This is a genomic window from Dyadobacter soli (genome assembly GCF_900101885.1).
GTDB lineage: Bacteria > Bacteroidota > Bacteroidia > Cytophagales > Spirosomataceae > Dyadobacter > Dyadobacter soli.
On record NZ_FNAN01000009.1, the window covers coordinates 346,030 to 389,496 of the forward strand.

35 protein-coding genes and 1 pseudogene (1 of these 36 only partly in view) are annotated in these 43,467 nt (G+C 50.4%); 18 read left to right on the forward strand and 18 right to left on the reverse strand.

Annotated elements, in window-relative coordinates:
- A protein-coding gene (locus BLQ88_RS16810) for a 2'-5' RNA ligase family protein (RefSeq protein ID WP_090152290.1) crosses the window boundary here: on the forward strand, positions 1-68 show its end. Its footprint begins 2,065 nt before the window's first position; the window shows 68 of its 2,133 coding nt (coding positions 2,066-2,133); the start codon falls outside the window, past its left edge; it ends in the stop codon at positions 66-68.
- Positions 69-218: 150 nt separating this feature from the next.
- On the opposite strand, the gene BLQ88_RS16815 is transcribed toward BLQ88_RS16810, so the two are convergent.
- The 10 genes from BLQ88_RS16815 to BLQ88_RS16860 all read right to left on the reverse strand — a co-directional run bounded on the left by BLQ88_RS16815 (position 219) and on the right by BLQ88_RS16860 (position 13,642).
- Complete coding sequence (locus tag BLQ88_RS16815) at positions 219-1,604, reverse strand: putative oxidoreductase C-terminal domain-containing protein (RefSeq protein ID WP_090152292.1); 1,386 nt, start codon at positions 1,602-1,604, stop codon at positions 219-221.
- 45 nt (positions 1,605-1,649) lie between these two features.
- The gene (locus tag BLQ88_RS16820; RefSeq protein WP_090152293.1) at positions 1,650-2,426 is read right to left on the reverse strand and encodes a glucosamine-6-phosphate deaminase; all 777 of its coding nucleotides are present in this window, start codon (positions 2,424-2,426) and stop codon (positions 1,650-1,652) included.
- Positions 2,427-2,438: 12 nt separating this feature from the next.
- A complete protein-coding gene (gene nagA / locus BLQ88_RS16825; RefSeq protein WP_090152294.1) occupies positions 2,439-3,629 on the reverse strand; it encodes an N-acetylglucosamine-6-phosphate deacetylase in 1,191 nt (396 codons plus the stop codon).
- 280 nt (positions 3,630-3,909) lie between these two features.
- The gene (locus BLQ88_RS16830) at positions 3,910-5,232 is read right to left on the reverse strand and encodes a sugar MFS transporter (protein ID WP_090152297.1); all 1,323 of its coding nucleotides are present in this window, start codon (positions 5,230-5,232) and stop codon (positions 3,910-3,912) included.
- A gap of 236 nt (positions 5,233-5,468) precedes the next feature.
- Positions 5,469-6,836 (reverse strand): Gfo/Idh/MocA family oxidoreductase, encoded by a 1,368-nt coding sequence (locus BLQ88_RS16835; RefSeq protein ID WP_090152300.1) that lies wholly within the window; start codon positions 6,834-6,836, stop codon positions 5,469-5,471.
- A 30-nt stretch (positions 6,837-6,866) separates the two neighbouring features.
- Positions 6,867-8,162: a hypothetical protein gene (locus BLQ88_RS16840; RefSeq protein WP_090152302.1), complete on the reverse strand. Its 1,296-nt coding sequence runs from the start codon at positions 8,160-8,162 to the stop codon at positions 6,867-6,869.
- A gap of 46 nt (positions 8,163-8,208) precedes the next feature.
- Positions 8,209-9,576: a neutral/alkaline non-lysosomal ceramidase N-terminal domain-containing protein gene (locus BLQ88_RS16845; RefSeq protein ID WP_090152305.1), complete on the reverse strand. Its 1,368-nt coding sequence runs from the start codon at positions 9,574-9,576 to the stop codon at positions 8,209-8,211.
- Positions 9,573-10,961 (reverse strand): DegT/DnrJ/EryC1/StrS family aminotransferase, encoded by a 1,389-nt coding sequence (locus BLQ88_RS16850; protein WP_090152307.1) that lies wholly within the window; start codon positions 10,959-10,961, stop codon positions 9,573-9,575. The genes BLQ88_RS16845 and BLQ88_RS16850 overlap by 4 nt, the downstream gene beginning before the upstream one ends.
- A 26-nt stretch (positions 10,962-10,987) precedes the next feature.
- On the reverse strand, positions 10,988-11,926 hold the full coding sequence (locus BLQ88_RS16855) for a Gfo/Idh/MocA family protein (RefSeq protein WP_229212720.1): 939 nt from the start codon (positions 11,924-11,926) through the stop codon (positions 10,988-10,990).
- Between the two features lie 657 nt (positions 11,927-12,583).
- Complete coding sequence (locus BLQ88_RS16860; RefSeq protein ID WP_090152309.1) at positions 12,584-13,642, reverse strand: LacI family DNA-binding transcriptional regulator; 1,059 nt, start codon at positions 13,640-13,642, stop codon at positions 12,584-12,586.
- A 185-nt stretch (positions 13,643-13,827) separates the two neighbouring features.
- Between BLQ88_RS16860 and BLQ88_RS16865 the strand changes: the two genes are divergently transcribed.
- From BLQ88_RS16865 to BLQ88_RS16900, 8 genes are all read left to right on the forward strand, one after another.
- On the forward strand, positions 13,828-15,042 hold the full coding sequence (locus BLQ88_RS16865; protein WP_090152310.1) for a sterol desaturase family protein: 1,215 nt from the start codon (positions 13,828-13,830) through the stop codon (positions 15,040-15,042).
- A 475-nt stretch (positions 15,043-15,517) separates the two neighbouring features.
- Complete coding sequence (locus BLQ88_RS16870; RefSeq protein ID WP_090152313.1) at positions 15,518-18,613, forward strand: SusC/RagA family TonB-linked outer membrane protein; 3,096 nt, start codon at positions 15,518-15,520, stop codon at positions 18,611-18,613.
- A gap of 13 nt (positions 18,614-18,626) precedes the next feature.
- Positions 18,627-20,222 carry a RagB/SusD family nutrient uptake outer membrane protein gene (locus BLQ88_RS16875; protein WP_090152317.1) on the forward strand — a complete coding sequence of 532 codons (1,596 nt, stop codon included), beginning with the start codon at positions 18,627-18,629 and terminating at the stop codon, positions 20,220-20,222.
- Positions 20,223-20,274: 52 nt separating this feature from the next.
- Entirely contained in the window at positions 20,275-21,714 is a 1,440-nt protein-coding gene (locus BLQ88_RS16880) for a sulfatase family protein (protein ID WP_445447082.1), read from the forward strand.
- Positions 21,715-21,770: 56 nt separating this feature from the next.
- Positions 21,771-22,043, forward strand: a complete 273-nt coding sequence (locus BLQ88_RS16885) for a hypothetical protein (RefSeq protein ID WP_090152321.1) — start codon at positions 21,771-21,773, stop codon at positions 22,041-22,043.
- 428 nt (positions 22,044-22,471) lie between these two features.
- Positions 22,472-23,923, forward strand: coding sequence for an arylsulfatase (locus tag BLQ88_RS16890; RefSeq protein ID WP_090152323.1), 1,452 nt, complete (start codon positions 22,472-22,474; stop codon positions 23,921-23,923).
- A gap of 100 nt (positions 23,924-24,023) precedes the next feature.
- Complete coding sequence (locus tag BLQ88_RS16895; protein ID WP_090152327.1) at positions 24,024-24,233, forward strand: hypothetical protein; 210 nt, start codon at positions 24,024-24,026, stop codon at positions 24,231-24,233.
- A complete protein-coding gene (locus BLQ88_RS16900; protein WP_090152329.1) occupies positions 24,224-24,487 on the forward strand; it encodes a Txe/YoeB family addiction module toxin in 264 nt (87 codons plus the stop codon). Before BLQ88_RS16895 ends, BLQ88_RS16900 begins: the two co-directional genes overlap by 10 nt.
- 5 nt (positions 24,488-24,492) lie before the next feature.
- Here BLQ88_RS16900 and BLQ88_RS16905 read toward each other — a convergent pair whose 3' ends face one another.
- Both BLQ88_RS16905 and BLQ88_RS16910 read right to left on the reverse strand, forming a co-directional pair.
- A complete protein-coding gene (locus BLQ88_RS16905) occupies positions 24,493-25,110 on the reverse strand; it encodes a response regulator (protein ID WP_090152430.1) in 618 nt (205 codons plus the stop codon).
- A 50-nt stretch (positions 25,111-25,160) separates the two neighbouring features.
- Positions 25,161-27,092 carry an ATP-binding protein gene (locus BLQ88_RS16910; RefSeq protein ID WP_090152332.1) on the reverse strand — a complete coding sequence of 644 codons (1,932 nt, stop codon included), beginning with the start codon at positions 27,090-27,092 and terminating at the stop codon, positions 25,161-25,163.
- A gap of 204 nt (positions 27,093-27,296) precedes the next feature.
- On the opposite strand from BLQ88_RS16910, the gene BLQ88_RS16915 reads away from it, so the two are divergent.
- The 4 genes from BLQ88_RS16915 (at position 27,297) to BLQ88_RS16925 (ending at position 30,420) form a co-directional block, all read left to right on the forward strand.
- Positions 27,297-27,722, forward strand: coding sequence for a hypothetical protein (locus tag BLQ88_RS16915; protein WP_090152432.1), 426 nt, complete (start codon positions 27,297-27,299; stop codon positions 27,720-27,722).
- Positions 27,723-27,770: 48 nt separating this feature from the next.
- Positions 27,771-28,676: a hypothetical protein gene (locus BLQ88_RS16920; protein WP_090152335.1), complete on the forward strand. Its 906-nt coding sequence runs from the start codon at positions 27,771-27,773 to the stop codon at positions 28,674-28,676.
- A gap of 508 nt (positions 28,677-29,184) precedes the next feature.
- Positions 29,185-29,307, forward strand: a complete 123-nt coding sequence (locus BLQ88_RS37365; RefSeq protein WP_262485703.1) for a hypothetical protein — start codon at positions 29,185-29,187, stop codon at positions 29,305-29,307.
- A 33-nt stretch (positions 29,308-29,340) separates the two neighbouring features.
- Positions 29,341-30,420 (forward strand): sterol desaturase family protein, encoded by a 1,080-nt coding sequence (locus BLQ88_RS16925; protein WP_090152338.1) that lies wholly within the window; start codon positions 29,341-29,343, stop codon positions 30,418-30,420.
- An 89-nt stretch (positions 30,421-30,509) separates the two neighbouring features.
- On the opposite strand, the gene BLQ88_RS16930 is transcribed toward BLQ88_RS16925, so the two are convergent.
- On the reverse strand, positions 30,510-31,688 hold the full coding sequence (locus tag BLQ88_RS16930) for a M23 family metallopeptidase (protein WP_090152341.1): 1,179 nt from the start codon (positions 31,686-31,688) through the stop codon (positions 30,510-30,512).
- A gap of 117 nt (positions 31,689-31,805) precedes the next feature.
- Between BLQ88_RS16930 and BLQ88_RS16935 the strand changes: the two genes are divergently transcribed.
- Complete coding sequence (locus BLQ88_RS16935; RefSeq protein ID WP_090152435.1) at positions 31,806-32,930, forward strand: PDDEXK nuclease domain-containing protein; 1,125 nt, start codon at positions 31,806-31,808, stop codon at positions 32,928-32,930.
- On the opposite strand, the gene BLQ88_RS16940 is transcribed toward BLQ88_RS16935, so the two are convergent.
- Positions 32,927-33,424 carry a DUF1579 domain-containing protein gene (locus tag BLQ88_RS16940; protein WP_090152343.1) on the reverse strand — a complete coding sequence of 166 codons (498 nt, stop codon included), beginning with the start codon at positions 33,422-33,424 and terminating at the stop codon, positions 32,927-32,929. The genes BLQ88_RS16935 and BLQ88_RS16940 overlap by 4 nt on opposite strands.
- 225 nt (positions 33,425-33,649) lie before the next feature.
- Between BLQ88_RS16940 and BLQ88_RS16945 the strand changes: the two genes are divergently transcribed.
- The gene (locus BLQ88_RS16945) at positions 33,650-34,669 is read left to right on the forward strand and encodes a GlxA family transcriptional regulator (RefSeq protein WP_090152437.1); all 1,020 of its coding nucleotides are present in this window, start codon (positions 33,650-33,652) and stop codon (positions 34,667-34,669) included.
- 51 nt (positions 34,670-34,720) lie between these two features.
- Here BLQ88_RS16945 and BLQ88_RS16950 read toward each other — a convergent pair whose 3' ends face one another.
- Positions 34,721-38,893 carry a carbohydrate-binding protein gene (locus BLQ88_RS16950; RefSeq protein ID WP_090152346.1) on the reverse strand — a complete coding sequence of 1,391 codons (4,173 nt, stop codon included), beginning with the start codon at positions 38,891-38,893 and terminating at the stop codon, positions 34,721-34,723.
- A gap of 144 nt (positions 38,894-39,037) precedes the next feature.
- Positions 39,038-39,298 carry a filamentous hemagglutinin gene (locus tag BLQ88_RS16955; protein WP_090152348.1) on the reverse strand — a complete coding sequence of 87 codons (261 nt, stop codon included), beginning with the start codon at positions 39,296-39,298 and terminating at the stop codon, positions 39,038-39,040.
- 162 nt (positions 39,299-39,460) lie between these two features.
- On the opposite strand from BLQ88_RS16955, the gene BLQ88_RS16960 reads away from it, so the two are divergent.
- Both BLQ88_RS16960 and BLQ88_RS16965 read left to right on the forward strand, forming a co-directional pair.
- The gene (locus BLQ88_RS16960; RefSeq protein WP_090152351.1) at positions 39,461-40,414 is read left to right on the forward strand and encodes a YjgN family protein; all 954 of its coding nucleotides are present in this window, start codon (positions 39,461-39,463) and stop codon (positions 40,412-40,414) included.
- A gap of 18 nt (positions 40,415-40,432) precedes the next feature.
- Positions 40,433-41,518: a M48 family metallopeptidase gene (locus BLQ88_RS16965; RefSeq protein ID WP_090152353.1), complete on the forward strand. Its 1,086-nt coding sequence runs from the start codon at positions 40,433-40,435 to the stop codon at positions 41,516-41,518.
- Positions 41,519-41,579: 61 nt separating this feature from the next.
- On the opposite strand, the gene BLQ88_RS16970 is transcribed toward BLQ88_RS16965, so the two are convergent.
- Together BLQ88_RS16970 and BLQ88_RS16975 are read right to left on the reverse strand one after the other, a co-directional pair.
- A complete protein-coding gene (locus tag BLQ88_RS16970) occupies positions 41,580-42,428 on the reverse strand; it encodes a hypothetical protein (protein ID WP_090152356.1) in 849 nt (282 codons plus the stop codon).
- A 219-nt stretch (positions 42,429-42,647) separates the two neighbouring features.
- Complete coding sequence (locus tag BLQ88_RS16975; protein WP_090152359.1) at positions 42,648-42,986, reverse strand: hypothetical protein; 339 nt, start codon at positions 42,984-42,986, stop codon at positions 42,648-42,650.
- Positions 42,987-43,197: 211 nt separating this feature from the next.
- On the opposite strand from BLQ88_RS16975, the pseudogene BLQ88_RS16980 reads away from it, so the two are divergent.
- Positions 43,198-43,458, forward strand: a pseudogene (locus tag BLQ88_RS16980) (transposase); the annotation flags it as partial.
- Between the last annotated feature and the right edge of the window lie 9 nt (positions 43,459-43,467).

Below are 43,467 nucleotides of genomic sequence, written 5' to 3' on the forward strand. Positions count from 1 at the left end.
ATGTGATCGATACATTGCCAATGCTGGGCAAGGGGTCTTCTTCACCCGTTCAATTGGGACTGTTCTAATAGTTCAGCCGATTTAATCTCGACCCAAATAAAAAAACGAGCAGCAAACGCTGCTCGTCTCTCAAAATCCACCGTCGTCTTAAGACGACGGCTAAGGACTCGTTCTTTTTAAAGACTCATTCTTATTAAAGACGACGGCAAAGATTTCATTTATTTTTTCTCCTTCGCCTGCTTCAAAGCCTCCGTCGTCAACCAATACTTAGCAATCATATTCGGCACTTCCCATTCCGGCAACTTCCCGGCTTTGAGATACTCCATATACTTATTAGCCACCTGAGCAAAGTGCGACTCATGCCCCGTATCATACTTCGCATCAATCACAACTTCCCAACCCGCGGCATTCTTTTTCAGCTCCACGCCCGGAAACTTATCCTGCACAGATTTAAACGCAGCAGCCACAGCATCTTCGTATGCCTTCGATTTGTCGGTGGTTTCGATGTAAAGCACCGGCTTGTATTTCTGGTCTTTGCCCTGGCGGACGATCAGGTTGGCTTTTGAGCCTTTCATGATCGAGTAGTGCGTGTCGCCGGTGCCTTCCGGGGCCTGGAAGTTCCAGATCACGGATACTTTCGCGTGCACGCCTTTCAAGGTGTAGTTCATTTCGCCATTGGAATACACGTTCAGCAAAGTGTCCTTAATGTCCTTTTTGAGGAATTCAGGGTAAGTTTCGCTTTTGGTCACGAGCTTGAACTGCGACGGTGTAAGCTGTGTAGCGGTACGCTTGGTCGAGAGTAGCTGAATGTCCTTTTGATAATCGAGGGATACATTAGGGAAACAGCTCCATTGCACGAGGTCGACCAGGTGCGTCGTTACATCCACCATGCCTTCGCCTTGCTGGTTCACATCAAAGAACCAGGTAGGGCGCACGAGCGGTTCGCCGGAAATGTATTTAAAGAAGTGGTGCACGCTTTCCTTCATGACGGCCGGGTTTTCAGGCGTTCCTTTTTGCAGTTCGCCGAAGATCTCGGGCAGCAATGCAAGCTCGCGTTGCAGGGTGTTAGTGATCTCGTAACGCTCGGTCATGATGTCGTACAAGAGCACCTTGTTTTTGTCGGCGCTGGCGAATGCTTCTTTCAGCTTGTCGAAACCGGCCGCGTCGATCGCCATCGGTTTGTCGGCAAGGACGTTGAGGCCTGCATCGACGGATTTTTTGATGAAATCGGTCTTTTTCTGGTTGTTACCCGCCAGTACGACCACGTTGCCTTTTTTCTCCGAAATCATTTTCTCGAAGAAATCGGTACCGGTGTACACTTCTTCTTTCCAACGTGTCGGGTCTTCGGGGCGGGTGTTGTATTTCTCCACCTTGTCGAGGTAAGCCTTCACGTCCGGGCCTTCGGACGCGTACACGTGCACGACCGAGTCAACGTCGGCATACATCGATTTCTGGACCAGCGCGGCATGGAAGTGGCCGGGTTCGACCACGATCAGGCTCAGCGGTTTCTTCTCCTCATTCTTGGCCTCCTCTTTCTTCGAATTACATCCCTGATTTAATACCATTGCGCTCAATAAAGCGATTGTCAAGAGTTCTTTTCTCATTTGAATGGGTTGAGGTAATACATGCAAGATAGCTCCGGCGCGGAACTATGCCTGCGAGTATGACGAAATTTCTTTGAGCTTCCCTGAACTGGCCTGGTCGATGAACAGGATCGCATTCGGATGCTTGCGGAGGATGGTCGATGGGTACGCTTCCTGGATGTCCTCGGCCACGGTGTGGTAAATTGCCTGCGCCTTTTTCTCGCCCGGCACGATGCAGAAGGCATATTTGGCCTTCATCAATGTCGGAATGGTGAGTGTCAATGCGGTTTGCGGCACCTCGTCGAAGGTATCAAAGCATTCGTCGTTCACTTGCTGCTGGCGGCAGGCATCGTCGAGCTCCACCACTTTCACTTCCAATGGATCATCGAAAAACGCCACATGCGGGTCGTTGAATGCCAAATGTCCATTCTCACCGATTCCGAGGCATACAATATCGATCGGGTTCTCGCGGAGCAGCTTCGCATAATGTTCGCATTCGCCAGCGGGGTCGGTAGCGTTACCGTTTAGATACGAAACGGAACGAACGGGCACATGATCGAACAGCCGTACTTTCAGGAAATACCCGAAATTCTGCGGCGCGTCGGCGGCGATGGCGATGTACTCGTCCATGTGAAATGCATTGATTTTCTCCCAATGAATGCCTGGCTCGTCCTTCAACGTCGCCAGAAACTCGTTCTGCGATGGCGCCGAGGCGAAGATGATGTTGACAAATTCTTTGGTATCCTGAATCTCCCGGATCTTGTCCGCAACGGCTTTCGCCGCGGCTTCACCCATTTGCTGGCGGGTTTCGGAGATATTGATTTCCAGTTGGTCGACTTTCATTTTTGTGGTAGGTTAAATTTGGGGTATAGCGTTACGGTAAACTGTTTTTCCTTTGATAATGGTCCTCTGAATGCGGATGTCGGCGTCGAAAATGACGATATCGGCGTCCTTACCCTCCACTAATGTGCCCTTGCGGTCGTGTACACCCATAATGCGTGCGGGCGTGGCGGTGGCCATGCGCACGGCGTCGAGCAGCGACACGTCGGCCATATTCACCATCGTGCGCACGAGCCGATCGGCCGTGGACACGCTTCCGGCGAATGAAGTACGATCCGGCAGCTTCGCCACGCCATCTTCGACGATCACTTTCAACCCGTTTTTCAGCGAGCCGAGCATACTTTCGCCTTCCGGCATTCCGGCCGCACGCATCGCGTCCGTAATCAATGCAATGCGGTCGGGACCTTTGATTTTAACAATGAGTTTCAAAAGCGGTGCAGGTAAATGCACGCCATCGGCGATGATCTCCACATCCATATCGAGCAAAAAGGCGCTTTCGATCGTACCCGCATACCGGAACGCATTTCTGCGCGTCACGCCGGACATGGCCGAGTACAGGTGCGTCGCGAGCGTGTAGCCATTTTCATAGGCTTCCAGCACGTCTTCGTAAATCGCGTCCGTATGCGCCACCGCCGCCAGAATGCCTTTTTGCTTTAATCTTTTGCCAAAATCAATGGCCCCCGGCAGCTCCGGCGCGGCACTCCATCGGGTAATGGAATTGGAGTATGCCAAAACCTCCTCATACTCGGCCGGATCGGGGTTGCGAATGTACCGCGGGTCCTGCGCGCCCCGCTGGCTCAATGCGAAATAGGGCCCTTCCAAATGCATTCCGAGGAACTGCGCACCGTTCGCATTGGCTGCATTGGCCTTTTCATAGAAATCCAGCGTTTCGAGCAAATCCTCTTTTTCGGCCGTTAATGTGGTCGGTACCATGGCTGTGGTACCATATTGCGCATGGGTTTCTGCAATTTTCAAAAACGACTCCACGCTCCCATCCATGAAATCATGCCCACCCCCGCCATGAATATGCAGGTCGATAAAGCCGGGCGCGACGTAATGGCCTTCGGCGTCGATAATTTCGGCATTTGGGAAATCCACGTCCCGTGTTTCAATGCCGATAATCACCCCGTCTTCAACCAAAACCGTCCCGTTCCGTATGTAGCGGTACGGGGTAATGACGGTCCCATTTATAATTTTTAATCGCATTGGTTAACTGTTTGATATTCTGGGCCCAATTGTCAATTTGAAAATGGCCATTACCTAATCGGGTTAATACCCATAATCGCTTTGCGTTCATGCGGCAGGTTCTTACGGTGCGCTGCACCTTCTTGCTTTTGCTACTGATCACATCTGCTACAAATCTTACGGCGCGCTGCGCCTTACCGATGAAGGTGCAGAGCACCGTAATAATTGTAGATATGGTATGATTTACAATTGGTAACGAGGTGCAGCGCACCGTAATAATTGATTAATGAAATGGGCATTTTTAGAATCCCCATTTCCGAAGTTTATGCCCTTTGACCGCATAAAAAACCAAATACAAATAACAAGGCAACAACACCCAATATGCCTCCCGCACATTCACCACATCTGCGAAATGCCCGTAAAAAAGCGGCATAATCGCATTTCCGCACAGCCCCATGATCATTACCGAAGCGCCGAGTTTGGTAAACCGACCCAAATCATCCAACGCCAGCGGCCAGATGCCTGCCCATACGAGCGAGTTGGCGAGGCCGAGCAGTACGACGAACCAGATAGAAATATCCGCATCGTGGCCCAGGAATGTCACTTGTCCGTGCGTGAAGATGATGAGTAATGTAAAAATGGTCCCCAGCAATGTGCATATCCGTAACGCATTCACCTGACTGATGAATTTTGGAATGACCGTAATCCCAATCAGATACCCGCAAATGGTGCAGAACAGCGTGTAGGAAGGGAAAACCTTCGCTTCCAGCAGGTCAATGCCCATTGAATTGGCATAGCCAATAATGGTATCGACCGCGATCACTTGCGTGCCTACGTGCAGGAAGATGGCTAATGCGCCCAAAATCAGGTGCGGAAAGTCGAAAATGCTTTTCTTGCCCGCATTCGCCGACGCGATTTCCTGGCTTTCGTGCTCGGTATCGATCTCCGGTAATGGGGATTTGAATACCAGATAACCCAATGCAAACAGGAAGGTGCCGAGTGCAATGTAAGGATTGATCACCCTGCGGATCAGCTCGTCCAAGGCCGCGCTACGTTCGGCGTCGCTCATGGTGCCGAGCTGGGCGAAGAGATCGGTATCAGTCGGTTTTAGAATGACTGCCGCGAAAACAATGGGCGAGAGAATGCCGGCAGCTTTATTGCAAATGCCCATCATGCTGATCCGTTGCGCCGCGCGTTCCTTGGCGCCGAGGATGGTAATGTAAGGGTTGGCGGCTGTTTGGAGGATAGCGAGGCCGATTCCGATGGTGAAAAGGCCCATGAGAAAAATCTCGTAAGTCCGCGACATGGCGGCGGGTACAAAGATAAATGCACCCAAAGCCATCGCCCAGAAGCCGATCATCATGCCCTTTTTGAAACCCATAGCTTTTAACAAATAGGAAGAAGGCACCGACATCACGAAGTAGGCAATGTAAAATGCAAATGCGACGAGGTAAGCCTGAAAGCTCGTCAGTTCGCAGGCGATTTTGAAATAGGGGATCAATATAGAATTGACCCACGACACAAAACCGAAAATAAAGAACATCAGGCCGATCAGGAAAATCGAGATCATCGTCTCCCGCTTCGTCAGGTCTTGTACTTTGATGGCAATGGCTTCGCTTTTCATTAAAAATTGTTTTTCAAATGAAATTTTTGAAACTGGAATTTTTAAATTCTTGAATTGGCTCTGAATAAATCTTTTCCTAATTCCTTTCCGTCAGATAAATCTGACGGCAATTGATATTTTGCTGCCTGAGACTAGGGATAGGCATTTTTGAACTCTTTCGGCGGTTTTATTCACCTTTCAAAAAATCTATTTCCGTCGACTTTAGTCGACGGGAGGCGGGAGGCGGTGTGCTCCTGTTAAACTGTCGGCTCCCAACCCTTCTGATATTCCCGTTTCCAAAACTTCTCAGCGGCTTTGCTGCCTTTGATATGCCCGTTGCTCGGATCGATATTCAGCGTTTCGCCGGAGCGGATGGCGATATTGCCCAGCTGCGCAAGCAACGTGCTCTGATGCCCGCCAACGATCTCGGCTGCGAGGGGCGCACCCTTTTTAATACCATCGAAGAAATTCTGAATATGAAATGCATCCAGGCTCTGAGACGGGTTCATTTTATTGCGCGGGTCGATGGCGAGGTCATTTTTTACATCCTTCACCAGCTTGTTGTCCAGGTCGAAAACCTTGTAATTATTGCCCTCGCCGATCTGTATCGAGCCTTTTTCACCATAAAATACGACGCCCACACTGCTGCCTTCAATATGGCGCCCGTTGCAGCTGCGGCCTTCCCAGCTCATAGCGGTATTGTTCGCGAATTCGAGGTTAATCACTTGCGTATCCGGCGTTTCCCAGTCGTCTTTGTAACGGAAACGGCCGCCCGAGGAGGTCACGCGCGTCGGGTAATCCACTTGGAGGCCCCAGCGCATGAGGTCGAGCATGTGGGTGCCGTTGTTGAGCGCCTCGCCGGTGCCCCAATGCCAGAACCAATGCCAGTTATAATGGAGAATATTATCCTTGAATGCGCGGCGTGGTGCCGGGCCTTGCCACAGTTCGTAATCGAGCCAGGAAGGAATGGCGGTTTCTTTGCCAATGCCGATGGAAGCGCGGTTATTGGTATACCAGCCTTTTGCAAAATACGCCCGGCCGATCGCTCCGTCGTGCACCTCTTTGATGCCCGCCGCCACATTCGGCCACGAGCGGCGCTGGTTACCCATTTGGATTACATTCTTGTACTTTTTCGCGACAGCCACGAGCAGTTCGCCTTCGTGCGGGTTGTGGCTGCAAGGTTTTTCGAGGTAAACGTGCTTGCCTGCTTTGGATGCCAGGATAGCGGCCGGCGCATGCCAGTGGTCGGGCGCGGCTACAACTAATGCATCCATATCTTTGTTTTCGAGCGCTTTGCGAAAGTCAGGGGTGTTGGCGGGTTTAGATTTTTGGGCGTCGTTCACAATGCCGATACATTTCTCGGCAGCGCGGGTATCGACGTCGGAAATGGACACGACTTCGCAGTTGGGCTGCAATGCATAGTTGGTCGCCAACGCGAGGCCGCGGCTGTTCACGCCCATGATGCCTACGCGCACCTTCTCATTAGCGCCAATGATTTTGGCATAGCTTTTCGGACTGAAACCGGGCAACACGCCGCCGAATGTGAGCAGTGCGCTCCCGGCCAGTGATTTTTTGAGAAAGTCACGGCGGTTATCTGTTGAGTCGTTTTGCATTGAATTTTCCATTGAGCAAAAAGTTAATATCTGGTTTAGTATTTAAAACGGGCTTGGTATGCGGACGAGATCCTGGATAATCCTACCCTCGCGTTCAAAGCGTGCCAATGTATAAACGGTACCATCGGCACCGACGGCAATCGAGTTCACGTACGTCGGTCGCTCGCCGTTTTCGTAAAAGATCGCCCCGTGGTCTTTATAAGTATTGGTAGGTAAATGATACGTAATTAAATGCAGGTTTTCCAATCCACGTGCGGCGCCTTTCGCTATCTGGTCTTCACCTTTCAAACGCTTACCATTCTCATAGATCGGTCCACCAGTGAGGTAGTAAATGGTTTCGTCATCGGGCCCGAGCTGAAAACCGAGGTAGCCGTAGCTGAACTGGTCGAACATCCCGCTTCTACGCGAAGGCTCGGAAGTAATGCGCTCCACGAGCTCGATTTGCTCTTCCCGGCGATCAAACCGGAACAGGTAACCCGAGTTGCCATGCACGCCGTAAGCGACTTGCTCTTTGGGATGCCAGAATATCTTCCGCCAGTTATAACACATGCTGCCGGGGCGTGTCGGGTCGTATTTGCCGAAATAGTCCAGGCGCAGGTCTACGTTTTCGAGTTTGCGTAAAAATTGGGTCTCCGGGTTGTAAGTGAAAATATCGCCGTCCGCTACCGAGAAATACACATCGCCCAGTTCCGCATCGACGAACAGCGAGCGGCAAAGCGAACGAAAGTCCGTACCCGGCGTGCCTGCTTCGCCTTTGTGCGAAACGGGGCCGAGGTTTTTCAGGACATTATTTTCGACATCATAATGAATAAAATTCCCGTAAGGCCAGGTAATGCCATACAAATGCCCCCGCTCGCGGTCCATGGTCATCGACACCATGCCTTCGCCGTTCGGTACCAATGCCAGATTTTCGAATGCACCGGTTCGCAGGTCGTAGGAGAGGAAATGCCCGCCGGGGTATAATGCATAACCTTCCGGCGCCTGCTCGGGAAGGCGGTCCATGCCGTCGATGAGCTGGTAGTATCCTACGTGCGTGGAGAAATAGAGCTTGCCGTTCCGTTCATAAAACCGTACATGACTTTTACCCTGCGGAATGGCTTTCAAATGCGTTTCACCGCAAATGTCGGTCAGGTCGCCGAGGTGGGTGATGCGGTCACTGCCCGGATTGTAGACAAACATCTGCCCGCCGATTTCATGGTTATCCGACGACAGGAGGTAATAAATCTTCCCGTCGCTCGCGGCCGAGAGCGCATTATACGTGTCGTGCGCACGCGAGAAGCCCGAATAGTAATGCTTCGCGATCAAAGTTTTCGGTTCGGCCAGCGGTTCAAAGTTCATGGAATAATCGATACTGTTCACGGAAAGAGGCAGACTTTGGTATACACTAATTCTTGATAACCCTGGATTCCGGTTTGACAACGCCTGCCTGTTTGGCGAGCTGCACCATTCCATTCAATATTTCAATTTCCACATCCGACGCCCAGGTAGCAGGCAGGCCGTACACAATGGCCGCCACTTCGCCCTCGTAGCCGCCTTCGCGCAGGATGGTCGTGCTCGGAATGTAGGTCATTACATCATTGGAATACCCCATTACAAATGTGTCCTGACCGAATATTTTCTTCAAATTGATCGCATAATCCACCACCAGCTCGCCGCCGAGGGTCATAATGGCCTGGTCGCCGAGCTTCCAGACTTGCAACGGGAAAGGGTAGGAGGTCATGAATGGCTTCCGCTCGTCGATCTGCGCGATCATGCGCCTGGCCCATTTCTGCTGGTAGCCGGTCGTCTTTTCAGCCATTGCGGAAAATTGCTGGCGGGTGGGCGCGGTGGTTAATGAAAGCGTCACTTCATTGTAAGCAGTCGAAAGCTGAGGTGACAGCGGTTTCATTTCTTCGCTCAAAACCCGTTCTACGGCGGCAGCAAGCGTTTTTCCATATTGAATGGCAAGCGGAACGGTATGCCTTGGCAAAGGGTTCTGATCCGCGCCCGCACCCTGGAAAAACAATGCGGTAGCGCCGGGATATAGCTTTTCCAGCTCGATCTGCGCCCAGCCGGGGTAGTCGCCCGACCAGTTATAGCCGTCCAGAACCGTAGGATGGCAGGCATAGCCAAATGCAATGGCGATGACTTTCCCTTTCGCGTCCGACACTTTCAGCACAGGCACGGCCGGGTCGCCGGGGCCGGTGATTTCAGTGAGGCGTTCCAATGTGGCCGCGTCGTTGTTCCGGCGGTTTACCTGGAAGCGCGTTACGCCATTTTTCGATTCGATGGTGGCTGGTTGCAATGCCTTCAACGCATCGCCGGTGAGCGTCACAATCTGTTCGATGAGTTTGGCCGAGTACTGATCGATTTTCTTCTGGTCGGTTTCGGCTATCGGGTAAATGTCCGGTAATGCGGCTCCGAGGACAGGACCGGAATGCGTGTGCGAGCTATTGAGAATAATCTGTGCCTTGGAAAGCTTATAGCGGTCATTGATTTTCGCCCGGATCTCGTCGGATATTGCTTTTGGAAAACCCAATAAATCCGTCGTAATGAGCACGACCTGCTTGCCGCCCGCATCCTGAATGGCCAATGCTTTGGCCCAAAGATCGTGCAGCTTGCCGTCGGAAGCATGCGTACGCGACGCGAACCCGGCCATCCACATGGGTTCCGCAGGTGTAATCGCCACTTTGGCCACGCCCGCTTTCCAGCCCTGCGCGTGTGCGGACACGCATGTCAAAAGCAGCAATGTCAGTACAAAGGTTATCCTCATTTTTGTCCCAATGTTTTGATCTTGTCGACGTTGTGATGGATCTTTTCAATGGCCGAAGCAATGGCTTTCATGTCGTCTTTCGTGCCTAGGAGCATATTTTGGGTAAGCCAAACGGCTTCGCTGCAAACTTTATCGTTCACCGGGCATTTGTTCTGCTCGTTGTAGCGGTTAATGTCCAGCATTTCCTTGGAATACATCCTTTTATAATTCTCCGAATCGAAGGTGTCTTTCAAATAAGGCTGAGTATTCAAAGGCGTATACCCGCTTGAACACGGAACGCCTTCTGCCCGCAAGGCATTCAGAAACGCCTCGCGCGAAAGTCCTTTAAAACCCTCCTTTTGATAACGGAAAGGGAACAAATGGAAAGCGCCGCGGGTGACTTTGTCGTACAATTTATAAGGTACGATGCCGGGTATGTCCTTTATCAGTGATTTCAGGTATTCAGCATTTTCGTTGCGCGTGGTAGTCTGGGCGTAGAGGCGTTTCATTTGGGCGAGGCCAATGGCCGCCTGGTATTCCGAAAACCGCAGTTTAGTACCCTGCATGACGGCCCCGGTACTCACGGTGCCCACAGCGCTGCCATAAGGGTTCCCGAAGTTGGTATAGGAAAAACAAAGATCGATAAAATGGTCGTTGTTGCTCACAATGGCGCCGCCTTCGCCGATGGGCAGGTTTTTGGAATTCTGAAAACTGAAACAGCCTGCGTCGCCGATACTGCCTACTTTCTTTTGATCATACTCGGCCAAATGTGCCTGACAGGCGTCCTCGATTACGAGCAGCTTATGCTTTTTTGCAATGCCCATAACACGGTCCATATCCACGGGCAGCCCCAGAATGTGTACGGCGAGAATCGCTTTGGTGCGTGGAGTGATTCTGGCCTCGATCTTCGCCGGATCGATCTGGAAAGTTTCGGCGTCGATGTCCACGAACACCGGCATGGCGCCATTGGAAAGAATGGAAGAAACCGACGCGATGAATGTGTAAGGCGGTACGAGCACCTCGTCACCGGCCCCGATACCGAGCTGGTGAATGGCCGTTACCAATGCATTCGTGCCGTTTACGACTGCTAAACATCTTTTGACGCCCAAAGCCGCGGCCCATTCTTTTTCAAACTGCGTCACCACATCCGCCCGCGACCAAATGCCGCTCCGGACCACTTCCAGCAGCTGCTTTTCGTCCGTTTCGGGGTTCCATTGCGGCCATACCGGCCATTTTACCTCCGCCCAGGCCGAAGGCCCGCCCAATACCGCGGGTACCTGTGCCGCCTTCGTCCCGATCATGGGCAGTGCCGTAACCGACGTGGAAGCAAGGGCCACGCCCAGCCCCGCCAATGAATTCTGTTTCAAAAACGTTCTTCGCGACAATTTGGAGCTGAATGCATTCATGGGACAAGGGATTTGATTGAACGAACCTATTTTTTGCCTGCCTTGGCGAGCACGCTTTCCAGCGTTACGCTCTTGCCTCCCTGGCGCTTGCTTTCATCGGCTGCTTCCATGAAAGCGAATATTTCGATGCTTTCTTCGGGGGTTACCGGTACTTCGCCGGTTTTGAAATACTTGATAATATCGACCAAAAGTGGCTCATAACCACCATATGGGCCTAAAACTTTGTTGCCATCTTCGGTGAAAACGGTTCCGCCGTAGTCGTGCTTGCCCGTGCGGGTGCCGCGGAATGTACCCGTGCGACCGTCGCCCCAAATACCTACCACGATGTCGGTGTTAGGCGTGTTCACGCGGGTTACGCTCTTGCAGCCCGTGCCCATCACGGTATACAGCGTCTCTACGCCATGGATGCCGTACCAGAAGAAATCAGGGTGCGTTTTTTCAAGAACGGCAGGGCTATACGTATCGGCGCCCAGTACCTTTTTCTTGTCGATGCTTTCAATGCCTTTGATGTAACGCAGCGAAGAAGCTGTGAAAATGGGGATATTGTATTTTTTGGAAGCTTCGTAAATTTTCAGTGTGTCCGAAAGTGAAGCGGCGACGGGTTTGTCGATAAACATGCGTTTGCCCGCTTTAAAAACTTCGAGTGCCTGTTCCAAATGGAGCCGGCCGTCGTTGGTTTCAAGCAGGATCACATCGGTTTTAACCAGCAATTCCTTGATCGAACCGACAATCTCGACGCCCATTTTCTTCACTTCCTCGATATAACCCGGAATGCGTTTGGTACTCGATTCGATGTCCTTGCTGCCGTAGGGGTAAGCCGCCACCACTTTATAACCGTCGTAAACGGCATCCGGATTTTCGGCATTCAATGCTTTGGCAAATGCAATGGCGTGCGAAGTATCCAGCCCGATTATCCCGACACGTTTACCATCCGCAGGCCGCGCCGATGCAGGCAAATGATTCATTAAACCCAGACCGATTCCGGCGGTGACCGATTGGAAAATAAACTTTCGTCTGCTAAGCGAATGCATAAAACAAAGGGAAAAGAGTTCAGGAATAGCCAGCCCGTTTTTGATTTCGGGTACGTACCCGTAAATATACACACATATTTTAATTTACAAGTTATCTGTGGGATTGTTTGCAGGAAATTTTGTTGGGATGTTCGTTTTGGTGATTTAATGCTGCTGTTTGGTGTCAATACAACATTTATTGTGCTGAGGAGGCTGGTACAAATCTCAGGATTTGTACCCACTATACGCAGGCCTCCGGCCGGTCGGTGCGGCGAATGCGATGTTGCATGTATGACCGGCCGGAGGCCTGCGAATAGTAAGCACGAAGGTAGACCTTCGCGCCATTGGGCGTTGGTTTTGAAGTTCCATGCCTGACGGCATTTGCACTACAAAAAGCGGCATAATCGCGTAGCGATGTAATATTGGTAGCAACAACGGTGGGGATCTCCATTCAAAATTCCGTTAGGAATGTAACAACAAATCGAGGAAAATCGACAACGTGAACAACCCCGGCCGGTAAGTACGGCTAAAACGATGTTGCATGTCTGACCGGCCGGAGGCCTGCGAATACTCAGCACGAAGGTAGACCTTCGCGCCATTGCTTCTTCACCATTAATTCTGATAAAACGCCTGGTTCTCCTTGGTAACAATATCGATCGGCATGAAATGCGTCTTCTCCACCGCCGCGCCGAGGACGAGCGTTCGGTAGAGCGCCATCAGCCCGCGGTAACCCTGTTCTTCGGGCTTGTGACAGATCAGGAAGTCGATGAGCTCCTTATTGAGGTAGGCAATGTTTTCTTTTAAATAATCATAACCAATCAGCGAAATGTCGGCGCGCTTAGCTTTTTCAAGGAATGCGGCGACGGAGAAAACGCGGGAATTGGTGACGAAAATGGCTTCTATATCGTCGTGCTCGTGCAATGCGCGCGTGAGGTCGCGCGTCACGGAAAGGCTGTCGGTATCCTTGATGTCGATGCGGATGATCTCGATCGGCAGGTTATGGTCTTTGAAATAAGAGCGGAAACCCTCTTCGATTTGCAGGTAATTATAGCTATCCGTCTCTTTGGAAATATTCACCACGGCCACTTTGTGCTTCTCTTTCAAGCGGTAGGTCGACAATTTGGCGCCTACATAGCCGCTCTGGAACAAATGCGGGCCGATGTAGCACAGATTGTCCTCGTCAGGCACGTCGGAGTCGATGAACACGAACGGTACTTTTTTCTCCCGGCAGGTCCGCACGAATTTCCGGGACTCTTCGATGAAGGACGGGGCAAGCAATACGCCTTTGAAACCGCCATCGAGAATGGCCGCGGCCTGCTCGTTGAATGTCGCCGGGTCGTTGAGGTCGAAATAGAAGGTCTTTACCTGCACACCGTATTTCCTGATCTCCGCATCGGCGCGGGAAATGCCTTTCATCGGCGCCTCCCAGAAATCGGTTTCCTCCGAAACGCGCGGAATGAGCACGGCCAGCGAAATGATTTTCTTCGAAGCAAGGCGGCTCGCGAGGATATTCGGCTGGTAATCCAGCTCCTTGATAATGTCGTTGATCTTCTTCTTGGTCTTTTCCGAAACGCCCGAGCGGTTGTGCAATACGCGGTCGACGGTCGCGATGGAGACGTTGGCACGGCGGGCGATTTCCTTCACGCCGTAGTAGGTATTTTCTTTTTCCATCCGGAAAAGGGAGGTTTGGTATCAGTGCTAACTCCGGCAGGCTGCTGTGCCTGCGTTGTAAAACCACGAATAAAAGGGTTTTAGATTTTATTTAATGGTTTTCCTCCAAATTTTTGGCAAATACAATCCGGCAATCAATATTTGTATATATAATCTATTAATTAAATATAGTAATAGGGTCGATTATGGCGCTGAACTACATGGCATTGGCCGTTCCACTGTTCCTTTTGCTGATCGGGATTGAATACTGGGTTTCGAAGCGTCTGGGGCGGCAGTTGTTCAATTTCAACAGCTCCATCGCCAACATGAATGTGGGTGTTTTAGAGCGGCTGATCGACATGTTTACGGCCGGGTCGTTCTTCTTTTTTTACGACTATATCCAAAAAACTTACGGGCTGTTCGAAATCCGGCCGACGTTGCTCGTCTGGATCGCATTAATTCTTGCTACCGACTTCGTTTGGTACTGGTACCATCGCGCCGGGCACAAAATCAACCTCTTCTGGGGCTTTCACGTGGTACATCACACGAGCGAGGAGTTCAATTATACGGCTGGAACGCGCATTACGATATTTCAGGCGGTGGTCAGGACGGCATTCTGGTCGGTGCTGCCGCTGATCGGCTTCCCGGCGCCGATGATCACGACCATGCTCATCGTGCACGGTCTCTATCCGTTCTTCACGCACACGCAGTTGATTGGAAAACTGGGCATTCTGGAATACATTCTCGTTACGCCCTCGCACCACCGCGTGCACCACGCGAGCAACGACGCATACCTCGACAAGAATTTCGGCGACATGTTCATCATCTGGGATAAGCTTTTCGGCACATTCGCAGCGGAAAAGGAGCAGCCGGTTTTCGGGCTCACCAAGCAGCTCGACAGTTACAGTTTTCTCTGGCAGCATTTCCATTTCCTGGTCGAGATATGGTATTCCGCGCAGCAGCAAAAGGGCATTGCGGACAAGCTGAAAGTCATTTTCGGCAGCCCGGCAGACTTCGACCCGGCTGTTCGGCGGATAGTTGAAAGGCGCTTTTTATCCAAAAACAAGGTACGCGTGCGGTCGCAGAAATTCAGGAGATATGTGCTCGTACAATTTACGGTGACGGTGATCGCGCTGTTTTTCCTGCTCCTTTTTGAGCACCAGGAAGAAACGTTCCTGCAAGTAATGGTGGCGCTGGTGATCTTTATCACGCTCATCAACTGCGGCGCCATTCTCGAACAACGCCGCTGGGTGTTCTACCTCGAATTCTGCCGGGGCGCCCTGATTTTCATCGCCGCGTATCACTACTTCCCGCACCCGACGTTGCTGTTCCTCATCTGGGCCGTGCTGATAGGCGGCGTGCTGTACTTTTCGACATTGCAAAAGCAATATCTGCAAACCATTTACGGCAGGCAAGGGTAATTGGTTTAGGATTTTTAGGATTAATAATATAAGTATATTTAAAATATAGGCCTATTTGTTAAGAATAAGTAAACGCAGGTTGCTTGTTGATAATTCTATATTTTACTTTGCCTATATATTTAATAGAGATTGTAGTTTATTGATTGACCCATTGACAACCACCAACCCGAACTGCCCCATGAAACTTTTCCGAACATCCCCATTCAATTGTTGAAGCCGATAACCCGGCCCTCAGTCCCAGGAAGCGCTCTACGTTAACGATTCCAGACCGCCCGCGATCCGGCGATCCGGCGGACCGGCGACCCGGCGCACAGGCGCACCGTTAGGTGCCGCCACCCGCATCGAAAGCCATCGTCTATGGTCCCAAAGCGCACAAGCAATCGGCGGTCAACGGTCGGCCGTCGGCGGTCCAAAATCACCCAGCACGCTGAACACCGTGATTACCAGAACCCAGCCCCATTTTTTACTAATTACTATGTTCCAAAATTTTTCCAGAAACTCTCTCCTGAGCAGAGGCCGGCTACTTGTGGCTTTGCTGCTCTTCGGCCTTAGCGCCGTCGCCCAGAACATCGCCGTGAAAGGCACCGTAACCTCCGCAACTGACAATGGATCACCGCCCGGCGTCAATATCGTGGTGAAAAACACGCTCATAGGTACCACTACGGATGCCGACGGCAAGTTCGAGATCAATGCGCCATCCGACGGCACCCTTGTTTTCTCCGGAATCGGGTACGTTACCCAGGAAGTGGCCGTGAATGGCCGTGCAACGATCGATATCAAACTTGCTACCGATACCAAGCAGCTGGAAGAAGTCGTGGTAGTTGGTTATGGTACGCAAAAGCGCAATGCGCTGACCAACTCCGTGTCGCAGATCAGCGGTGACGCGATTACCAAGCGGCCGGTTTCGAATATCCAGCAGTCATTTCAAGGCTTAATGCCGGGTGTGACTGTGCTCGACCAGGGCGGTTCACCCGGGAAATCGAATACCAACATCCGCGTACGGGGCATTACCACATTCAATATCAATGGCAGCAGTACGAGCGGGTATGATTTGGGTAAAAACGATGCATTGGTGATCGTGGACGGTATCGAGCAGCGCCTGAGCGACATTAACCCGGACGATATCGAATCGGTTTCCGTTTTGAAAGACGCTTCCTCGACTGCCATTTACGGCTCCCGCGCGACGAACGGGGTGATTCTCGTAACGACCAAACGTGCCAAAGGCGGCAAGGTTCAGGTGGATTATCACGGTTATTACGCCATTCAAAAATCCAATAATGTGCCCAAAATGATGGGCCTCGAAGCTTACATGCGCGAGCAGGTGGCTGCATACACCAATGCGGGACTTGCAGTACCGGCACGTTTTACAGAGGAGTCCATTCAGGCCTACGTGAATGCGACCGACCGCGAGAAATATCCTTTGCCCAACAACTGGTTCGAAACCATGCTCCGCTCGGCGCCCCAGCAGAACCACACTATTTCGGTAGCCGGCGGAACGGACGTGATCCGCACGCGTTTGAGCGCCCGTTTCCAGGATCAGCAGGGGGTAATTGCAGGTTATTCCAATAAAATCGGCGAATTCCGGCTCAATACCGACTATAATGTCTCCAAGCGCGTTCGCGTGAGCGGCGACATTAACTACCGCTATGCCCGTGCATTGAACCCGACGCAGAATAATACCGGCAACAATCCGCAGCCGCTGAACAACTTCTTCCACGGTACATTATGGGCGGTGCCCAAATATGCGGATGGTACGTACGGTTTGAGCACGCAGGGGAATAACCCGTTGATGTTCAATGAAATCGGCGGCCAGTCGAGACAGGTGACGGATTACCTCGCAGGTTATGTGAAGGCGGAGTTCGACATCGCGGAAGGCCTGACATTCTCGACGCAAATCGCTGGTAGGGGTACATTCACCAACCAGAAGAACTTCACCAATTCCTACACCAACACGGATAAAAACACGAACATTACCAAAACGGTAGCCATCAACTCGCTTACCGAAGTGCGCAACACGCTGCGCGAATACACGATCAACAACCTGCTCAATTACGAAAAAAGCTTCGGCGATCACGGGTTGAAAGCATTGGTGGGTTACTCGCAGATCGGCAACACGCAGACATTCCTTTCGGCCTACCGCGAGCGGTTCTATAATAATGATATCGGTTCGATTGGGCAGGGTGCGAATGACGGTACGAAAAGCAATACGGGTAACGATGCGGAATATGGCCTCCGCTCGTATTTCGGTCGGGTTAATTATGATTACAAAGAGAAATACCTCTTCGAAGCGAATGGCCGGTATGATGGTTCTTCCAAATTCACCGGTTCGAAACAGTACAGCTTTTTCCCTTCTTTCTCGGCGGGATGGCGCATTTCGAAGGAAAATTTCTGGCAGGGGCTCGATAAGGCCGTTAACGACCTGAAACTCCGCGGTTCGTGGGGGATTACCGGGAACCAGTCGGTGGATTTGTACAGCTACTATTCCGCATTGACGGCCCTCGGTTACAGCTTCGGCGGCACGCCGGTACAAGGTTACCGCCCGACCACATTGGCTAATACCGGCCTGGGCTGGGAATCCACCACACAGCTCGACCTTGGTATCGACGCGGCATTCCTGAACAAACGCCTCACATTCACCGCCGATTACTACCGCAAGCTCACGGACGACATTCTTTTGAACCTCGATATTCCGGCAACGATCGGTTTGAAAGCACCGCCGCAGAATGCGGGTTCAGTGGAAAACAAGGGTTGGGAGTTTAGTTTGAACTACCGCGGCGCAGCCAGCTCTTCCGGCTTCCGTTACACGCTGGGCGGGAATTTGAGTATTAATGAAAATAAAGTGACGGATTTGAAAGGTACCGGGCCTTACATTACCGGCTCTGACATCGATCCGCGCTACATTATTGCCAAAGGTCTGCCTATTAACACGTTGTGGGGTTATCAAACGGATGGTTTGTTCCAGACCCAGCAGGAAATCACCGATTACAAAGCCACTTATGCCGCCAATACCAAGCCCGGTGACGTGAAATATGTCGATCGCAATGGCGATGGCAAGATCAATGCCGATGATATGACCGTAATTGGTAACTCGTTCCCGAAATATACATTCGGGGTGAATGGCGACTTTTCATACAAGGGTTTCGACCTGAGCATTTTGTTCCAGGGTGCCGCGAAAGTAGATGCGCGTCTGGCCGGTGCATTGGCTGAAATGGGTAACCAGGAAGGTTTCACGCACGAAATTTACACCAACGATTACTGGACACCCGAAAACCCCGGCGCGCGTTTCCCCCGTCCCGTGAAGTTCGACCTCCGCAACGTAGCGACTTCCGACCGTTTGGTAATTGATGGCTCCTATTTGCGTCTCAAAAACGTGCAGCTCGCCTATAATATCCCGGCCGAAATCGTGAGCAAGCTTCACGTAAGCCGCATCCGGGTTTACACTTCGGCTACCAACCTGCTTACCTTCTCGAAGCTGAACGACTGGAACCTCGACCCCGAAGTGCCGTCCGGCCGCGCCGTGTATTTCCCGCAGACAGCCTTGTACACATTTGGTTTGAACCTATCATTCTGACCGCATTGATCTTATGAAAACAAATACATTCAAACATACCATTTACGCAGGGATCGCTTCTTTAATGCTCGGCCTGGCTTCCTGCGACTCGGGCCTGCTCGAAACCGTTCCTAACGACCGTCTTTCCGAAGATTTGTTCTGGAAAACCGAAAACGATGCCAAACTGGCCGTTAACTCACTTTATACTGACCTGGATAGCACCACTGCCGTCACCTGGGACGGTATTACCGACCTGGCGCATACCAACCAGAGCTTCAATGTAGCTGCCTACATCGAGGCCGGAAGCTACGATGCGACGAGCTCGGTGATTTATGAGGAATGGAAGAGGTCGTATCGGGGCATTCGCGGCGTGAATTATTTCCTTGAAAACGTGGATAAGGTGCCGAGTACCAACACCGCGCTGATCAACCAGCTGAAAGGAGAGGCTAAGGCGTTACGGGCTTATCATTACCTGAAACTGGCCGGTCTGTTCGGTCCGGTGCCGCTGGTGACATCGTCGATCAGCATCGATGAGGGTCGGGCGCTTATCAACACGCCGGTGGAGGAAATCTGGAATTTTGTGGAAAAAGAACTGACAGAAGCAGCTGCATTGCTGCCTGCCACTTATGGCGCTGCCGACAAAGGCCGTTTCACCAAAGGTGCTGCATTAGGCCTGCTCGCCCGTGCGGACTTGTACGCGGGACGTTACCAAAAGGCTGCCGACGCGGCAGATCAGGTGATCAAATCGGGCGTGTACGGTCTGTATGAATCTTATGAAAAACTGTACAGCTACGCCGCGGAGAATAACAAGGAAGTGCTTTTGGATAAACAGTATTTAAAAGATGTATCTCAAAACAACGTCTTTAATCTGCTGGCGCCGTACAGCCAGAAGAATGCGCAAAGTACCTATGTTCCGACCAAAGCATTGGTAGACACTTACGAAACATTGGATGGCAAGAAGATCACCGACGCAGGCAGCGGCTACGATCCTGCAAAGCCTTATGCAAACCGTGATCCGCGTTTGAAATTCTCGATTTTCCTCGAAGGCGACGCATTGCCCAGCGGAATTACCTTTCAGCCGCGTCCCACCAGCGGAACTGCGGACGCGATCGGGAGTACCTACATTGCTTCTACCACCGGTTTCAATATTAAAAAGTATATCAATAATGAAGATTTCGCTAACCCGACCAACAGCGGCATTAATATTATCCTGCTGCGTTACGCCGAGGTTTTGCTGACTTATGCCGAAGCGAAAATCGAACTGGGGCAAACGGATGCGACCGTTGTGGCGGCCATTAATCAGGTACGAAACGGTCGTGCGGATGTGAAACAGCCTTCTGTAACCGCTACCACGCAGGCCGCATTGCGGGAAATCGTGCGTCGGGAACGGACGGTAGAGCTCGCATTCGAAGGCCAGCGGATATTTGATATCCGCCGCTGGAAAATCGGGGAGCAGGTGATGAAGGGGCCGGTGTTCGGTATTACCTACCCGGATGCGACCGGTAAACTGGTTACTGTGCAAGCCGCTTCTTCGGACCGTGTTTTTGATGCCAGCCGCCATTATCTCTGGCCTATCCCGCAAAAGGAGCGCGATTTGAACCCGAACCTGCAACAAAATCCGAACTGGTAATTACTTTTGAGCGAACGGCGCAGCTGGCATTTACCTAAAACCACCTTACAATATGTTTCGAATATTCTCTCTGCTGCTGGTATCCACGGGCGTTTGCCTCCTGATGGCATTCAACACCGAAAAACCGGCCGCAAAAACACCCAACATCGTCCTCTTTTTTATCGACGACCTCGGCTACGGCGACCTTTCCGTCAACGGCGCATTGGGCTACCAAACGCCCAATCTCGACAAAATGGCCATGGAAGGCACCCGTTTCACCAACTTCATGGCGGCGCAAGCCGTGTGCAGCGCATCCCGTGCGGCATTGCTCACAGGTTGTTATCCCAACCGTCTGGGCATTTCAGGCGCATTCGGGCCGAAAGCTGGTGTAGGCCTCAATCCCAAGGAAGAAACCATTGCCGAACTCGTGAAAGCGCAGGGTTATACGACCGGTATTTTCGGAAAATGGCACCTCGGCAGCGAACAGGAGTTTTTACCGTTGCAGCAGGGCTTCGACGAATATTACGGCGTACCTTACTCGCATGATATGTGGCCGCTGCACCCGTGGCAGGAGCGCGCCAAATATCTTCCGTTGCACTGGATCGACGGAAATAATGCAGGTAAGGAGATCAAAAACCTGGAAGACGCCAGCGAACTGACGCCGGTAATTACCGAAAAGGCGATTTCATTTATCAAAAGAAATAAAAACAAGCCTTTCTTCCTGTACGTACCGCACCCGCTCCCGCACGTACCTTTGGCCGCATCCGCTAAGTTTCGCGGTAAAAGCCAGCGCGGTATATTCGGTGATGTGATGATGGAACTCGACTGGTCGGTAGGAGAGATCATGAAGGAACTGAAAGCACAGGGGCTGGACAACAACACGCTCGTAATTTTCACCAGCGATAATGGCCCATGGCTTAACTACGGCGACCACGCAGGCTCCGCAGGCGGTTTCCGCGAAGGCAAAGGGACCTCTTTCGAAGGCGGCCAACGCGAGCCTTGCATTATGCGCTGGCCCGGCGTGATCCCGGCTGGAAGGGTTTCGAATAAACTGCTTTCAAACCTCGACGTCCTGCCGACCATCGCCAAACTGACCGGGGCTAAACTGCCCAAAGAGAAAATCGACGGCATCGATTTCAGCGCATTGCTCAAAGGAGACGACACGCAGACGCCCCGCGAGAGCTTCCTGTATTACTACCGCAAAAATAACCTCGAAGCCGTCCGCAAAGGCGACTGGAAACTCGTTTTCGCACATCCGGGCCGTACCTATGAAGGCTCGCTTCCCGGCAAAAACGGTCAACCCGGCCCGGCCCCCGAGGACCATCAGTTTCCAAAAGCATTATACAACCTCGCCCGCGACCCGTCCGAGCGTTACGACGTGCTGGAACAAAACCCGGAAATCGTAGCCGAACTTGAAAAGATCGCCGACGCCGCCCGCGAAGACATGGGAGATGATTTGCAGCAGAAGGCTGGGAAAAACGTTAGGGAAATAGGACGTGCCGGTAAAAAATAGAGGATTGCAATTCAGGAGTACTTATCTTAAATTTACTTAACATGTAAAATTCAGCTATGAGTACTCCTGCAATTTCTCAAAATGACTTCGACGCATTAAGGAAGGAAAACGAATTGCTTAAAAGGCAATTGGAAACCCTGCATGATAAGGAATTCAGGGACAAACTGGAATGGGCTTATCACCTTTTCCACGACCCCGCCGACTCAGCAAAGCTCGAATTAAAAAGAGGTTCAGGCAAAGGCATCATATCTCGTGTTCCCGACAACTTCACGGATGAACTGACGGATTTTAATGCATTAGAATACTCCTCGATCAGCAACTTCCTTTGATTCACAAAGATCCATTTGATCGACTACTGATTGCACAATCGCAGGTAGAAGATTTCTGGTTATTGACCGACGATGGCAAATTTGACAATTACGCTGTCAGGCTCCTGAAATAGCAACAAAAATCAACCGTCAAAAAAACACAAATTCTTTTCGGAAGCATTTGCTTGTTCAAAGTATTTATCCTTACTTTGTCTATCAAACAAGTAGATTATATCAGGCTTCGACTTCGCAATATTCAGAAAGTATCTGCTTTCCGATACCCTAAGAGACAGTCCTGGCGCGACTTGCCGGAATTTTCGGTGGTTGTCAATTCATGCCAGTCGACCGGGCTGTCGTAGGGTATCGGGAACAAAGATACACCTACCTCGCCAAATTCAAGTAATCCCAGGATTGCAATGTCTTTCTGAAGTATATTAATCTACTCCACAATGAAAAAGTATTTTTTGCTGGTTTCCCTTCTCGCTACGCCATTCCTTACCCATCGTTCCCAAGCACAAGTCCAGACCGCTAAACCGCAACGCCCTAATATCGTATTCATCCTGGCCGACGACCTCGGCTACGGTGACGTGGGTTTCAACGGGCAAAAGCTGATCAGGACACCCAATATCGACCGTTTGGCGAAGGACGGCATGATTTTTAGCCAGTTCTATGCCGGTACCTCCGTGTGCGCGCCGTCGCGCTCGTCGCTGCTCACGGGTCAGCACACCGGGCACACGTATATCCGCGGAAACAAAGGCGTGGAACCGGAAGGTCAGCAGCCCATCGCCGATTCGGTAGTTACACTTGCAGAAGTTCTTAAAAAATCGGGATATGTGACAGCAGCTTTCGGCAAATGGGGGCTGGGGCCTGTGGGTACCGAAGGCGATCCCAACAAGCAGGGTTTCGACCGTTTTTATGGTTACAACTGCCAAAGCCTTGCGCACCGTTACTACCCCGAACATCTTTGGGATAACAACAAGAAAATACCTTTGGAAGGCAACAAAGGCCTTATTCACAACAAAGAGTATGCGCCGGATCTGATCCAGAAAAAGGCGCTCAGCTTTGTGAGCGCGCAGGACGGTAAGCAGCCTTTCTTTTTGTTTTTACCCTACATTCTTCCGCATGCCGAGTTGGTTGTGCCGGACGACAGTCTTTTCAGGTATTACAAAGGCAAATTTGAAGAAAAGCCCTATAAAGGTGCCGATTACGGTCCCGGCGCTACCGACGGCGGCTATGCCTCGCAGGAATTTCCTCGCGCAACTTTCGCAGCGATGGTGGCCCGCCTGGACCTGTACGTGGGCCAGGTTTTGGATAAATTAAAGGAAAAGGGTCTCGATAAAAACACATTGATCATTTTCACGAGCGACAATGGGCCGCATATCGAAGGCGGTGCCGATCCGAATTTTTTCAAGAGCAATGCAGGTTTCCGGGGCGTCAAACGTGATTTGTACGAAGGCGGAATCCGTGAGCCGTTCGCCGCACGCTGGCCTGCAGTGATCAAGCCCGGCTCGAAAAGCGACTATATCGGCGCATTCTGGGATATTCTGCCCACTTTCGCAGAGCTGGCGAATGCTTCCACACCTCGTAACATCGACGGTATTTCGTTCACAGACGCATTGAAAGGTAAGCCGACTCAAAAGAAGCATGATTACCTCTATTGGGAATTTCACGAACAAGGCGGCCGGCAAGCGGTACGCCAGGGCAACTGGAAAGCGGTCCGGCTAAAAGCGGCAGGTAATCCCGATGCATTAGTAGAGCTTTACAATCTTTCAAAAGACCCGCAGGAAAAAACCAACCTGACCCCGCAATTCCCGGAAAAGGCCAAGGAACTGGGCCAGATCATGAACCGGGCGCATGTTTCGTCGGCTATTTTTCCGTTCGGGAGTTTGGCGACTAACTGATTTTATGGCAAGACCTGACTAATCAATACATAGTCAGGTCTTACTATACCGATTATGATTGCTTTAAAATTGGTATATTTGATCCTCAATTGAATGCGATATGGCAACATTGATCATCGAAGGCGATAACGATCAGATCGCAACTGTTAAAGCTTTTCTGAATTCGGTCGGGATTAATTTCCGGACGGAGCAGGATGCTACCGAATATCTACTCAGCAATTCTTCTAATACAACTGAACTCTTAGATTCTGTCAAAGAGGCCCTGGACGGTAATACCCGAACAATTGGCCTTGACGACATATGGAAATAGCGTTCACACCGAAAGCATTATCTCAACTGGATTACTGGAAAAAAACAGGGAACGAAACCATCCTTCAAAGAATTCGTGCCCTGCTGGAATCAATATCGCAATCCCCGTTTTCCGGAATAGGCAAACCGGAGCCACTCAAACATCAATTATCCGGCTTTTGGTCACGACGCATCAATGACGAACATCGGCTGGTATACAAAATCGAGAAAGGTAAAATCGTCATCGTCCAATGCCGATTCCATTATTCGAAATGACTGCGTTATATCAACCCCAACCCCGCAGCCAGCTTGATCAGCGAAGCGGTATTCGATACTTCAAATTTGATCAGCAAATTCTGCCGGTGGCTGTTTACGGTGGTGACGCTTATGAACAGCTGCTCGGCGATCTGAGGGTTGGTAAGGCCTTCGGCAATTAATACCAACACTTCCTTTTCGCGACGGGTAAGAAACGGCACCGTTTTCGGCGCGGTGGCAGGAGTTACCTGGTCGAACTGCACGTTCATAAAGTATCCGCCGGCTTGCACCTGCGTAATGGCTTCCAGGATATCTTCCTTGCCCGAACTTTTGATAAGGTAGCCGGAGGCGCCGTTCTGGATCATGCGTGACACATATGCACGCTCGTTGAACGTACTCAATGCGAGGGTTTTTACCTCCGGGAACTGTTCTTTTACCTTTTTGCAAAGGTCTATGCCGCTGATGTCGGGAAGGTTGATGTCGAGAAATGCGATGTCCACTTCGTTGTTTTTCAGGAATGCAATGGCCTCGATGGCATTGGTAGCCGTGCCCACGACTTGCACGCCCTCGGCATCGGCGAGCAGCGATTTAAGTCCTTCCAATACCAGCGGGTGATCGTCTACGATGAGGATTCTGACACTCATAAGTTCTTTTTTATAAAGGTTAAAGCCATTGCTGGCATTGGTATCGATCATTAAAGTACTATTTCAACAAGTACCGAAGTGCCGTCTCCCGGTTTCGATTGAATGTCGAGCGTACCGTTGAGGTAATCCACGCGCGCCTGCACGTTGCGGAGGCCTGCGCCCTTGTTTTGTTCCAGATTTGTGGTGTCGAATCCTTTGCCATTGTCCTCGACAGTTACGCTCACATTGTTATCGACCCACGTAAGTTGCACCTGTGCTTCGGTGGCGTCGGCGTATTTGAGCACATTGTTGAGCAATTCCTGGATAATGCGGTAAAGCACCACTTCTACCTGTGAGTCGAGGCGCTTGTCGTCGAAGCCGAAGGCCTGCATGTGTACTTTCAGCCTGCCGGAAGCGCTGATGCCTTCGCAAAAGTCGCTCAGCGCGTCGATTAATCCGAACCGTACAAGCGATTCGGGCATCATGCTGTGGGCTACGCGGCGCATTTCGCTGATCGCGCCATCCAGTTGGGTTAGGGCCCTGGTAAACGTCATAGCGCTTTCCTCGGGCAGGATTACGTTTCCTTTCACGGAATTCAGAGTTAGTTTGATGCCTGATAATAGTCCGCCCAGACCGTCGTGCAGGTCACGGGCCACGCGGGTGCGTTCTTCTTCTTGTCCTTTCAAAATGGAATTGGTGGCTACCAATTGTTTTTCCTGCTGCAATTGCAATACTTCCTGCTCGGCCACACGCCTGCGGAATGCAATGTTCCTGTAAACGAGAATGGCGATCACGAGCAGCCCGACGAGCCCGGCGATAAGGCCGTAAATCAGCGTATTGCGGGTTTGCTTCTCCTTTTCGAGGGTTACGATCTTATTTTCTTTCTGCGCCGTCAGGTATTTGGTGTCGAGTTCCTGTAACTGTTTCTGAATATCTATGCCCTGAATGGAGTCGTTCAGGATCGAGTATTTCATCAGGTAATCGTAGGCGCCTTTGTAATTATTCGCCCGGGCGAGGTCGGTCGCGTAATCCTCGTAGAGCTCCACCAAATGGTCGGTCATGTTATTGGCTTCGGCGATGTCGAGTGCTTCTTTGGTGTATTTGGCCGACAAATCGGTCTTTTTAGCATCCTCTGCAAGGAACATCAATGCTCTCAAACAGTCGAGTTCCAGAAATACATTACTGTTTTTCCGGGCGAGATCAAGCCCTTTCTGACCATATATCCAGGCTTCGTCGAGGTTTTTAAGGAGGCGATTTGTCCTGCAAAGTCCGGCATAAGCCTGCGTAACGAATATCTCGGAATGGATTTTTTCAGAAACCAGCAGTCCTTCCTTGAAATGTGCGAGGGCTTTGTCGTACTTTTTCAAATTGAAATAGGAGCCGCCGATATTGGTCAGGATGTCGGCCAGTTGCAGGCTGTCGTTCATGGGGCGGGCCAGCTGTAATGCTTTTTCCTTGTACACCACCGACTTATTGAAAAGATTGGCATGCTCGAAAGCCGTTCCGATGCTGATATAAAGCCGCGGCAGGAAAACCTTCATACCCAGCTTGTCGAACTGGCTGGCTGCCTGCTGATAATACTGGATTGCCTCCGTGAAACGCCCCATATAGGTGTAACTGGCGGCGATATTGTTCAGGCTCTTGCCGATGTTCACCTGGTGATTCATCCGCTTGGCGATTTCGAGGCTCTCGCGGTTGAGTTTCAACCCTTCTTCGAATTTACCCTGTAAATTAAGGATGTAAGTATAGTTCGAACGGAACTTGAACCGGCCCGTGTCGTAGTTCAGCTGCTCGCTCAGGGCATCCGCTTTCAGGTAGTATTTACCGGCGCTATCGAGGTTATGGTTTTCATAATACTGGCCGTACTCAATGTAAGCCAACACCCGGTTGGTATCCAGCCTGCTGGCCTGAATGCGTTTCAGAATGGCGGCGGGATGTGGGTTTTGTGCAAATGCCGTGCTGTAAAAAAAGACAAGTAAGAGTGCTCGTAAATATAATTTCATCGGACCCGGAGAGTAGATTGGATTGGAAAATTACAGTGGCAAAAGTCTGAAATAAAACCTTTTAATAATATCCTATAAACATATGATTTTTGAAAAATCATGCTTTTATAGGATTGATCCCGGGCTTTCGGAGAGACTACCTTTGTCATGTCGAAAGGCAAAAAATTATCTCATCCATTATCCATTTTCAAATCCAATACAGCCATGAAAAAGATTACATTTTTGAAAAACATTTTTGCTCTGTTGTTGCTCTCTACATTGATGTTCGCTTGTGAAGAAAAGGACAAGGACGTATCCCCGGAACTGAGCTCGAAAGTTGAAGGAATTTATAAAGTGACCCGTATGACCGAAGATGGTGAAGAGTACCCGCTCGAAGAGAACAACGTCAAAATCACCGTTGAACTGGACAAGTTCTCTTCCGAGGTAGTAAGTGCCAAAATGAAACTAACCATCGACGGTGACCGCCAACCGGATGAAGAGGTAGGCACGCTGAACCTGAAAAACGCCGGCAGCACGGGCATCGACCTTTATGAAGGCACTGATAAAGTAGGTAATGTGAAAGACGGCAAGCTGAATATTTTCGTGATATACGAAGGCGCAGAGCTGGAAATGACCGCTACCAGGCAGTAATAAACACGTTTTAGTACCCAATAATCTCTCTTTTACAATTATACAGCCATGAAAAATAGAATAGTACCCTTTTTCCTCTACGCATTCTGCATTGCATTCCTGAACTTCACTTTCAGCGATGAGTTCGAAGAATACGGAATAAGCCAGAAAGACATTCAGAACCGCCTTTGGAATGGTTTACAAGCTCCTTCGGTAACTGTGCCTTACTTCGGTAGTTCCGTTAAGTCGGCGTGCCGCTCGCTCGCACCGGATGCACAGGCGACGGCAATCAAGAAGGCTGGTGGTTTTGTGAAAACGTATTTCAATTCAGAGGATTTTCAGAAGCGTTATACGGAATCCATTGTAAAACGCTACCCGAAACTGGAAACTACGGTGAGCGAGCAGCGTAAGGCAGAAATCCGGGCGAACCGTCTGAAAGGCGTGCAAGGTTTGCAGGCGAAGGACATGGAGCCGGTTGTGGACATTCAGATCCAATCCGCGGAGACATTTGTGGGTATGGAAAGTATGCTCAGCAGCATTCCCGCCGAGCAGCGGGCGGATTTCAAGAAGCAGATCGAGGACGGCAAGCGCAATGCGGCGTTCTTCAAAAAGATCAAACCGCTTTTGAAAACCAACATGGAGGAGTTTAAAAAGCAATATGCCGAATACCTGGCGGCCGATGAAATCCGGCAGTCGGAGGAGACGATGGCGCGGAATGCGAAGAGCAATGCCGATGAATTGGAGAAATTGAAAGACCCTAAAAAGGTGCTTACCGCCCGCCTCACCGACTTCCTCAACCAGAGCAAAGGCGTAGATTTTGCAGCGCAGACGAAGGAGGTGAATGGCCGCAAAAAGTTTGTGAATGGCGCTTACGAAGGTAAAAGCGATGTGTGGAAGTTCTGTTACCGCATGGGAGCGACCCCTACCAATACGGCCCGCGCATTCGCACAGCAATGGCTTACCGAGTTGAAATAAATTGGTTTATATAAGGATGTACAGAAAGGTGCCGCTGGCTCCTTTTCTGTCTGATCCGTGGCGGGCAGCGCGTTACTGTCGCCACGGATTTTTTATTTTTAAGAAAATTGAAGGAAGCTATTGCATTTTAAAAAACATTAAAGTTACTTTGTCTATCAAATAAGTATACTATTAAAAAACAAAGCTCCTGAACCACCCTGAGCTGAGTATTAATCCAGGCATCTTAGATATGAGCGCGGTTAATTTACTTTGTAAGGCCCCATTGAGGGAGGTGGCAGGGCATACCTTCACGCTTTGTTTTCCCAGGATCCATTCCTCTCGCTGTTGTTGAAACGGCGACTTATCTCTGACATTTCTCGGAAATATCCCGCCTGACAGTCATGGCTGATCATCTGAAATTTTCGGTGGTTGGCGATTTCAGTTGCCGGCTGTGCTGTCCCGGGGTATTTCCGTACCCATATTTCTTGCTGCGTTTATAGTAAACCGGTACTACTACACTACTTGCATTATGTTCACATTCTCAGACGTGGTGCTGATCGCGAGGAAGATCGCCGTCGGCATACTGCTTACCTTGATTCCCTTTGTACTGATCGCCGGAGGCATTTGGCTGGCGTGGAAATTCTTTATCTGATTGCTCATTTCACCATAAAAAATTAAATCACGCATGAAATCGGACAATACACTGGCCAGGAAGATCACCCGCGACGGCCTGATCAGCGTGGCACTTTACCTCGCGCCTATTGTTTTAATGTTTGCCAGCTTCCAGGTATTCGGTTACCGGCCGTGGGATGGGAGCAACGAGTTTCCATTTAAAGCTCCCGCATTCATCGAGGCAGTTTTCAAGAACCTGAGCAGCTGGGGATTACCTGTGATCGTACTCGTGCTGGGTGTCATCGAATTTGCCGCAGGTTTGTATGAAAACAAATGGACGAAAAACGAGCGCATTCTGGATATTGTCTGCTTCGTGGTGCCTAAGCTGATCATTCGTCCGTTCGTTGCTTATTTTGGATTGAAATTCCTTCCATTGGTGTTGCCCGATGCTAAAAATGCATTCGAATGGGTGCCGTTCTGGTGGGCATTTCTGATCATCGCAGTGGCCGACGACCTCACTCAATACTGGTACCACCGCCTCCACCATCAGGTACCCTGGCTCTGGCGCTTCCACCGCACGCACCATTCGGCCAATTACATGGGTATGGCCATGGCGAGCCGGCAGAATGTAATTTACACGCTGTTTTTCTCACAAACTTATCTGACAATCACGCTTACCTACCTCGGATTGGGCTATGCCGCATTGTTTGTGAAGGTGATCAAATCGTTCATCACTACCGGAGCGCATTCGAGCATTCCCTGGGATAAGCCTTTTTACGAAATCAAATTTCTGAAACCGATCGGTTGGGTATTGGAAAGGCTCATTTCCACACCGGCCACACACCATGCACACCACGCCGATACAACCGACGATGGAATCGGGTATTACAAGGGCAACTTTGGTAATATGTTTTTCCTCTGGGATATTATTTTCGGCACCGGCATCATCACCCGCAAGTACCCGTCTTCTTACGGGATCAAGCATTACCAGGAAGAAGAATGGTACGCCCAGTTCCTCTGGCCCATTCTTAAATCCAAAAAAGAAGGCAGCGAACTTTCTCACAACGGCCCGGTGGTAGGCGACGAGGTGCCGGAGGTGCAAGAGCCCATTATCCTTAAACCTGAACCAACAACTACGATTGCAGTCGCTTAAAATTCCCAGATGACCATTGGCTCGACCGATGGTCATCTTTTTTTTGTATTCCAATGCTAAATGGCAGCTTAACCGGCTTTGTGCCGGATTCAATCGGCCTTGCTGATGCCGTCTGTTTTGGCTTGATAACGCTGCAACGGCACGGTAGGGATGAAGCCTTTCGTACCATCGGCCAGTTGCACCCGATATCCTTTTGCCATTTCACCCACAATGCGAACGACTGCATTTGCTGGCAGCGGCTGAATGGCTGCACTCTTGTCGAGTTGTGTGGTTTTATACAAAATCGTCTTCTTTTTAATCGTTACCGTATCCCCAAGCCACTTGGAAATCGCAGGTAGTCCGGGAAGTTTCTCGCGCCGGTTGTCGATGAACGGCAGCGGATTCACTGCGCCACTGCCTCTCGCATAAATCCCGAAATGCAAATGCGGCGATGTGGTGACGGCATTGCCCGTGTTACCTACCAGTCCGAGCGTATCGCCCGAAGTTACCCGCTGGCCCGATGACACCAATTGACTGTCCAAATGCGCATAATACAGTGAATAGGGGCTGTCGAGCGACGACAGGAAAACTATTTTCCCACCCAGATTATTCATTCCTACCTGCGTTATGAAGCCATTTTGAGCCGCGACGGCCGGTGTCCCGCGCTTAGCACGGATGTCTATGCCCTCATGCGAGCGCGCACCCGCATCGCGCTCCGCGCCCCAGTAACTGATCACGCTCGACATGCTGTGCCCGGCCACAGGAAATCCGAGAGTAGGTTCTGTCGAAAGCGATATGGTGACGGTAACTTGCTGCGCAAGGCCGGTTTGCAATTTCAGCAGCAATGTATCTTGCCCGGTATTGGAATAGGTAATGTTGGAGCCCTCTTCTTTGAGGTAATCCAGTCGTTGCGGCTTCCCGTTCTGCCTGATTTTGTAAAGCTCTATAAACAGCAATGCGGCCGAATCTGCGTCCGTGCGGTTAGGCGTGATCACCAATTTGCGCCCTTCCGGCACCGTAATCCTGAAAGCCTGCGCCGGAAGCGAATCTCCCAGGAAAATACGCTCCTGATAAGGCGCTACCGTGAAAACCGAGTCTGAAAGAACCTCGGTACTCATCCGGAACCACGTGGCGCCGGCGGTGGTCTTTTCCAATTTAGCTTTCAGCAATTCCCGCTCGTAATGCTCCTGCGGCGTCACCGGAAACCAATGCGAAACCGGTACCGGCTTACACGCCTGGAAGAGTGCCATGACGGAGGCGAAAACAAGTATTTTCTTAACGATTTTCATTTGCTGATGACTTTGAAATACCGGAGGGTAACAAAGTCGTGCCATTGGAGCATCGGATTTGGATGGAGAGGGTGGAGTATCGGATATTTTGATTTTCCACTTAAAAACTTCATCAATATGGCAAACTTCGACTCGCTGGTTAACAGCATTCAGGAAACACATTTAACGCTTCAACAAAGCGCTGCAAAGGCAATCAACAAGCATCTGACAATTCGTAATTGGCTAGTTGGATTTTACATCGTGGAGTTTGAGCAAAACGGGGCGGACAGGGCCACGTACGGAGAAAAATTACTAGTAAGACTGGCAGACTCCCTCAATCTTGACTCCTTATCTCATCGGAATCTGCGTCTTTATCGTCAGTTTTATCTTGTTTATAAAGCGTTAGGCATAGCCATAAGGCATGAACTCGAATCTCTGGGGCTTCTGCATACGCTGTTTTTACAAAGTCCTGATTTAGAGGAGAATGAAATTCGGCAATCGCCGATTGCCAAATCTTTGGAGGGCGAGTTTCCACATCAGCACAAACTTTTGGCGAGGCTATCTTACACGCATCTTGTGCAACTGCTTTCGTTTGAAGACATTCAGAAGCGGCACTTTTATGAGACAGAATGCCTCAAATGTAATTGGAGCGTCGCCGAACTGAAAAGACAAATCAACACACTCTACTATGAACGCTCCGGAATAAGCCTTGATCCTGATGCACTGCGTCGGAGCGTAGATGCGCACGCACAGCGACCCAGCATTACGGACATCATCAAATCCCCTTTCACATTCGAGTTTCTGGGCTTAAAGGCGAAGGACGTTGTGTATGAAAACGACCTTGAACAAGCGCTGGTCGATAACCTGGAAGCGTTTTTGATCGAGCTGGGTCATGGTTTTTGCTTCGAGGCCAAGCAGAAGCGGATCATTATTGGCGACGAGTACTTCTTTGTCGATCTCGTGTTTTACCACCGCATTCTGAAATGCCATGTGCTGATCGAGCTGAAAACCAATGAGGTGAAGCATGAGCACATTGGCCAGCTCAAAACTTATATCAATTACTACAAAAAAGAAATAATGGCCCGGGACGATAATCCGCCAGTAGGGTTGCTACTGGTGACGGATCAGAACCGGGCGCTGGTTGAATATGCGGTTGCGGACAGCGATATGCAGCTGTTTGTAAGTAAATATGTCGTGAGCCTTCCGAGTAAGGAGCAGTTGCAGGACTTCATCCAGAACGAACTGGCCCAAATGCGGCCTTAGTTCACGCGCTTGTAAACCGTTTCCGTCGCCTTGTCTTCCTGGCCTTCCGGGGAAATGTTGTAGGCTGTGATGACTAAGGTGTCGGCGTCGGTAAGCTCGGCGGTGGTGCGCCAGTTCCATGGGGCCGGGTATTCGGGTACGCTGTATTGGCCTAACACCGAAAACCCGGTTTCCGTGGGCGCACCGCTGGAAACCATCAGACCGGTGCCCATGTGAAAACTGTCGATCCAGGCGGCCTGGAAACTGTTGTTAGGAATGTCGAAACCGTAAATGGCGAGCCCTTCGAATGGTTTGCCGTTCAGGCTACCCTGGTATTCGTGCTGGAGGAATGCGCCGCCGAGAATGGGTTTGATGGTGCCTTTCATCTCGGATTCGTCGGCGAGGACGTTGGGTTCGAACCAGGTTTTGGTGGTGCCCTGCCAGCTGCCGGTCAGTGCCTGAAGTTGGTGATGAACTCCGGATTCCAGCGATGTTTCAAATTTTGATTTAGACATTGGATTTATGTTTTAGAATGCCACGAAGACACGAATGTACACTAATAGCATTTGTAGTAGTCGAGTATTCGTGGTAAGTTTTTGTTAATATAACAATCCAAAATTTAACTAAAATGGGATGTGAAGCAATTGCTTAAACCGCCAATCGGGAGGGGTATTTGGGACAAAATTTCTATATTGGTGCCCGCTTTGGTCTGAATGTCAAAGATTAACCACATCAACAACATGTTAAAATTAGGATTATTAATTACCAATCGGCACCGGTTATTGAGCGTAGCAGCGATTCTCGATGTATTCGAATCGGTGAACGGCTTTTATGAGCGGGCCAACCAGCCGCACTTCTTTAATATTACGCTGTTCTCACCGGATGCCGAACCAGGGAAATTTTACGGCGCTTATCCGATGCAGCCGATCAGCGAGTTTACCAAGCAAGACCTCATTCTCGTGCCGGCATTTGGCGCGGGAGATGTTCAGCTTTCGATCATGAGCAACCAATGCTGCATTCCCTGGCTTTGGGAGCAATATAAAAGCGGCGCCGAGCTGGCCAGCTTTTGCACGGGCGCATTCCTGCTCGCGGCCGCCGGGCTTCTGAATGGCAAGCACGCCACCACGCATATTGACGCGGCAGAGGCATTGGCGTCGAATTTTCCGGACATTATCATGAAAAGCGATGCGGTGGTGACGGAAGATAAAGGCATCTTTACAAGCGGCGGCGCTACCAGCAGTTTCCACCTGATGCTGTACCTGATCCAGCGTTTTTGTGGCAAAGATCTTACATTGAGGACCGCCAAAATGTTTGCCATAGACATGGACCGCGAGCAACAAACCTATTTCGGGACGTTCGCACCGCCGCAAAACCATGGCGACGGCCTGGTGAATATGGCGCAGCGGAAGATCGAGAAGGAATACCAGGAAGGCAGTACCATTGAAGTGCTCATTCAGGATATTCCGGCGAGCCGCAGGAATGTGGTACGGCGCTTCAAGCAGGCCATTGGTGTGACGCCTATTGAATATTTGCAGCGGACGCGTATCGAAGCGGCCAAGAAATTGCTGGCGCAAACCGATCAGAGTGTACTCGAAGTAATGCTGAATTCGGGTTACAACGATCTGAAATCTTTCCGGCAGCTGTTCAAGAAAAGTACCGGTGTGACGCCGAAGGAATACCGAGACAAGTTTAATATAGCGCGGCTGGAAACCGGCGGGCAATGGACCCGGCGGATGAGCGGCGCGGCATACCTCGATTAGCAAAAAGCCCGGATCATGAAGGTCCGGGCTTTTGATTGATATAATACTCTGTCAATTGACCTTGGCAATCTTGCGGAATGCGCGGTCGTTGCCCTGCACGATTTCAACTATGTAAATGCTGGGCGGAAGCTGCGTGATGTCCAGCTGGTGCGCGAATTGGCTGGCCGTTTTATTCACCTTTAAATCCTTGTAAAGCGTCCCTGATTTCGCGTCGAAAATGCGGATACCGATTTGTCCGGTTTTATCATTGGCCAGATCGATGCGCACAAAATCGGATGTAGGATTGGGGAAAACCCGCGCATCGGCATGCAACGAAGCTTCTTCCGGTGCCACCGGTGCCGCTATTTCTACGGCTGCTTGTCTTGCATTCTGGCCGTTGGCTGCTATGACGAAAATCGGCGTTTCACCTACGGTAACGGTCACTTTGCCGTCTACGATCGGTAGTTCGTTCATGGCCATGTTGTCCGCGCCGGCGGTTGGCGTGTAAATCCGCGCAACACCCGATTGGTTCAGATTGACGGTGTATTCAGCCGTTCTGCCCACTTCGTCAGGTACGGTCAGAATGAAGAGCGATTGGCCATTGAGCTCGTAACGGTCTACGATAGGGTCATTGTGGAGCGTTTCTTTGTACTCGTATTGCCCGAACAGCTTTTGTGTTTGCAGGAAATAATCGGCAGAAGGTCGGCGGGTCTGGTCATCGTTCACAAAACCCGAAGTAGAGAACATTCCCCAGCCGCCATTGTCATACATTTGGTAATAGAATACCTTCTCTACCCCATGACGCGCCGAGAAAAGCGACGTACGCAAGATCCAGTCGGCCTGGGTTTGCTGAACGGACTTATTGCCGATCGCAATCGCTTTCAGCGGGCTTTCAGGGCTGAGGTCGTAACCGGCTTCGGTAAGCCATATTGGCTGGTCGTTGGACAGCTCGCGGGTAACTTTTACGTAATTATCGACCAGTACATTGGCATTGGTCACTTCCGGTGCCGCGCCGCGCGTAGACGTACCGCTCTGGTTCGAAGATGCATCGTCGGTGTACAGGTGGAAATTCACGACGTCCCAGCACAAATTCACGGTACCGTCCGCATTGTAGCCGCGGAATTCCTTACACCAGTCCACCATTCCCTTCACAAAATCGGGGCCGGTAACCAATCCCGCGATCACGACTTTCATATTCGGATCGGCATTTTTTACACCCACGCCTGCACCCATGCTGTTTTTATGTCCGTCATAGAACGCCGACATGTTGGCGGCATATTCGCGGGCTGTCTGGTAGCCTTTGCGGCCCTTCCACCATTTATCGCGCTCGTTGTCGCATTCAATGTATTTGATGTAATTCAACCCGATTTTCACTTCGTTAACGGGGTCGTTTGTCCATCTGGGAGTTGTTGAAACGCTCAAAAGCGATGGGTCGACATTGACATTGCTTCCATAACGCGCCGCATACTGGAATGCAACTTTGGCCTGCTCGATGTAGGAAAGCGGATCCGCGAAGTTCTTTCCGTAGCGTACCGGCACATTTTCAGGGTCGCGCTGGTCTTCCGGATACGTCTGCATCATCCAGTTCGGCTGGGTTTTCAAACAGGCCAGTACTTCGATGCCTTCCTGCTTGCAGCGTTCGTAGATCAAATCATAATTCCAGCTTCCGCTCAATGTCGGGTTGTAGGAAAAAACGCCTTCCGTCGATTCCAGCTTTTCCCAGTCCATATAATGCCGCAAGCCGGTAAACGTTTTGGCGGCCTGCACTTTCGCTTCCACCAGCGATTCGGTATGCGCGCCGTCCTGGAAATACCATTCATAGCCATTCACACCGAGCATGTCGTTCAGCTTGATGTGCTTGGTACGGGCGGGCTTCACGGTTTCAGTGCCCGGCGTATGGCTTCCGTAGAATTCAATTTCTGTCGGCAATGTGTTCGACATCGTCATTACCAGGTACCGTATATTGCTCATCGGCTGATCGAGCTTAAACTGCGCGTCGCCGGACAGCTGTCGGTCAGGGTAAGGGCCTACCCAGCCGTTGTAAATCTCGCCGGTGAAAGTAGCTACCGGAATGCGCTCCCATTGATCGGTTATCACCGAAAGTACCAGCGGGAAATCTTGTGCGGAGCCCGTGAAATCGAAGAATTTGATACCGTTAAGCGTAATCTGCTCGCCTTCTTTCAGCGGGTAGTAAGCTTCGTAGTTGTTGATAACCTTTCCCCAGCCGGTAAGCACATTCTCCTGCGTATTGCCATCAAAGAGTCCGTCGAGACCGTTAGCGGCATTGGTAAGCTGGTACCAGCGCTTCGGATCGATCGGTATTTTGGTGCCGAGCGCCGGGTTATTGGGGTTAGAATTGTCAGAAATGGTGAATGTACGCGCGATGTTTTCGGCCGTCAGATAATTGTTATTACCGGCTTGCGATGCTGTAATAGTTGCTTGTCCGGCGGAATGGATCGATGCTTTCCAGATGCCGCTCGCATTCGAAACCGAAACGATTGAAGGATTTGAGGAAGTAAACTGGATCGGTGTTTCCGGGTTTGTGCTGCTGGCGGTCAGGTTGAACGAGCCAGCGGTAAGGTTTTTGTCAGAAATAGGTTCAAAAGTGATCACCGACTGACCTTGTACCGAGCCGGGGATTACTTCAAACCAGTTGAAATTGAATGCGCCTCGGTTTGCGAAAATGCGGAATACCTGACTGCCTGCTTCCAACTGCACTGTTGTGCGGACGGTCGTGTAGGTCTGCCAGCCACCCGTTTGCGGTACATCCACGCTTCCAAGCACCGTGCCATTTGTATTTTTAAACTGAATATTACCATTGCCCCATTGGTTGGATACCCGGAAATTGACCGTGTAAGTACCAGCCGTGGGTACATTCACATTGTAATCCATCCAGTCGCTGTCGTCGATGTAGTTCACATTGATGTCGCCGTCGACGTCGCCTGTGACCTCCGTGCGAACATCCGAGGCTACGTCAAAGGTTTCAGCCTCTATTCTGCTCGTCAATGTGCGGGATTCTTTGGCCTCGAACCAATTGAAGTTCCAGCCGCCTTTAGTTGCAAAAACGCGTAATTTCTGGTTCCCGGCGGGAAGCGCAGCCAGCATGCTGACGGTCTTCCAGCCCTGCATACCGCCCGTTTGAGGCAACAAAATACTGCCTAATTCGATGCCATCGCTGTTTTTAAGCGCCAATGTAGCTTCCGGGCTGTATCCATTGGCAATGCGGTAATTGAATGTAAAAATGCCTGCGGCAGGAACGTGCACGTCGTAATCCATCCAGCTGTTATCCTGTATCCATTCCACGTTCTGGCCGCCGTCGGTATCTTCGGTATTTTGAAGCTGTACGCTGTAAGAATCGTTGAAAGTTTCTGCTTCTACTTTGGCAGGCAGGATCGTGCCCGTAATGCGGGCGTTGGCGGAGACGAATGCGAACCAGTTGAAGTTGAAGGCGCCATTGCGGGCAAAGAACCGCACTACCTGGCTGCCGGCGGGCAGGGCGACGGTGGTGGTGACGGTTACCCAATTCTGCCAGCCGCCTGTCTGGGGCACACTTACTTGTCCGAGCACATTGCCCGCCGCATTCTGAATTTCTATTATGCCATTTCCATAAGCATTGGCCACCCGGAACTGAATTTCATAGTCACGCGCATTAGCAAGGCTCAGATTGTAGTCCATCCAGTCGTTATCATCGATGTAGCCCACATTCTGGCCGCCGCCTTCGTCACCGGTGTCTTCCGTGCGCACTTCATGCATCGCGTCGAAGCTTTCTGCCTCCACTTTTCCGGAAGCCAGCGCACGAGAGCCGCTTATCTCGAACCAGTTGAAATTCCAGCCGCCTTTTTCAGCAAAAATGCGAATTGTTTGGCTTCCTTGTGGAAGTAATGCTACGAACGAGACCGTCTGCCAGCCTTGCATTCCGCCTGTTTGAGGCAGAATAACCCGGCCGAGTGTAGTGCCGCCCGCCGACTGCAAAGCCAGGGTTGCTTCCGGGTTGTACCCGTTTGCGATGCGGAATTTGAATGTGTAGTAGCCCGCCGACGGTGCCTGAACGGCATAATCCATCCAGCTGCCATCCTGAATCCAGCCTACATTGAGGCCTCCGTCCGCATCCGAAGTGTTTTCGGTGCCCACGGCATGCATTGCGGTAAATGCTTCTGCTTCAATCTTTCCGGGAAGTAGCGTATTTGACTGAGCCTGAATAGAGAAGGAGAAAAGTAAAAAACAGAGCGTAAAAATTTTAATCATTCGTCGGGTCTACAAAAATTTAAGTGAAGATACGACGAATTCAATTTCGACTACAAATTTTGTAGAAGTTTTTGTGACAGAAATATAAAATATAGTTTCTTAGTGATGAAATAACTTCAAAACAGCACATTTTATCAACTTCGGTTACTTAAATGCCGGTATACCAGGCTCTTCTCCCGGCAACGGCTCCACTTCGGGTACGACGGGTTCGACCGGCGGCAACTCAGGTTCCGGTTTTACCGGCGGTGTTTCCGGTTCTTTCTCATAGGGCGGCGTTTCCTCGGGTATATCAGGCGAGGGCACCTCGGGCCGGGGATCGAATGGCGGTGTTTCGCGTGGGCCGCTCGGATCGCCCCCGCCGTCGGTAACATCGAGGTATTCGTTGGCCAATTGATAGATATCCATGATTTCCAGTTGTTTTGATGAAATGAAATGTAAGCAGTTTGATAAAATAACTATGCCGGGGAATAAATAGCTTTCGATTTTTTGTGCCCGGTAATGGAGAGTTAATCCATTAGCGAATTGAAATTTTTATATTTGACCTTCTCCAAATTCAAATCTAACTAAATGGAACAGCAAGAAACCCGTCAGGTAACCTTTCATGGTGAAGGGGCCAAACTATTCGGTATTTACATCGTCAATATTTTGTTGACAATCGTGACGTTCGGCCTTTACTATCCGTGGGCGAGGGCCGCTTTGCTGAAATACCTGTACGAGGAATCCGAATTCGAAGGAAGCCGTTTTACATTTCATGGAACCGGGAAGGAAATGTTTATTGGTTTTATCAAAGCGATCGGGATTTTCCTTGGGCTCTATTGCATTCTGTTTGGTGGAGTCGCAACCCGCAACGTGACTATTATGATGATTGCCGTGGCTGTTTTCTATATCGGGTTTCTGCTTTTGATACCCATTGCCATTCACGGCGCACTTCGTTACAGAACCTCCCGGTCGTCGTGGCGGGGAATCCATTTCGGTTACCGGGGCGACAGGAAGGAATTCCTGAATATGTTTGTCATCGGGGCCATTATTACCCTCATTACTTTCGGTATTTACGGCGCATGGCTGGTCATTGAAATCCGCAAATACATTTTCAAAAACCTCCGTTTCGGAAACATTACATTTTCTTACGAAGGCGAGGGCGGTGCTTTTTTCTGGTTGAATGTAAAAGGCTATTTCCTCTCTTTGTTGACATTGGGAATCTACTCTTTCTGGTGGGTGAAAGACCTTTTTGCCTACTATGTAAACAATATCCGGATGTACCAGGGCGAAACACGGCTCACTTTCCGTTCCACAGCCACTGCCGGCGGGTACTTTAAACTGATTTTGGTCAACATGCTGATTATCGTTCTCAGTCTCGGCCTGGCCACCCCATGGGCGATCGTACGCACAATGCAGTTTGTATTTTCCAATATCCACATCGACGGCCCGCTGGACGTCAACGCGATCGTGCAGACAGAAGCCGATTACACCGACGCGACCGGCGAAGATCTCGCGGATATGATCGATATTGGGCTTGTTTAAACAGATTCTGCCTGCTTCATGTACAATTATAGTGTCCGTTACCACGACGGCCGGCTGTCCATCGCGCACGACGCGACGCTCACCCTCATGCCCGATCACTGGCTCATTCATTACCGTGACCCATCGGGCGAGCTCACATCGGTGCGATGGACATTGCCGGGCATTGTCACGGACGAGAATTTCAGTAACCTCTTCATTTTCCGGTACGGCGATTTTCCCCAGCAAACGATTGAATGCAAGGAGGAAAGCCTGCCTGCCACACTCAAAAAGCGTTACCCGGAAAAGGTATTTTTCAAACGGCGCATTACCAACATCTTCAAACTGAACAATGCTACCATCGTAGGCGTGGCTTTGGCGGTGCTGATGTTAATGGGCCTTGGCTACTGGTTTGGTCTTCCCTGGCTCGCAGGCGCCGTCGCGTCACGCTTCCCTGTGAGTACGGAGGTTGAGATGGGAGACACGATGTACGACAACATGATCCAGGCCTACGACGTCGACGACCAGCTGACAGCCGCCACCAACGATTTCGTAAAATCCATCGATTTCAAAACCCATTATCCGATCCGCATAACGGTCGTTAAAGAAAAGGAAGTCAACGCATTTGCATTACCGGGCGGCCGCATCGTGGTATTTGACGGTATACTCCGCAAAATGAAAACCAAGGAGGAGCTGGCCGCATTGCTTGCACATGAGGTCTCACACGTGCACTACCGCCATTCGCTACGCAACATCTTCCGAAGCCTGGGCGGTTATCTGTTCCTTTCCGTATTGGTGAATGATATCAACGGCATCGTCACCGTCCTCGCCGATAATTCGAATATGCTGGCGAATCTTACCTATTCGCGTGAGCTTGAAAGCGAAGCGGATCAGAAAGCTATGGCGGTATTTCAGGCCGACGGGCTCGATTTGCAAGGTTTTGTGGACTTGTTTACCACTCTCAAAAACGAGCATGAAGATGTGGCGAACTTGAAATTGCTCAGCACGCACCCGCTGACAGGTGATCGGTTGCGCGCAGCGGAGGAGATGGCGAAGCGGCAAAAGGCGGTGAGAGAAGATGTGGCGTTGGAGCGGAAGTGGGAGAGGATTGAGGAAGATTTAGAATGATAGCAGGACTGCTGAAACCAGCAGTCCGTGCGTCTCGACCAGCCGTCTAGCTAGACGATCCCTATAACCCTTGCCAGTATTGTGTATATTTGTAATCGATCAAAGTGGTTGACAGCGACGAATTACTTGCCTTGCCAAGTGGATGGTACACTTCCGTTCTGGAAGAAATGTGTCCGGCGTTGTCTATTATATAATTGTATTCCCGGAATTCCGTCGATTGCGCTCCTGCGAGGGATTTGACCTCGACGTCTTTTATTAGTACATCGCTAAATGTACCGAAAAAGGGCAACAACAGGTCGGTATCAACATTATCTGGATTTAATTGGTATTTTTTGGGTATTGCAGTATAAGTAAACTTGGTTTCTCTAACCGGTCCTGATTGGTTGACCGCTACGATTTTATCGAGCCGGTAAGCATTGGTTGCTGCATTGAATATGTAAGAGTACGTCGATTTGAGCCAAAAGCCTTGATAAACCATAAATACCTCTTCCAGTTGACCTAATACGTTGTATTTGTAGTCATAAGTGGCGCCGTTCGATTCTTTGTTTGCTATACAACGGCCGTTCGATATTTCATATACGGATTCGAAGAATTTAGCATTTGTAGATTGTAAGTAGCTGGATGATGTAATAAATAGGTTGGTGGTTCCATTATTGTCATTATAAGTATATTTTTGATACTTGGAGGCGTTGCTCACCCTTGACACCTGTCCCATAAATTTCCCGCTTTTTACATACTGAATTGCGTCATTTCCGTATTTGTACAATTTGAGCACTGCATTGATTTTTGCATTTTGATCGGTTGCATTGACGCTGGTTGTCTCGACGGGAATGATTGGTTGTTCGTTGTTACAGCTGCCGAGAAACACAGCAAATGCAAACCCTTTTAATAATGTCTCTGAAAATTTCATTCGATTCATAATTGTAGTACGTAAATGGATAAATAATTTCGATCCAAACTTATATACGTTTTAATATTTGAATGACATTTGTTTCATTATCGGCTGGTTTGAGGTAGCCTGCGGATTTGCTGTTACTACAAATATGGGTCAAGAAAAATGTTGAATTGATTGGGGTGTTGTTAAGGCGGGCCATCGTTGCCAACGGCCCGCCTTGTATTGAAGCTTCTGTTAATATTTCAATACATCGATCGTGGTTTGCACGTTCACGTTACTGCCTTTGCCCAAAGGATGGTATTCTGTGACGCGCGTAGTAACATATCCGTCGGCATTGGTTGCGTATGTGAGCTTGCTGTATGTAATAGGCTGGTTGGGGGCATTGAGTTGACTTACCGTTATTTCCCGCACAAGAAGGTCACTGAACTTTCCGTAGATGCGGAGATACCTGTCCAAACCAATTTCCGGGTTCAGGGGACATTTATCCTCTGTCAGCGCCCCGCCTGGCCCTACGTAGCTGAACGCAAGCTGACTGACGGGGCCGGAGCTTTCGTGTACAGTGATCGTCCGCAACCGGTATTCATTTACAGCACTGAAATATGCGTGATCGAATACAATTTTATAAGCGGAGCCATTTTGCTGGGCTTTTATTTCAGCCAGCCGGCCTGCTGCATTGTAGATGTAATCATATTCGATGTTATTGGTAACATCATTGCTTGTGTAGGCTTCCCTGGAATTAGGACGGTGAAGGATTAGACTCGAAAAGAGCTAATTTAACTGTCACATGAAAAAGAAAAACTACTCAGAGACCCAGATCGTGGCGATCCTCAAACAGTATGAGGGTGGCCGAGAAGCTATGGATGTTTGCCGCGAATACGGCATTTCAAAGGCGACGCTGTTTAACTGGCGTAAAAAGTACAGTGGAATGGAAGCCGCTCAATTGAAAGAGTTAAAGGCGCTCCAAGATGAAAATCGGCGATTGAAGCAGATGTATGCCGAGCTGAGCCTGGATTATAAACTCGCCAAGGACATCATCGAAAAAAAGCTGTAGAGC

Excerpts from the sequence above, each read along its gene's own strand:
- BLQ88_RS16815 (WP_090152292.1), bottom strand. The coding sequence starts at position 1,604 with ATGAGAAAAGAACTCTTGACAATCGCTTTATTGAGCGCAATGGTATTA.
- BLQ88_RS16820 (WP_090152293.1), bottom strand. The coding sequence starts at position 2,426 with ATGAAAGTCGACCAACTGGAAATCAATATCTCCGAAACCCGCCAGCAA.
- nagA (WP_090152294.1), bottom strand. The coding sequence starts at position 3,629 with ATGCGATTAAAAATTATAAATGGGACCGTCATTACCCCGTACCGCTAC.
- BLQ88_RS16830 (WP_090152297.1), bottom strand. The coding sequence starts at position 5,232 with ATGAAAAGCGAAGCCATTGCCATCAAAGTACAAGACCTGACGAAGCGG.
- BLQ88_RS16835 (WP_090152300.1), bottom strand. The coding sequence starts at position 6,836 with ATGGAAAATTCAATGCAAAACGACTCAACAGATAACCGCCGTGACTTT.
- BLQ88_RS16840 (WP_090152302.1), bottom strand. The coding sequence starts at position 8,162 with ATGAACTTTGAACCGCTGGCCGAACCGAAAACTTTGATCGCGAAGCAT.
- BLQ88_RS16845 (WP_090152305.1), bottom strand. The coding sequence starts at position 9,576 with ATGAGGATAACCTTTGTACTGACATTGCTGCTTTTGACATGCGTGTCC.
- BLQ88_RS16850 (WP_090152307.1), bottom strand. The coding sequence starts at position 10,961 with ATGAATGCATTCAGCTCCAAATTGTCGCGAAGAACGTTTTTGAAACAG.
- BLQ88_RS16855 (WP_229212720.1), bottom strand. The coding sequence starts at position 11,926 with ATGAATCATTTGCCTGCATCGGCGCGGCCTGCGGATGGTAAACGTGTC.
- BLQ88_RS16860 (WP_090152309.1), bottom strand. The coding sequence starts at position 13,642 with ATGGAAAAAGAAAATACCTACTACGGCGTGAAGGAAATCGCCCGCCGT.
- BLQ88_RS16865 (WP_090152310.1), top strand. The coding sequence starts at position 13,828 with ATGGCGCTGAACTACATGGCATTGGCCGTTCCACTGTTCCTTTTGCTG.
- BLQ88_RS16870 (WP_090152313.1), top strand. The coding sequence starts at position 15,518 with ATGTTCCAAAATTTTTCCAGAAACTCTCTCCTGAGCAGAGGCCGGCTA.
- BLQ88_RS16875 (WP_090152317.1), top strand. The coding sequence starts at position 18,627 with ATGAAAACAAATACATTCAAACATACCATTTACGCAGGGATCGCTTCT.
- BLQ88_RS16880 (WP_445447082.1), top strand. The coding sequence starts at position 20,275 with ATGTTTCGAATATTCTCTCTGCTGCTGGTATCCACGGGCGTTTGCCTC.
- BLQ88_RS16885 (WP_090152321.1), top strand. The coding sequence starts at position 21,771 with ATGAGTACTCCTGCAATTTCTCAAAATGACTTCGACGCATTAAGGAAG.
- BLQ88_RS16890 (WP_090152323.1), top strand. The coding sequence starts at position 22,472 with ATGAAAAAGTATTTTTTGCTGGTTTCCCTTCTCGCTACGCCATTCCTT.
- BLQ88_RS16895 (WP_090152327.1), top strand. The coding sequence starts at position 24,024 with ATGGCAACATTGATCATCGAAGGCGATAACGATCAGATCGCAACTGTT.
- BLQ88_RS16900 (WP_090152329.1), top strand. The coding sequence starts at position 24,224 with ATGGAAATAGCGTTCACACCGAAAGCATTATCTCAACTGGATTACTGG.
- BLQ88_RS16905 (WP_090152430.1), bottom strand. The coding sequence starts at position 25,110 with ATGAGTGTCAGAATCCTCATCGTAGACGATCACCCGCTGGTATTGGAA.
- BLQ88_RS16910 (WP_090152332.1), bottom strand. The coding sequence starts at position 27,092 with ATGAAATTATATTTACGAGCACTCTTACTTGTCTTTTTTTACAGCACG.
- BLQ88_RS16915 (WP_090152432.1), top strand. The coding sequence starts at position 27,297 with ATGAAAAAGATTACATTTTTGAAAAACATTTTTGCTCTGTTGTTGCTC.
- BLQ88_RS16920 (WP_090152335.1), top strand. The coding sequence starts at position 27,771 with ATGAAAAATAGAATAGTACCCTTTTTCCTCTACGCATTCTGCATTGCA.
- BLQ88_RS37365 (WP_262485703.1), top strand. The coding sequence starts at position 29,185 with ATGTTCACATTCTCAGACGTGGTGCTGATCGCGAGGAAGATCGCCGTC.
- BLQ88_RS16925 (WP_090152338.1), top strand. The coding sequence starts at position 29,341 with ATGAAATCGGACAATACACTGGCCAGGAAGATCACCCGCGACGGCCTG.
- BLQ88_RS16930 (WP_090152341.1), bottom strand. The coding sequence starts at position 31,688 with ATGAAAATCGTTAAGAAAATACTTGTTTTCGCCTCCGTCATGGCACTC.
- BLQ88_RS16935 (WP_090152435.1), top strand. The coding sequence starts at position 31,806 with ATGGCAAACTTCGACTCGCTGGTTAACAGCATTCAGGAAACACATTTA.
- BLQ88_RS16940 (WP_090152343.1), bottom strand. The coding sequence starts at position 33,424 with ATGTCTAAATCAAAATTTGAAACATCGCTGGAATCCGGAGTTCATCAC.
- BLQ88_RS16945 (WP_090152437.1), top strand. The coding sequence starts at position 33,650 with ATGTTAAAATTAGGATTATTAATTACCAATCGGCACCGGTTATTGAGC.
- BLQ88_RS16950 (WP_090152346.1), bottom strand. The coding sequence starts at position 38,893 with ATGATTAAAATTTTTACGCTCTGTTTTTTACTTTTCTCCTTCTCTATT.
- BLQ88_RS16955 (WP_090152348.1), bottom strand. The coding sequence starts at position 39,298 with ATGGATATCTATCAATTGGCCAACGAATACCTCGATGTTACCGACGGC.
- BLQ88_RS16960 (WP_090152351.1), top strand. The coding sequence starts at position 39,461 with ATGGAACAGCAAGAAACCCGTCAGGTAACCTTTCATGGTGAAGGGGCC.
- BLQ88_RS16965 (WP_090152353.1), top strand. The coding sequence starts at position 40,433 with ATGTACAATTATAGTGTCCGTTACCACGACGGCCGGCTGTCCATCGCG.
- BLQ88_RS16970 (WP_090152356.1), bottom strand. The coding sequence starts at position 42,428 with ATGAAATTTTCAGAGACATTATTAAAAGGGTTTGCATTTGCTGTGTTT.